The following is a 54976-nucleotide window of genomic DNA, read 5'->3' as shown; positions in this document are numbered from 1 at the left end:
CTGGCCGCCGCTTGCGCGCCAGCCCGGGTGATCACGCTGACCATCAGCGACGTGCCGGGCGACGACCCCTCCATCATCGCCAGCGGCCCCACCGTTGCGGACGCCAGCAGCTGCGCGGATGCGCTGGCCATTCTCAAGCGCTACAACATTGACGTGCCCCCTGCCGTACGGGCAGACCTGGAAAAAGGGGCGCTGGAAACACCCAAGCCGGGGGACGCTGCATTCGAGGGTCATGAAGTCCACATGATCGCCACGCCCCAGCAGTCGCTTGAAGCCGCAGCGGCAGCAGCCCGTGCAGCCGGTCTGCAGGCGCACATTCTCAGCGACGAGATGGAGGGCGAGTCGCGTGAGGTAGGCAAGGTGCACGCGGCAATGGCGCGTGCGGTGGCAGGCAAGGGTCAGCCCTTCAGCCGCCCCTGCGTGATTCTGAGCGGCGGTGAAACCACAGTCACCGTGCGTCCCTTGCAACCCGGCGACGCCAAAGGCCGCGGCGGACGGGCGGGCGAGTTTTGTCTGGGGCTGGCACTGGCCTTGCAGGGGCAGGAGGGCGTTTATGCGCTGGCCGCAGACACTGACGGGATCGACGGCATTGAAGACAACGCCGGCGCTTATGTGGCTCCAGACACCCTGCAGCGCGCCATGGCGCAAGGCATGAAGATCGACCGCTTTCTGGACCGCAACGATGCCTACGGCTACTTTGCGGCCCTGGGCGATCTGGTCTCGCCGGGCCCGACACACACCAACGTCAACGATTTTCGGGCGCTATTGATTTTGTAGCGACTTGCGCGCGTTGTTAAAGGGCGAGAGGCCTTTTTTCTCATTAACTGTACCCCGGCGGGTTATGGGGTGTCAGTGTTCTGCCTCCGAGTGATCCACAGGCGTTGCGGGCCGGCGCCCTGATCAGCCAATTTGTCATAAGGGTTGCGCAAGCGGCACTTGTCAATGGACAGGCAGCCGCAGCCTATGCAATCGTCCAGTGTGTCACGCAGTTTTCGCAGCTGCGTTATGCGCTCGTCCAGGTCGTCACGCCAGGCGGCAGACAGACGGGTCCAGTCTGTCCGGCTTGGCGCTGCATCGCCGGGCAGGTGTGCAAGAGCGGCTTCTATGTCCGCAAGTGCGATGCCTACCCGCTGCGCGACGCGTATGAAGGCGACACGCCGCAGCATGGTGCGTGCATAACGGCGCTGATTCCCCTCGGTTCTGCTGCTGCTGATCAATCCCTTTGACTCGTAAAAGTGCAGTGTTGAAACCGCCACTCCGCTGCGGCGCGCCATGTCGCCGACCGAGAGGGTTGGGAATATGCCTGCTTGTTCCAGAGATGTGGCCATAAAAACTTTCCGAGATTTTTCTTGACCTCAACTTTACTTGAGGTTTTAAGCTCTGGCCTTTCTTGGTCTTTTCGTGGTCTTCTATTGGCAATTAAGGGGTTATCAAATGGCAGATGATTTTTCAGTCGGCGCTGCCGGTCCCGTGTTCCGGGTGGACAAATTTGTTGTGCCCGCCGGATCGCTGGCGGAGTTTGTTGAGCAGATTCGGCAGGTTCATCGAACGTTGGCTGGCCTCCCGGGGTGCCTGCAAAAACATCTGCTCACCCAAACTTCCGGGGACGCCGAGTTCAATGTCGTGACCATCGTTCAATGGGTCGATGCAGATGCAGTGGCTTCAGCGCAAGCCGTGATTCAAAAAAAGTTCAAAGACGAAAAGTTTGACCAGGCATCTTTCCGGAAAAAATTAGGCGTGCGGGGTGACTCGGGGTTTTACGCGGAGGCGTGACGCTATTGATTTCGTAGCTGTTTGCGCCCGCTGCCAAAGGGCAGGACGCCGTTTTTAAGGTGAACTGCACGGTGGCGGAGGTCTCGGCCACTTGTCCCGGTCAATGCCCTGTAGCGGCTTGCTTGCGCTCGGTAAGCAGCCCAGCCAGATAGGCTTCCAGCACATCCGGCTCTACCGGTTTGGTCAAGTGCGCGTTGAATCCCGCTTCTGTCGTGCGCACGCGGTCCTGGTCGGTGCCCCAGCCGGTCAACGCAACAATATGAACGTCTTTGAACTTGGGATCACTCCGCAGCGCGCGCGCAACGCCGAATCCGTCCATGCGTGGCAGGCCCAGGTCAAGCAACACCACATCTGGCAAAAAGCTGCCGGCAACCGATACGCCTTCCAGCCCATCTGCAGCGCCGGCTACTACATAGCCCATGGCCTCAAGCAGAACCATCAGGGTTTCGCGGCCGTCCTTGTTGTCTTCCACAACCAGCACACGGGTACCCCCTTCGGCAGCTGGCGCGGGAGCTTCAGGCGAGGCGGGGATTGCGTCCGGCTGGACGGTGGCTGCTGCAAGGGGAACATGGAGGGTGAAAGTGCTTCCCTCGTCCAGCCCGGCGCTGCTCATGGCAACCCGGCCGCCATGCATCTCCATGAGCGTGCGAACCAAAGCCAGGCCAATGCCCAGACCACCCTGCGTGCGTTCTGCAGTGTGTGGCAGCTGGGTGAACATTTTGAACAACTGGCCCTGCTGTTCCTGTGGAACGCCTATCCCGTTGTCCGCAACTGAAATCAGGGCCTCGCGGCCTTCGCGTCTGGCTGTCAGGCGGATCTGACCGCCATCCGGGGTGTACTTGGCCGCGTTGGTCAGCAGGTTGCCAATGACTTGCACCATTCGTGCCGGGTCGGCGTTGAGCCACAGGTCTTCATCGGCCACCTGCACCTCCAGGTGGTGGCGTGCAGCATCAATGGCAGGGGTGGCCGTCACCAGGCCCTGGCGCACAAGATCTGCCACCAGTACTGGCTGCAGTTTGAGTTGAATCAGACCGCGGTTGATGCGCGACAGGTCGAGCAGGTCGTCAATCAGGCGGGCCATGTGGCTGACCTGACGGTCTATCACCTCGTGAGCCCGCGCCCCATCGGCACCGGCCGCGCCCTTGCGCATCACCGCGACGGCGTATTTGATGGGCGCTAGCGGGTTGCGCAGTTCATGCGCCAGCGTCGCCAGAAATTCGTCTTTGCGGCGGTCTTGCTCATGCAGCATGGCGCTGTCGCGCACCCGTTCAATATGGGCCCAGCAGCGGTCCACGACGTCTTCAATCACGCTGATTTCCGCCGCCGTCCACTGCCGCGGCGTCGCCTGGTGCACAGCCATCAAAGCCACCAGCCGGCCCTCTTTGACCAGCGCCGTACACACCACCGCCCGGATGCCGATGGCCTTGAACATGCGTGCGCCGCCGTCTTCGCCCAGCTCCTTGTCTACATCGTGCACCACCAGGTGGTGGCCCTGCCGCAGATTGGAGGTAGCGAGTGGGCCAAACAAGTCCAGCGAGTAAACACCGGCACTGCTGGCCACCCCCTCCAGTGCCCAGTCGTGCCGTATGGTGAAGCGGTCGCTGTCGGCTTCCACATCGGCATAGGCGCAGCGTGTGGCGCCCAGGTGTTGGCCCAGCATGCGGGCGGTGACCTGCATGAGCTCGTCGGCGTCAGTTAGCGCACGTGTGGCCTGGCCCAGCTGGTCCAGAAACTGCAGCCGCCCCTCACTGGCCTTGAGGGTCTCTTCTGCCCGCCTGCTGTCAGTAACGTCTACGCAAAACCCGACCCACTCCTGCAGTTGGCCATCTTCCCGCACAGGTGCGCCCTGCGCAGCCATGTGGCGGTACACCCCGTCGTAGCGTTTGAGCCGGTAGGTCAGATCCACCAGAGAGCCGGAGCGCACGCCTTCGGTCCAGTGGCTGCCCACCGCTTCACGGTCTTCAGGGTGAACAGCATCCAGCCAGCCCCAACCCCGGCATTCATCAAATGTCTGGCCGGTGAAGGCCTGCCACGAAGGATTGTGCGCAATCACGCTGCCGTCAGGCGCGGTGTGCCACACCACCACCGAGCTGACGGTGGCGAGCGTACGCAAGCGCACGTCGTTGGTCGGGGGGTTGTCTTCTGGCTGGAGCGGCTCAGTCATAAGCGGGATGATGCCATGCGGGGCAAAAGGGCGGATGTAGGTCAATGCCCTGTGTAACCAAAAGTTGGGCGGGCGCGACAGCGGGTGGGGTGGCACCCTGGCCGAGGGGTGCCGCCCCGGTTTGGCGCCGATGAATCGTTGCACCTTGCATGCTATGAGTTGTATAGCAACTTGTCACCGTGTTTACTGGGCAGGAGGACGATTTGATATAAATTGCGCACCAGCAAGGCTTGCTGCGACGGGCGCGTGTTGCGCCATCAGTTCAACCACCCAATCAATAAAAACCCGCAGCTTGGCGCTGACATGCCGATGGGGAGGGAAGGCCACGTACAGCGGCATCGGGTCCAGCCGCCAGTCTTGCAGCAGCGGCACAAGCCCTCCACGGATGACGTGCGCCCTGGCCATGTAGTCCGGCAGCCAGAGCACACCCATGCCCGCCAGCCCGGCCGCCGCGTAGGCATTGCCGTCGTCCACCGCCAGCGTGTAGCGGCCCTGCACCTTGATGGTTTCGCCGTCCTTGTACATGGCGTAGGGGAAGGCCTTGCCGGTGCGCGCCCAGTAAAAACCGACGACGCGGTGCTCGGAGTCCTCCAGCTCCTGCGGGTGCAGGGGCGTGCCAAAGCGCCTTAAATAGCCTGGTGCGGCATAAACGCGCAACTGCAGGTCACCCACGTGCCGCGCCATCAATGATTGGTCGGTGAGCTCACCGCCTCGCACCACGCAATCGACGTTTTCGCCAATGATGTCAACCATGCGGTCGCTCACGCCCATGTCGATCTGGATATCCGGGTACTTCTCGTGAAAGTCCGGCAGGGCGGGGATCAGAATCATCGTCGCCAGCGGGCTGGGCACATCCACCCGCAGCCGCCCGCGCGGGACGGCGGATGCGCCGGACAGGCTGGTCTCGGCATCGTCCACGTCTGCCAGCACGTGCAACACCCGCTCGTAATACGCCGCGCCGTCGGCCGTCACGTTGACCTTGCGCGTGGTGCGGTTCAGCAGCCGCACGCGCAGCCGCGCCTCCAGCTGCTGCACCAGCTGCGTCACGCTGGTCTTGCTCATGTGGAGTGTCTGGGCTGCCTTGGTGAAGCTGCCGGCTTCCACCACGCGAGCAAAAGCCTGCATTGCATCAAAGCGGTCCATTCCTGTCCCCGGTCTGTTGAGATTGTTTGGATTTTACGAACAGTGATGGGTGGCCTTGCCTGTTTATCTGTGGGGCAGGGCACCTTAGATTCGATGTCTCACTTATCAAGGATTACTCATGACAAAACGCGACGTCGTTTTCCCCCAAGGCCGGCAAGCCCTGTATGAGCGCAACAGCTACTCGCCAGCGATTCGCTCCAATGGTTTTCTGTTCGTCTCGGGCCAGGTCGGCAGCCGTGAGGACGGCTCGCCCGAGCCCGACCTGGAAGCGCAGGTGCGGCTGGCGTTCAAGAATTTGAATGCGGTGTTGAATGCGGCGGGTTGCACCTTCGACGACGTGGTAGATGTCACCGTTTTCATCGTTGATCCCGAAAAGAATTTTGAGAAAGCCTGGAAGATCGTGCCCGAGTACTGGGGCGATGCGCCGCACCCGACCTTGACGGGGATTGGCGTGACCTGGCTTTATGGTTTTCAGTTTGAGATCAAGGTGATTGCGAAATTGCCGCAATAGCTCTAATTCACCAACTCCAGCCTCAGCAACTGTGAGGCAACTTTCGGGTCATCCGAATCAGTCACCATCAGCAGCCGGTCGTCACCAACCAGCGCAATCCCTTCGACCTTGGGCGCACCTTCAATCGGCTCCAGGCATTGCAACTTCCCATCGCCACCGACCCAGCCAATAACCGATCCGGCACAGGCGCCGTCGTTGTAGCTGTCGCTGGTGTCTTCTGCCACGGCGCTGAACAACCAACCCCCACCGGGTAGTGGGGTGCCATCGGTAAAACCCAGGGGTACGTCGCCGAGATGGCCCAACGCAAATTCGCTGATGCGGGCGGCGCGGGGCGGGATAGCTTGTACTCCGCTGATCCAGGCCTGGAAGTCCGGCCACGCGTATTCAATGCAGGCATTTCTGCCGTCACCCTTGTTGCCGCGCTGCAGCAGATGCAGGCGCTGGCCGGCGATAAACGCGCCCTCGATGTTCAGGTCTGCAAACTGTTCGCGCAGTGGTTGGTACAGCATAGTCAGGTCGATGCTGCGAGCGGCTTCGCCTGGTTTTCCTTCTGCGTCCAGACTGATCAAGAAAGCCTGCTGCCGATTCGGTTTGGAACCGGAACCTAAAGCCAGCAGGGCGACATGCGGCTGGCCCGGCATGGCGGGCAGCAGCGCCAAGACTTCCAGGTCGGGCTTGAGTGTCTTGCGCTTGCCATTGTTTCGGGGTAGATCGCCAGGCAGGATGCGGTGAAGCTGCACCGGCTGCGCGAAGCCGGCGTCGGCCTCGAACATTCCCAGGTGGTGTTCGTCATCAGCCACTACATACAAGCACCGGCCAACCTGCACCAGCCCGCTGGCGGCGCTCAGGTGCGCCTGCCCGCGTGGGTGCAGGGCGGGGTCGACAAGAAGATCACGCAGGTGGACAGGGTTCAGCATGGGGGTGTTACTCCGCAGACGAGTTCTCTGACGGCAGGGTGGCCGTAGGAAGGGTCAAGGTTTCCCAGCTTGTCAGCATCTCCACCTGCTTTCGCAGGTAGGCGGTGGGCATGGCCTGGGAGCCCCAGGCGGGAATACGGCCGGCGTATTCGCCCAGCAGCCAGAAGTGGCGCACGGCCATGAAGGCCGGAATGGCCTGCAGGTCGGCGGTGGGGATGGGGCGCACCTGTTGATAGGCCGCGATGAAGTGCTGCCAACGGGCTAGCGCCTTCTCGTCAAATTGGCCGTTGACCGAACGCGGGTGCATGCTCCACGCGTAAACCGCCAGCTCAAAGGCGAGGTAACCCGGCCCGGCGTCGTCGAAGTCAAAAAAAGAGGCGACACGCTCGTCGCCGGGGTCCTGGGTGACGAAGTTGTTCTGGCCGTGGGCGTCTCCGTGGCAGACAACCTGCGTCAGGCTGCCCATCGCGGCGATGCGTTGGCGCAGACGGCTCCCCAGTTCGGTGAACTGGGTGCGCAGTTCTTCGGTCATCGTCGGGGCCGTCAGCAGCAGCCGCAGCGGTGACTCCAACAGGTTGTTCAGGTCCAAGGCGTGGTGGCTCTCGGTGCTCACAAAATCTTCTGCGGCAGCGTGAAGCCTGGCGAGCCCGCGACCAAGGGCTTCGACGTCCGGCAGTGCCTCGCCGGTCATTTCTCCATCGAGGTGCTCGAACAGCATCAGGGGGCGTTCGCCCTCGGGCAGCGTCACCATCATGGCTACGGCGCCGTCGCGCGTGGCAAGGCAGTTGGCCACCGGCACCTTGCGCGTACGCAGGTGCGCAAGCAAAGCGGCTTCGTAGTCCACCTTCGGCGTGCCGCGTGGCCGCTCGGCACTCAGGCGCGCCACCGCCCGGCGCCCGTCGGCAAACTTGAGTCCGTAGACCTGGTTGAAGCTGCGCCGCAGCAGTTCGCATTCAACAACTTCCCCGAAGCCATAGGCTTTGGAGACCAGGGCGCCAATGGCGGCCCCGGTTGGGGTCGACTGTGCAATGGCAAGGCTCATGACTGTCCCTTTTTGTGTTTTGGCTGGGCGGGCGATTCTGCCACGTCCGGACGATAGACATCCGTTGCAGACACGAAGTGGCAGTGGGACACCCTCGGTGTGCCGTCTTGACGGGAGTTTCAAGTCAAATCGGCCTCCAGCCGCTGCTGGTCAGGCGCTACCTGCTATAAATTTTGTAGTGGAGCAGGCCGCAGGCGCGTAGTATGGATTGCGGGTCAGGCCCGCAATGACAAGTCGGAGAGGGCGCGCAGCACGTTCTCGGCTGTAGCGGGCGCGACCATCGTTACCAACTCGTCCCCCGACTTGACCGCCCCCACAGCCTCCCGCAAAGCCTCATACACGCTGATCGCCAGCATGAAGGGCGGCTCGCCGACGGCTTTGCTGCCGCCTACGTTGTCTTCAGGGTTGGCTTCGTGCCACAGGTCGATTTTGAAGTGTTCGGGGATGTCGCCCGTCGCAGGGATTTTGTAGGTGCTGGGGGCGTGGGTGCTCAAGTGGCCTTTGTCATTCCACACCAATTGCTCTGTCGTCAGCCAGCCCATGCCCTGCACAAAGCCGCCTTCGATCTGGCCGATGTCGATGGCCGGGTTGATGCTGGTGCCGACGTCGTGGAGGATGTCGACCTTGAGCACGCGGCTCTCGCCTGTCAGGGTGTCGATGGCGACTTCGCTGCAGGCGGCGCCATAGCTGAAGTAATAGAACGGCCGGCCGGTCAGGGTGGTTTTGTCGTAATGGATTTTTGGCGTGCGGTAAAAGCCATCGCTCCACAACTGGATGCGGTTGGCGTAGGCGGCCTTGACCACTTCGTCAAAACTGCGCGTGGATTTGGGCGATATGACTTTGCCGCCGCGAAAGCGCACGGCGCCTGCGCCACAACCATCCAGACCGGCGGCGAAGGATGCCAGGTTGTCGCGCACATTGCGCGCGGCGTACTGCGCAGCGCGGCCGTTCAGGTCGGTGCCGCTGCTAGCCGCGGTGGCGGATGCGTTGGGCACCTTGCTGGTGTCGGCTGCCGTGCAGCGCACGCGCTCAAAGGGCACGCCCAGCTCGTCGGCGACGATTTGCGCCACCTTGGTGTTCAGGCCCTGGCCCATCTCCGTGCCGCCGTGGTTCACTTGAACGCTGCCGTCGGTGTACACATGGACCAGCGCGCCGGCCTGGTTGAAAAAGGTGGCGGTGAAGCTGATGCCGAATTTGACTGGCGTGATGGCAATGCCGCGCTTGATGACGGGGCTTTTTGCATTCCATGCCGAAATGGCTTTGCGCCGACGCCGGTAGTCAGATGTTAGCTCCAGCTTCGATAGCAGCGGGGCGAGGATATTGTCCTCGACCTTCATCTGGTAGTGGGTGGTGTTGCGGCGCGGGGTGCTAGGGCTGCCTTCGACAGGCTCAGCCCGAACGGAGGAATGGTCAGCGTGACCGGCATTTTCCGTTCGCCCTGAGCTTGTCGAAGGGTATGCCAATTCCTCGCTGTACAAATTCCGCATGCGCACATCGAACGGGTCCAACCCCAGCTTGCGTGCAATGTCCCCAAGAATCGTCTCGATAACGATCACGCCCTGCGGGCCGCCAAAGCCGCGGAAGGCGGTGTGGCTTTGTGTGTTGGTTTTGCAGCGGTGCGAGGTGATTTCGACGTCGCTTAGAAAGTAGGCGTTGTCGGCGTGAAAGATCGCGCGGTCAGCCACCGGGCCAGAGAGGTCGGCCGAGAAGCCGCAGTCGGCCAGCATGGTGAGCCGCAACGCGGTCAGCAGGCCTGTGTTGTCGTAGCCAGCGGTGTAGTCGTAGGCAAATGGGTGGCGCTTGCCGGTGATCATGAAGTCGTCGTCGCGGTCCAGCCGCAGCTTGACCGGGGACTTGAACTTGCGCGCGGCCAGCGTGGCCCACACGGCCATGTGGCCGGCTTGCGTCTCTTTACCGCCAAAGCCGCCACCCATGCGCCGGCACTCGACGGTGACGGCGTTGTTCTCAATGCCCAACGCATGCGCCACCCAGTGCTGAATCTCGCCGGGGTGCTGGGTGCTGGAATAGATCCACCACTGGCCCTGCTCCAGCGGCAGGGCGTAGGCGACTTGGCCTTCCAAATAAAAATGTTCCTGCCCGCCGACTTCGAGCTGGCCTGTGAGTGTGTGCACTGACTTTTTCAGCGCGGCTTCGGGCTCACCGCGTCGCACCACCACCTTGGGCAACACATAACTTTGCGCGGCGTGGGCGGCGCGCGGGCCGAGCAGGGCGGGCAGCGGCTCTATGTCTTGTTTGACCAGCCGCGCGGCGCGGCGCGCCTGCATCACGGTGTCGGCCACCACCAGACCAATCACCTGACCGATGTGCTGGACGGTATCGATGGCGAAGATCGGTTCGTCGTGCACAAAGGTGGCGAGTAACTTGTCACCGGGGATGTCCGCCGCCAGCACCACGCCGCGTACGCCGGGCAGGGCCAGCGCCGAGCTGGTGTCCACGCCGCGCAGGCGGCCGTGGGCGACGGTAGAAAGGATGGGCGCGGCATGCAGCGTGCCCCGTACTTCGGGGATGTCGTCGATATATGTGGCGCTGCCAGCCACCTGGGCGCGGGCGCTTTCGTGCGGGCGCGACTTGCCCATGGCCGGGCCAGGTGTGGCGGGCGCGTGCGGTGACTCGGTGGCGGGTGCGAAGTTGCGCTCACCGGCATCGGCAGCGCCGCCGGGGCCGCCGCCGTCGGCTGAGGTGAAGTCGCCGTTGCGCTGCATCATGCCGCACCCCTCGAGCTGTCATTGCGGACCTGATCTGCAATCGGTCCCTTGCCTGAGATGTGCACAGACATGGATCCCGGGTCTTCGCCCGGGATGACAAAGCTTTCCAGATTGATCTGCTGCATGCCCAGGCTTTCAAGCCAGAAGCGCTGCAGCAAATTACCCAACACCTCGCTGCGGTAGCCGGCAGAGGCACGCATGTCGCTCAGGGGTGTGAACTCGCGGCGCAGCGAATCCATCGCTTCGCGCACCGTGGCTTGTGTCCACGGCTTGCCGCGCAGCAGAGCTTCGGTTTTGCTGGCACGGGCTGGCGTGGCCGCAACGCCGCCAGCACCTATGCCGACTTTGGAAACCTTTCCGTCATCAAGCTGCAGGTTGATCACCAGGCAGACGGCGGAGATGTCATCGTCATAACGCTTGCTGATCTTGTAGGCCTTGAGCATCTCTTTGGCTTCAGGCAGCGGCACCTTGATCCACGCCAGCACCTCATCAGGCGCCATGACGTTTGTGCGGTAGCCGGTGTAAAGCGATTCCAGCGGCATCTCCCGGTGGCCACGCACGCTCACCAGCACGATGCTTGCGCCCAGCGCAATCAGCAGCGGCATCGAGTCGCCAATCGGCGAGCCGTTGGCGACGTTACCGCCCAGCGTGCCGGCATTGCGCACCGGCAGGCCGGCAAAACGGTTGGCAAAGGTCTGCAGCTGCGGCCTATCGGCCACCAGCGCGGCAAAGGCGTCGCTCAGGGTGACTGCCGCGCCTATGGCGATGTGGTGTGGATAACGCTCGATACGGCGCAGCTCTTTCACGCGGGTGATGTCCAGCACCTGACTGAACTCTTTGTGCATCTTGGTGACCCACAAGCCGACATCTGTGCAGCCGGCCACCAGTTGCGCAGCCGGATGGGCGGCGCGGACGGCCAGCAGTTCAGGCAGCGTGCGCGGGGAGTTATAAGCAAAATCGGGCTTCGGCCCTTTAACGACGGGCGCTAACAGCTTCATTTTTGATAGCAAATCGCCTTCGTCGATGCTTGCCGCGGGCAGCGACGCCATCTGCTGCGCCGCGTCGAGAATCGGCCGATAGCCGGTGCAGCGGCACAGGTTGCCAGACAGATCCTTCTGCGCCAGCTCACGCGTGATGGTGCGGCCCTGGCACACATGGTTTTGGTACATGCCGAACAGGCTCATGACAAAACCCGGTGTGCAGAAGCCGCACTGGCTGCCGTGACAACTAACCATGGCTTCCTGCGCGGGATGCAAGCCACCGTCAGACGCGGCAAGATCTTCCACGGTCCACAGCGCCTGCCCGTCGATTGAATGCGCCAGCTTGATGCAGCTGTTAACGGCCTTGTATTGAATCTTCCCGTCTACTGCTTCGCCCAGCACCACGGTGCAGGCGCCGCAGTCGCCCTCGTTGCAGCCTTCCTTGGTGCCAGTGCACCCCAGGTCCTCGCGCAGTACCTCCAGCAGCGTGCGACTGGGTGGTACATTGGCGAGCGAGACCACCTCGCCCCCCCTGACAAATTGAATGGTTTTCAAAGGCTTACGGATGTCCATGTGCACTAGGGTAAACCCAATCGTTCGGGGCAGGTATACCAGCTGTCATATCGGGGCGATGCGCAAAAAGGTATGAAAGACCAGGCCTTATTCGACAAGATAGACCTCCATCTCATAAGGGTCCTGAACACCGTGCTGACTGAACGCAGCGTGTCGCGCGCCGCCATCCGCCTTGGAATGTACCAACCCGCTGTCAGCGCGTCGCTGAAGCGACTGCGCGCGCTGGCCGGTGACCCCTTGCTGGTGCGCTCGGGCCCCGGCATGGTGCCGACTGACGCCGGCTTGCGCATGATTGAGCCATCAGCGCGCATTCTGCGGGCGGCCGAGGTGCTGTTTAGCGACGCGCGCGGGTTCGACCCCGCCACCGCCACCAACACCTTCAGCCTGGCCGCCAGCGACTACATGGACCCGCTGTTTTTGCCGCAACTGGTGGCGCATATCAAAAACGAAGCGCCCATGTGCCGCGTGGATATTCACCCGTTGTCGGGCGAGTCAGACTACCGCACCCGCCTCGCCCAAGGCGAGATTGACATCGTGGTGGGCAACTGGCCCGCGCCACCGGACGACCTGCACATGGCACGCCTGTTTGGCGACGAGGTGGTGTGCCTGGTGGCCAAAAATCACCCGGCCGCGCGCCGCGGCTGGGACAGCGCGAGCTGGCTGGCGGCAGAGCACATTGCCCCCACGCCAACTCACCCGGGCGCCAAGGGTGTGATTGACCTGCACCTGGACAAACTGGGCGTGGAGCGCAACATCAGTGTGCGCTGCCCGCACTTTGGCCTGATACCCGCCATGGTGGCTGGCAGCCTGCTGGTGCTGACCACGGGGCGCCAGTATTGCGAGCGGTACACAGCTACTCTGCCGGTCACGATATTGCCGTGCCCGATCGACTTCCCCCGGATGATGTATTACCAGCTCTGGCATGAGCGTACACACGCGTCGGCATCCGCCAAGTGGCTGCGTGACCGGGTCAAGGCGGTGGCGGCGGCGCTACGAAAAGAATGAACACCCCCGCTACATTCGCCAGTCTTTGCCGGCTTGCTTCGAAATCGATGCAGCCGTACTGCCGCGCCAGCATGGATCCCGGATCAAGTCCGGGATGACAACCGAGAAGAAAGACAACAACCCAGTGGCTCCCAGACTCCAACTCACCGGCATCACCAAGGCCTACCCGGCGGTGATTGCCAACAGCGACGTCTCGCTGACGGTGTTGCCCGGCGAAATTCACGCTGTGCTGGGTGAAAACGGCGCCGGCAAATCCACGCTGATGAAAATCATTTACGGCGCGGTCAAACCCGATGCCGGCAGCGTTGCGATTGATGGCGAGGCGGTTGTCATCCGCAACCCGCAAGAGGCGCGCGCGCTCGGCATTGCGATGGTGTTTCAGCATTTCAGTTTGTTTGACACCCTGACAGTGGCTGAAAACGTCTGGCTGGGGCTGGGAAAAAATTTGAGTTTGGCCGAGGTATCGCGGCGCATCACCGACACCACCAAAGAGTACGGTTTGCAGCTGGAGCCAACGCGGCCCGTGCATACCTTGAGCGTGGGAGAGCGCCAGCGCGTTGAAATTGTCCGCGCGCTGTTGACGCAGCCGCGGCTGCTGATTCTGGACGAACCAACATCCGTGCTGACACCGCAAGCGGTTGAAAACCTGTTTGTCACGCTGCGCCAGCTGGCCGCACGCGGCTGCAGCATTTTGTACATCAGCCACAAGCTGCATGAGATTCGTGAGCTGTGTACGGCATGCACTGTGCTGCGCGGCGGCAAGGTCACTGGCGTGTGTGATCCGCGCCAGGAGTCCAACGCGTCATTGAGCCGACTGATGATTGGCGCCGAGCCACCCGCGCTGGCGCAACGCGACGTGTCGGTGGGCGCAACCGTGCTGGAAGTTAAAGATTTGAGCCTTGAGCGTGAAGACCAGTTTGGTGTGGACCTGCAGAAACTGGCCATGACGGTCCGCGCCGGTGAGGTGGTCGGCATTGCAGGTGTTTCCGGCAACGGTCAAAAAGAATTGCTGTATGCGCTGTCGGGTGAAGACAAACGGGCAGCGGTGGATTCAATTCTGGTGCGGGGGCAGGGCGTAGGCCAGTCCAACCCCGCGCAACGCCGCGAACTGGGCCTGCATTTTGTTCCTGAGGAGCGCCTGGGGCGCGGCGCGGTGCCGGGGCTGGGGCTGGCGCATAACCTGCTGCTCACCCGCAAGAATTCGGTGGGTCGTGGTGGCTGGTTGCAGTTGCGCGACATGCGGGCGCAGGCTGCCGGCATCATTGAGCGCTTTCGCGTCAAGGCGGGCGGGCCAGACGCTGCGGCCCAGTCGCTGTCGGGCGGCAACCTGCAAAAATTTATTGTGGGCCGCGAGATCGAGGCCAACCCGGTCTTGCTCATCGTCTCACAGCCAACCTGGGGCGTCGATGTGGGAGCAGCCGCGCAGATCCGCGGTGAAATCCTCAAACTCGCGGAGAGTGGTTGCGCGGTGCTGGTGGTCAGCGAAGAGCTTGAAGAACTGTTCGAGATCTGTGACCGCCTCTACGTCATGGCCAAAGGGGAGTTGTCGCCCAGCCTGCCGCGTGCCGATGCCACGGTGGCACTGGTGGGCCAGTGGATGAGTGGTCTATGGGCGCAGACTCCCGTTCGGGCTGGGTCTCTCGAGGCCGGCACTTCGACAGGCTCAGTGCGAACGGAAAACTCAAGCGGAGCAAACCATGCTCAAGCTTGAAGCCCGCCCACAACCCTCGCGTTTCTGGACGCTTGCGTCGCCAGTGCTGGCGCTGCTGATCACCGTACTGATTGGGGTGTGCCTGTTTGCAGCCTTGGGCAAGGACCCGGTACGCGGGTTGCAGATCTTCTTCTGGGAGCCGATCAAAACGCCATACGCACTGGGCGAGTTGATGGTCAAGGCCACGCCGCTGCTCATCATTGCGCTGGGTCTTGCGGTGTGCTTCCGGTCCAACGTCTGGAACATCGGCGCGGAGGGGCAGTTCGTGATCGGCGCAGTGGCGGCAGGTGGTGTGGCCTTGCTGGCCGACAAGACCACAGGGCCGTGGATTGTGCCGGCCATCATCGCGGCGGGTGTGCTGGGGGGCATGGCATGGGCGGGCATCACTGCGCTGCTGCGTGACCGCTTCAACGCCAATGAAATTCTGGTCAGCCTGATGCTGGTGTACGTGGCCGACATGGTGCTGAACTACATGGTCTTTGGGCCTTGGAAAGACCCGCAGGGCTACAACTTTCCGCAGACCAAAACCTTTGATGCCGTCACGCGGATTCCGCGCCTGATGGAGGGCTCACGCGTCAGCATCGGCTTGCTGTTGGGGCTGGTGGGGGCGGGCGCACTGTGGGTGTTCTTGTTTCGCACCTATGCAGGTTTTGCTCAACAGGTTGGCGGCCTGGCACCCAGCGCGGCGCGTTATGCCGGGTTTTCGTCACGCAAGGCCTTGTGGGTGGCGCTGTTGACATCGGGCGGCGCGGCGGGCTTGGCGGGTGCGCTTGAGGTGGCCGGACCGCTTGGGCAACTCACACCTTTTGTGCCGGCGGGTTATGGTTTTGCCGCGATCATCGTGGCTTTTGTAGGGCGCCTGCATCCGGTCGGCATTATTTTTTCGGCCATTCTCATGAGCATGTTTTACATCGGCGGTGAATTGGCGCAGTCGCGCCTCGGTCTGCCCAAGTCTTTGACCGGCGTGTTCCAGGGCCTGCTGCTTTTTAGCCTGCTGGCCTGCGACACGCTGATGGCTTACCGGGTCACATTCAGGAAAGGGGCGCGCTGATGGACTCCACCGCCTTGTTGCTGGCCGCCACCCTGAGCGCAGGCACCGTGCTGGCCATTGCCGCCCTGGGCCTGCTGATCAATGAGAAAGCCGGCATCGTCAACCTGGGCGCCGAGGGCATGATGCTGTGCGCCGCCATTGCTGGCTTTGCCACGGTGGTGCACACAGGCAACAGCTGGCTGGGTCTTGCTGCAGGCATGGCCGCAGGGGCTGTGCTGGCAGGTGTTTTTGGCGTGCTGGTGATATGGCTTAACACCAACCAATACGCCACCGGGCTGGCGCTCAGCTTGTTTGGCGCCGGATTCTCCGCATTTGTTGGTATCAGATACGTGCAGGAAAAGTTGCCCGAACAATCGCGCTTTGTGATCCCGTGGCTCAGTGACCTGCCTTTTATCGGCCCGGCGCTGTTCCGCCAGCACCCCATGGTCTACGTCGCCATGGGCCTGACCGTGGGGCTGATCTGGTTCTTGTACCGCACCCGCGCTGGCCTGGTGCTGCGCTCGGTGGGCGAGAGCCCTGAGTCTGCCCATGCCCTGGGCTACCCGGTACGCCGTATCCGGCTGGCAGCTGTGATGGCGGGAGGGTCTTTGTGCGGCCTGGCGGGCGCGTATGTGTCCGTGGTTTACACGCCGCTGTGGGTCGAGGGCATGATCGCCGGCAAAGGCTGGATTGCACTGGCGCTGACCACGTTTGCGACCTGGCGTCCGGCACGGGTGTTGCTTGGTGCCTACCTCTTTGGAGGAGTGACCATGCTGCAATTTCATCTGCAAGGTCTGGGAGTGGATGTACCGACCCAGCTGCTGACCATGCTGCCCTACCTGGCCACCATCGTGGTGCTGGTGCTGATCTCGCGTAACCCGCGCTGGATCCGGCTCAACATGCCAACCTCCATTGGCAAGCCTTTCTACCCCGGTTCGTAATTTCCCGGCACATAATCGAGTTTTTTCGCCAAGTTCATTAACCCTAGCTACAGGAAACGACATGACTGATTCCCACAAACGTTCATTGCTCAAGCTGGCTGCGCTTTCGGCGGTCGCGTCGGCTTCGCTGCTGGGTTGCGGCAAGAAAGAAGAGCCGGCACCCGCGCCTGCCCCCGCACCCGTTGCCGCACCGGCACCGGCCAAGCCCGAGCCTCTGAAAATTGCGTTTGCCTATGTCGGCCCCGTGGGCGATGGCGGCTGGACTTTTGCCCATGACAACGGACGCAAGGCGATTGAAAAAGAATTTGGCGACAAGGTCGTCACCAGCTTTGTTGAGAAAGTGCCCGAGTCGGCCGACGCCGAGCGCGTGATCCGCGACATGGCCAGCCAGGGCAACAAGCTGATTTTTGGCACCACCTTTGGCTACATGGAGTCCATGCTCAAGATAGCGCCTGACTTCAAGGACGTGAAGTTTGAACACGCCACCGGCTACAAAACTGCGGACAACCTGCGCACTTACGACAGCCGTACCTATGAGGGTGCCTACATGGCTGGCGTGATTGCGGGCAAGATGAGCAAAAGCGGCACCCTCGGTGTGGTGGGCTCCGTCCCTATCCCTGAAGTGGTTCGCAACATCAACAGCTTCACGCTGGGTGCACAGTCGGTCAATCCCAAAATCAAGACCAAGGTGGTGTGGGTCAATGAGTGGTTCAACCCGCCCAAAGAAACCGAAGCCGCTACCGCGCTGATCAATGGCGGCGCTGACGTGTTATTCCAGAACACCGACTCGTCGGCAGTGCTGCAGACAGCCGAGAAAATGAACAAGCGCGCCTTTGGCTGGGATTCGGACATGACCGCTTACGGCCCGAAAGCCCATCTGGGTTCAGCCATCATCAATTGGGGTCCCTACTACATCAAGGCCACGCGTGAAGCGCTGGAAGGCAAGTGGGCCACTGGTCAAGCCTGGTGGGGCGTGAAAGAAGGCGCGATTGACATGGTGTCGATTGCTGCAGACGTGCCCGAAGACACCAAAAAGCGTGTTGACGAAATCAGGGCTGGCTTGAAGGACGGCAGCTTCTCGATCTGGAAAGGCCCGATCATGGACAACACCGGGAAAGAACTGATTGCCAAAGACGTCGTCGCTGATGACAAGTTTCTGGGTGGCCTCAAGACTTATGTCAAGGGCGTGGAAGGCAAGGTCCCCGGCAACTAAGCCCGGGTCATTGCATGGCTAAACAAGGCTGCCTTCGGGCGGCCTTTTTCTTTTCTTTCTGGAACAACATGACTTCAGTCAAACCCGTGCCTGCCGAACGCTTACCCGAACTGCTGCGCTTGATGCCCAAAGCAGAGCTTCATATTCACATTGAAGGCTCACTGGAGCCGGAGCTGATTTTTGCGCTGGCAAAGCGCAATGGTGTGGCGCTAGCGTATGGCGGCGTGGAAGAGCTGCGCAGCGCTTATGCCTTCACCAATCTGCAGAGCTTTCTGGATATTTACTACGCTGGCGCGAGCGTGCTGCTGAAGGAGCAGGACTTCTACGACATGGCCAGGGCCTACTTCGTGAAAGCACGCGCCGACAACGTGGTGCATGCAGAACTGTTTTTCGATCCGCAGACCCACACGGCACGTGGTGTTGGCATGGATGTTGTGATCAAGGGCTTGCACCGTGCCTGCGTGGATGCGAAGACAGAGTTCGGCATCAGCGCATCGCTGATCATGTGTTTTTTGCGTCACCTCACTGAAGAGGATGCTTTTGAAACGCTGGAGCAGGCCATGCCATACCGCGACCTGCTGGTCGGCGTGGGCCTGGATTCGGGTGAGGTGGGTAACCCGCCAGAAAAGTTTGCCCGTGTGTATGCGCGTTGTCGCGAGCTGGGTTTTCGTTTGGTGGCGCACGCGGGAGAAGAGGGGCCGCCTGCCTACATCTGGACCGCGCTGGACGTTCTCAAGGTCGAACGCATTGACCATGGTGTGCAGGCCGTGAAAGACCCAGCCTTGATGCAGCGCCTGGCAAAAGACCGCATCGCGCTCACGGTATGCCCACTGTCAAACCTCAAGCTCTGTGTCTTCCCCGACCTCGGCAGCCACAACCTGCGCCATCTGCTGGACGCCGGGCTGGCCATCACCATCAATTCGGACGATCCGGCGTATTTTGGTGGGTACATGAATGAGAACTTTACCCAGACCTTTGCGGCCTTGGGTATGGATGCCCAGCACGCCAACACGCTGGCACGCAACAGTTTTGAGGCGAGTTTCATCGAATCAGCAGCCAAGGGCCGCTACCTAGATCGGCTGGACGAATGCTTCGAGGACTTTCGCTAGAAGTCCGAACGCCTTCTGTCACCCAGACTCTCAGTCAACGCGCTTGGCTTGCTTGTCGACCCAGACATCTTGGGGGGCATTGGGGTCTTCTGGCAACCCCACCACCGTCCTGACCGCGTGCATCAGCGCGTCGGCCTCGAAGGGCTTGGTGATGTAGCCATCAGCCCCGCTGGCCAGCCCCTTGATGACGGACTCGCGGGTGGCTTTGCCCGTAAGCATGATGACGGGCACGTTCTTCAGTGCGGGGTGTTGGCGCAGGCGAAGCAGAATATCAAAACCATCGGCGTCGGGCAGCATCACGTCCAGAAGAATCAGGTCAGGAATGGGGGCTTTGTTCAGCTCGGCTATGACCTCGGCGCGGTTACCAGCCAGTCGGACCTGAAAGCCTTCGAAGGACAAATAGCTTTGAATAAATTTGGCCAGCGTGGGCTCGTCGTCCACAACAATGGCCGAGAGCACCTCACCGGGAGCCAGCGTGCGGGCCGGGCCGCGCGGCCTGGCAATACTCACGTAGTAACCGGTTTTCCGCAGCGATACAGCGCCTGAATCCGCCTCAGCTTCCGCTTGGGTCAGCGCTAATTTGTTCAACTGGGTTGTGAACTTGTCGGCAAACGGGTCGGGCTCCGCTTCTTCCAGCAGGCGACGGTCAAGCAGGCCTTTGATGGTTGCCGCAAAAGTTTCTGCCACCACCGCGGGCATGCCCGCCTTGATCTGCGCGCAGCTCAGGATGCCGTCAACGCGAATCAGAATTTCAATCTCGGACGGCGACAGGGTCGTCACACTGCCACGCAGTTCCTGTTGACCTCGGGTGGTGAGCTTGTAAATGTCTGTCTCTTGCATTCGCGATTGCCTTCCGTCGGTAAGGGCTGTCTTAAAGGGATTATCACCCCTTCAGGACGGCTTGCCTTACGGTAGGATCAGGAAAATCCCTCTCCAGCAGCCCATGAAACGCCTGTTAATTCTTCTTGTTTTACTGTGCCAGAGCTTTGGTGCTGCCGCGCAATGGACGCCCGTCATGCTCGACGAGATGGTCATTACCTATATCGACCGCAACACCCAGCGCGGCAAGGGCGGCATGGTGAAGATGTGGTGGCTGGTGGACTACCAGCTGGTGCAGATCACCAATGAAAAAGGGTATTTTTCCAGAGTCCAGTATAGCGAGTACGACTGCCGCCAGAGGCGCTCCCGCGTGATGTCAGTGGCCCTCATGTCGCAGCCCATGGGACACGGCGAAACCGTTTTTGAGGATCGTCTTCCGCGCAAATGGGAGTCGGTTCAGGGCCAGCCTTTTATGCAGGCCCTGTGGGACATTGCATGCGTCGAGTACTAGCGCGCTGACCGTCGTTGCTGGCACCTGGAGCGTGCGCCTCCGTCCTACTGCCAATTGGCCGCGTTCCGACAGATCGGGGCTCGATAGCCTCGTACAAAAGGAGTTACCCCACAGCCGTGGCCAGTAACTACTCAAGGAAACCAGATGTCATCCAATAAAAGTCCAGCCAACACACGCTCTGAACACGCCGGTTCTTCCAGCAAGCAGGGCAACGAGCAACAGTCTGAAAAGCGCGGATCCAGCCAGGTTGACCAAGCCGCTTCGCAGGGCAAGCAGACCGGACAGGCGCCCAAAGGGGATGGTAAAGAGCGTCAGCAGGGCTCCAGCAGCAAATCCTGATTACTGATCCGCGAGGCCGTTGAGGGGCAACGGTAGTTGCGGCTCCAGCGAGTCCGGTCAATGGTCCGGGGCTTGGGCAAAGGTCATATGGGTCCCTCAGCAGGGGCGCGGTTAAAATCGTAAATCCCATGCGTGTTGTCCCGGCGCGCAGGGTTTCCTTTTTTCCGGGGCCATGTAGAGGACCACCATGTATAAAAACCTCGCTGCCGCGTTCGCGGCCGCCTGTTTTATTCTTCCCGCTTTTTCCCAACTCCCTGCGGCTACCGTACCGCCGTTAAAAATCGGCTTTGTGTATGTCGCGCCGCTGACCGATGCCGGTTGGGTGCGCCAGCATGAAGAAGGGCGAAAGTTTGTAGAGGCCAGGCTTGGCGCGCGCGTCACAAGCAGCTATGTCGAGAACGTTGCCGAGGGCGCCGATGCCGCGCGCGTCATCCGCGATCTTGCGCAGCAGGGCCACCAACTGATTTTTACACCCAGCTTCGGTTACATGGAGCCGACGCTGAGAGTCGCCAAAGACTTCCCCGAGGTGAAGTTCGAGTCCATCACGGGCCTTAAAACCGCTGCCAACGTGGCGGTGGCCAACGCGCGTTATTACGAGGGCCGTTACCTGGCCGGAATTGCAGCGGGGCGAATGGCCAGCAGTGCCGGATATGTCGCCGGCTTTCCGATTCCCGAGGTGATCCAGGGCATCAACGCCTTCACCCTGGGCATGCGTTCGGTCAATCCTCAGGCCTCGGTCAAGGTGGTCTGGCTGGGCGCGTGGTTTGATCCCCCGCGCGAGCGCGAGGCGGCGATGACGCTGTTCAACCAGGGTGTGGATGTGATTGCCTTCCACACCGGATCAACCGCAGTGATGAGCGCAGCGCAGGAGCGCGGCAAGCTGGCCATTGCCTACCATTCCGACATGCGCAAGGTGGCTCCTGACGCCCAGTTGCTGGCGGTGACCCACCAGTGGGGCGAGTATTACACCCGGCGCGCCCAAGCGGTGCTGGAGGGTAGCTGGAAAAGCGCCTCGCTTTGGGGTGGCGTGAAAGAGGGCATGATCCGCGTCGACAGCTTTGGTCCGAAAGTGCCGAAAAAAGTAGCCGACGAGGTGTTGGCGCGTCAGAAGGATATTGCCGCGGGCAAGTTGCGGCCCTTTGCCGGCCCACTCACTGACAACGAGGGTCAGCGAGTACTGGCCAGCGGCAAGGCCTTGAGCGATGAGCAGATTCTGGGCATGAACTTCCTGGTTAGCGGCGTGCAGGGAAAGCTGCCCAAATAACCGTTATGCGCGACCGCGTATTCCAGGGTGGCGCGGCTGGGGTAACCTTGCGGTCGTGAAAGCCTGGCGTGCCTCCATCCTCTATTTCCCCGCTCCGGCGCAAGCCGTGCTGGAAACGGACGGCCTGCTTGTCGTCGGCCCGGATGCCGGTGGTCGCCAGGTTGTGCAGGCCATCGGCAGCTACAGTGCGCTGGCGCCGCGCTTCCCCGATCTGGACATCACTCACCTCCCCGGGCGCATCATCGCGCCGGGCTTTGTGGACATGCATATCCACTACCCGCAGCTGGATGTGATTGGCTCGCCGGCGGATGGGCTGCTTCCCTGGCTGGAAAACTACACCTTTCCACATGAAAAACGCTTCTCTGCCCAGGAATACAGTGCGCAGACAGCTACGTTTTTCATAGCAGAGTTGTTGCGGCATGGTGTCACCACAGCCCTGACGTTTTCGACCTCACACCCCGAATCGGTCAATGCCCTTTTCGCGGAAGCGCAGAAAAACGAGCTCCGCCTGATGACCGGCAAATGCCTGATGGACCAGAACTCGCCTGCTGGCGTTCGTGATGAAACCGGGCAAAGCCTGGCGGATACCGAAGCATTGATCAAACGCTGGCACGGTGTGGGCCGGCTGGGGTATGCCATCACGCCGCGGTTTGTTCCCAGCTGCAGCGAGGCGCAATTGCGTGGCGCCGGGGAATTGGCGGCAAAGTACGCTGACGTGTGGATTCAATCCCATGTCGCTGAAAACCATGACGAGATCGCCTGGGTTCGCAAGCTATATCCCGAAGCGCGCAGTTATCTCAGCGTGTATGAGCAGTTTGGCTTGCTGCGGCCTCGCGCTGTGTACGCCCACTGCATCCATATCGACGACGAGGATCGTGCACTGATGCATGGCACCGGCACCGCCGCTGCGGTCAGCCCGACCAGCAATCTTTTTTTGGGCAGCGGTTTTTTTGATTACCAGGCCGCAGAACGAACCGGCTTTTTGTATGGCCTGGCCAGCGACGTGGGAGGCGGCACGAGCTTCAGTCCTTTCCACACCATGTTGGCCGCTTACTACGTGGGCCGTGAGGGGCAAACCAAATCCGGCGTATCGCTCAAGCCTCAGCAGCTGTGGTGGCAGCACACGGCTGGCGCTGCCCGCGCGCTGGGCCTGGAGAGTGTGGTGGGCAATCTGTTGCCCGGTTGCGAGGCAGACTTTGTCGTGCTCAACCCGCAGGTCACGCCGCTTCTGGCCCGCAAGACTGCTCAGGCCAACAGTCTGGACGAATTGCTGTTTGCCCTGATTGTCCTTGGCGATGACCGTGTGGTCGAACGGACGGTGATTTCTCAAGCCAAATTGGCCACTAGCCCATAATCGGCGAGCGCAGACAGCTATCAAAAAGGTAGCTATTTGGTGCGCCGCCCGAAGCGGTTCTGGCTTGCCTACAATCTAGGTCAATTGAGGGAAGCACTGCAATGAGCATCAAGAGCGACAAGTGGATACGCCGCATGGCCGAGAGCACCGGCATGATTGAACCGTTTGAGCCGGGGCAGATCCGGGAGAGCGAAGGCAAAAAGATCATCAGCTACGGCACCAGCAGCTATGGCTATGACATCCGTTGCGCGCCGGAATTCAAGGTTTTCACCAATATCCACAGCACGGTGGTTGACCCGAAAAACTTTGATGAAAAAAGTTTTGTCGACTTTCACGGTGACAGCTGCATTATTCCGCCCAACAGTTTTGCACTGGCGCGTACGGTGGAGTACTTTCGCATCCCGCGCAACGTGCTGACCATTTGTCTGGGCAAAAGCACCTACGCCCGCTGCGGGATCATCGTCAACGTCACGCCGTTTGAGCCAGAGTGGGAGGGTTATGTGACCCTGGAGTTTTCCAACACCACGCCGCTTCCCGCCAAGATCTACGCCGGCGAAGGCTGCGCCCAGGTGCTGTTTTTTGAAAGCGACAAGGACGACGTCTGCGAAGTCAGCTACAAGGACCGGGGCGGCAAGTACCAGGGGCAGGTGGGCGTGACGCTGCCGCGGGCTTGAGGGCAGGGCCCCGGCTTACTTCACCAGCAATACGGGAACATCGGCGTCTGCCACCACCCGTTGCGCCACGCTGCCCATGAGGGCCCGGCTGAGCAGGCCCTGCCCGTGGGTGCCCATGACAATCATGTGTGCCTTCTCGCGCTTGGCAACCCGCAAGATTTCCGCCGTTGGAGATCCGACCACGGCCATGGTCTGATAGGCAATTTTGTGGCGTTTGAGAAAGCGGTCGATCGGGTCCAGCACCTTGCGCGACTCCTCGGCATGGTAGGCGGCTGCTTCTGCCGCCCCCACCATGGCCCGAACGCGTGGTGGCACTGGCGACTGCACATTCAGGACCAACACCTGGTCTGAAGGGCCGGCCAGGCTTTCGTGGGTTGTCAGGAAAGCCAGCGCTTTTTTGGTGTGCTTGCTGCCGTCAGCGGCGAACAGAATTTTCATTTTTTTATCGCTCGGAGTTAAGTTAACGCAACACTAACACGGGAACGCTGCAGTGGGTTAATACGTGCTGCGTTTCACTGCCAAGGAGTATCCGCTTGATGCCCTTGCGGCCATGTGATGCCATCACCACCAGATCACATTTGTGTTTTTTGGCTCCCTTGATGATGGATTCGGCCACCAGGTCGGAAGTCGAGGTGACGGCCTTCCCCTTGATCCCCTCGCTTTGAGCTGATTCGATCACAGCGTCCACCACGGCCTGGCCCTTGTCGCCCCATTGCTTCTCGATGCGGGCAATGTCCTGCGAAGAGATGGATATGCGGCCGTCAAAGTAGGCGATGGGGTAGCGCGGTACCACGTAGAGCGCTACCAGTTCGGCGCCGGTAGCGGCAGCGAGTTCAATCGCTTTGCTCACTGCCTTTCGGGAAAGTGTAGAGCCGTCGGTGGCCACAAGAATGCGTTTGAACATGGCGAGGTCTCCTCGGTTGATCGTGGCTTGAAGCTTAGGCCGCGGCTGGTCCTGCCGGTTTGATCCATGTCAAGCGGGGCAGGCCATGGGCGCCGCTCTCCCGCCCTGGAAATTGTGATGACTCCGCCGCCCGAATCCGCAATGGCACAGCTTGCTACACTGCGTCATGCTCTTGTCTTCCCCCGGTAGCCTGGTCGCGACGTCTTTTGAAAGCCATCCCGGCGACGCGGCAGCCCTGCTTGCGGGGATGCTGGATTCCGCGATGGATGGCATCATCACGGTGGACCACACGCAACGCGTCGTTTTGTACAACCGTGCCGCTGAAAAAATGTTCGGCTGGCCCAGAGCGAGTGTGTTGGGTCAGCCGCTGGACCGGCTGATTCCCACACGCTTCCAGGCCGGACATGGCGAGCATATTCGCCGTTTTGCCAGTACAGGTGTGACTTCAAGGCGTATGGGCGACGGCACGGTCGTTCATGGCGTGCGCGCCAACGGCGAAGAATTCCCCATGGATGCCTCCATCTCTCAATTGAATACGGCTGATGGCAAGCTTTATACGGTGATTCTGCGCGACGTGACTGACCGGGTAAGGGCCCAGGAAGAGCGCAGCGCCTTTGCCGCCGCTGTCAATGCCGTGCGGGAGGAAGAAAAAACCCGTGTGGCACGCGAGTTGCACGATGAGTTGGCGCAGTCGCTGACGGCATTAAAGATGGACGCCATGTGGCTGCGTGACCAGGCTGATGGTGCGCCTGCTTCTGCCCACACCAAACTGACTGAAATGCTGGCGATGCTGGACCACACCATTGCTGCGACCCGGCGTATTGCTGCTGATCTGCGCCCACTGCTGCTCGACGACCTTGGCCTGGTGCCCGCCATTGAATGGCTGGCCCACACGTTCGAGCAGCGAACCGCAGTGGTATGCCGGCTTTCCTACGACGAATCAATGGAGTTGCCCGAGCCGTATGCCACTGCGGTGTTCCGTATTGTTCAGGAGGCGCTGGCCAATGTGGCCAAACATGCAGGCGCATCCGAAGCAGACATCACGATTGAACGTTTACCGGGCCGCATCTCGCTGACTGTGCGCGATAACGGGCGCGGGTTCTTGGCGGGGGCGCCGCGCAAGCCGCAGTCACTGGGCCTGATGGGTCTGCGCGAGCGGGCTGTGCTGCTGAAGGGCCAGGTCGAGATTGACAGCGAGCCGGGCCGTGGCACTTGCGTCAAGGTGAGCATTCCCCTCGCCGACGAGGTTACCGGACCGTGATCAGAATTGTGATTGCCGACGACCACGCGATTGTGCGTGAAGGACTCAAGCGCATCGTCTCGTCTGTTGAAGACATGCAGGTAACCGGGGAGGCCGCTGATGGCACCGAGGTGATGCAGCGGGTGCGTGAGTTGAGCTTTGACGTGCTGATGCTGGACCTGTCGATGCCGGGGCGCAGCGGCATGGAGCTGATCAAGCTGGTGCATGCGGAAAAACCAAGGCTGCGTATTCTGGTGCTCAGCATGCACCAGGAGTTGCAGTACGCGGTGCGGGCCATCAAGTCAGGCGCCAGTGGGTACCTGACAAAGGAGAGCGCACCTTCGTTGCTGGAGCAGGCCATCCGCAAGCTGGCGGGCGGTGGCGCCTTTATAAGCGCCGAGGTGGCAGAGCAGCTGGCCCTAGGTGCCATGCCTGGCGGCGAGGGCCTGCCGCACGAAAGCCTGTCGAACCGGGAGTTTGAGGTGCTTAGCCTGCTGGTCTCGGGGGTGTCCGTGACCGACATAGCCCTGCGCTTAAAGCTCTCCGTCAAAACGGTGAGCTCACACAAAGCCAACCTGATGCAGAAGATGGGGCTGCAGAACCAGAGCGAGTTGATCCGCTACGCCATCAAGCACGAGTTGATTGAGCAACTCTAGGGTCCGACAAGAGATCGGGGTTTTTGAACCGGCCCGGTTGGGGCACCCCTCAGACAATTCCTAGTCGGCCCGGTTGATGCTGATGGCGCCTTTCAGTGTGCGCGGGGGGTGGAATTCCGCTCCCGCTGATGGCTCCATGGAAGAGCTTCCCCGACAGTAGGGGCATGGCTGAAACCCTTCCCCGCCCCGTCAAAGTTTTTCTTGTCGAAGACTCGGCACTGATCCGCGCCCGTGTCACTGAGCTGTTGCAGGCGGCCGCCATGACGGTGGTCGGCTACGCCCGGACCCCGGAGGCCGCGATCGACGGCATCCTCGCTGCTCGCCCTGAAGTGGTCGTTCTGGATGTGCAGCTGGACGGCGGCGTGGGCCTTCAGGTTTTGCGCGCGGTGCGCCGCGCCGCGCCCGGCATCGCCTTCGTGGTGTTCAGCGGCAACTCCGGCCCGGCCTACCGAAGGCTGTACCTTGGTGCGGGAGCCGACAGTTTTCTCGACAAAAGCACACAGTCCGATCAGCTTGTACCAGCTGTCCTGAGAGCGTCTGATCATGTTCACGTCTGATCACGTTCCCCCTGCAACCCGGGCAACGCCGCCCGTGCGCCCGCGCTGGCAAGCGTCTGGGCGCCTCGCTCCACTCCCCGTTTTGACTCCCGCACATTTCCCAAAGGAACACACCATGTCCGCAACCGCCTTGCAAACCACCGTTTTTCCCGTCCGGATATCAGCCCGCCAAACGACGGGTGGCAGTGCACCAGTGGCACCTTTGGTGACACATTGCTCCAACTGCCACTTGCGCGACCTTTGCCTGCCCTGCGGCATGACGGGTGGCGATGTCGAGCGCCTGGACAGCCTGATGTTTGGCCGGCGCAGGGTGCCGGCCGGGCAGACGCTGTATCGGGAGAGCGACAGTTTTCAGTTTATTTACGCTGTCCGCAGCGGTACCTTCAAGTCCAGCCTGATGCTAAACGACGGCCGCGAGCAAGTCAGCGGGTTTCATATGGCGGGTGAGCTCATGGGTCTGGACGGTGTGGCCCACGGAGCCCATGCCAGCAGTACAACGGCGCTGGAAGATGCGGAAATCTGTGCCATTCCCTATGCCCACTTCGCATCGGTGGCGGCCAGCAATTCGGGCATGCAGCATGTGGTCAGCCGATTGATGAGTCGTGAGATCGTCCGCGAGCACAGCCTCATGGTGTTGCTGGGCACCATGAATGCAGAAGAGCGGCTGGCTGCCTTTTTGCTCAACCTGTCGCAGCGCCTCAAGGCTCGGGGTTACTCGGCCAGCGAATTTCATCTGCGCATGTCCCGCGCAGAAATCGGCAGCTATCTGGGCATGACGCTGGAGACGGTCAGCCGCACGTTCTCTGCTTTCCAGCAGCAGCGTCTGCTGGAAGTGGACAAACGCCACATCCGCATCACCAATCTGGACGGCCTGACACGCGCCTTCGAGACGCGCGTGCACTGACGGGGCTCAGGCCTTGGCGCTGCCGCCTTGGCCGTCCGATAGCTTGTCCATCACGTTGGCGAAACCCTGCGCCGCCACGGCAGGAAGTGCCGTCAGGTTGGCGCTGCCCGGTAATCGGGAAGTGCGCATTCAACGCTAGGGTTGCGAGCGGTTATGGGCCCCGCGGCGACATTTTGCTGTCATGCACACGGCCTTCGCTCCACTCAAAAATTGCCATGCCTGCCAGCATGGCCAGCACGAAGACTGCCGCTTTCGGCTCCCCCCCGCCCAGCGACACAAGCGCCGGACCGGGACAAAAGCCGGCCAGCCCCCATCCCGCGCCAAACAGCAGACTGCCCGTCAGCAGGCGCTTGTCGATGTCACGCGAACCAGGCAGGTGCAGGGCACCGCCCAGAAATGTGGTGGTGCGCTTTTGGGCCAGTGCAAACGCGAACACGCCGACCAGAATGGCGCCGCCCATGACCAGCGCCAGGGAGGGGTCCCAGGCGCCAGTCAGGTCCAGAAAGCCGATGACCTTGCCGGGGTCTGTCATGCCGGAGAGGATGAGGCCGATGCCGAAGAGCAGTCCGACCGCGAATTCAGAGATGCGGTGTTTCATGGTTTTTCCTTTCAGCCAGAGCTCAGCCAGCCAGCGCGTGGCGCGCCAGATAAACGGTGACAAAACCTGCGCCCATGAAGGTCAGCGTGGCCACCAGAGAGCGCGGTGACAGGCGCGACAGGCCGCAGACGCCGTGACCGCTGGTGCAACCCGAGCCGAAGCGTGTGCCCACACCCACCAGCAGCCCGGCAATCATCAGCGTGACCCAGCCGGCGTCTATGCGCATTGCGATAGGCCCTGCGAGTAGCAGATAGAGCAGCGGAGCGACCAGCATGCCCAGCAAAAAGGACAGGCGCCAGCCCACGTCTCCCGCCCGGGGTCGCAACAGGCCACCGATGATGCCGCTGATGCCGAGGATGCGCCCGTTGAGCAGGATGAACATGGCCGAGGCCAAGCCCAGCAGGATGCCGCCGGCCAGCGAGGCCCAGGGTGTGAAGTTGTTCCAGTCAACGCTCATTGGATTTTCCTTCTGGAGGTGTTGCAAAACTGTTCATACAGAACGTTCATTACGGCCAGCGCCTGGGGGCTGTTGATCTGGTAGTAGATGTTCTTGCTCTCCCGGCGGGTGCTGACCAGGCCTTCATCACGCAGCACACCCAACTGTTGCGAGAGCGTGGGCTGCACGATGCCGACCGTCGCTTCCAGTTCTCCGACCCGTTGTTCGCCTTGAACCAGTTGGCAAAGCAGCAGCAGTCGCGCCGGGTTGGACAGCACCTTCATCAAGCGGCTGGCTTCCTCCGCAGAACTGCGCAGCAAATCGATATCCATGGTGGTGTGTGCGCGCATGTGAAAACGCTCCGTTTTTGGGTTTCAGACAACTTAACTATATGGACTAATAATATATTAGACAATATACTATAAATGACGAATTTTTCAGGAAGAAGCGCGTATGCCCGCGGCCGCACGAAGTTTTTTTCGACACCGCCCACCTGGAAGGTGAGTCATGTCGTCTATGAAAAAGAGGGAGGGGCTACTCATCCGCGTTGCAATCAATTAACCGCGCCCAGGCGCAGAAAGGCCCATGCCATGAGTGACCAACAAATAGTGGTTCATCTCACACAGGAGAAGGATTACCGTTTCCAGATTGCGTTTGAGGACGGCGCACCTGATCTGACGGCTGACGAGCCGCCACCGTTGGGGAGTGCGAGCGGCCCCTCACCAGTGCAACTGCTCGCCGCAGCCGTCGGTAGCTGTCTGTCTGACTCGTTGCTGTTTGCCCTGCGCAAGTTCAAACAAAACCCTGAGCCGGTGCGATGCGAGGTGCAGGCCGACGTGGGCCGCAATCCGGAGGGTCGGATGCGCGTGCTGCGCATGAAAGTCGTTCTGACGCTTGGTGTGGAGGCTGGCCAGCTGGCGCATCTGGACCGGGTGCTGGATCAGTTCGAAGAATTTTGCACGGTCACGCAAAGTGTGCGCGCAGGCATTCAGGTGACTGTCGAGGTATATGACGCAGCCACTGTGCGCCTGAAATAGCAGCTTTCTCCTCCCGTCGGGCTATCAGTTTTTAAATTGATCCGGCTCCCGGGTGGGCTGCCACCACTGGATAACTTGTGGTTGGGTGATGTTATGCCCTTAGCGGCGCGGCGTCGGGCAGGTGTTGATGCCCAGCAGGCTGTAAAGAGGGCACATGCCGACAGCGCCGGTGATCAGGGGAATGACGCCGATGTAAGCCCACACGCCGAGGGTTCCCGTGACAGCCAGTCCAATCAGGACGAGGCCCAAAATGACGCGCAGGCTGCGATCCAGCGTACCTTCATTGGTTTTCATGGTTTGATTCCTTTTAAAAGTTTAAAACGGCGCGTCTGTCCTCCAGGGGCTGTTGGGGCGCAAACACATTTGACAGATTAAGGGGTGGTCGGCGCGAGTCTCTTGACGTGGATCAAACGGCCTTGGTCATATATCCCATCCAGGGCCAATAGGTCAGCGCAAAGACGACCAGCAGAACCGCAGCGGCGAGCGTAATCACCAAACCGGTGCGAATGAAATCCCGTGCGTCAAACGTATCGGTTCCGTAGGCGATCATGTTTTGCGGGGCATTGACCGGCAGAATGAACCCAAAGCTCACCACGAACTGCAGCAGCATGGTCATGCCAATCACGTTGATGCCGGGTGTCTGCACCGCCATCAGCACGCTGATGATGATGGGGATCATGGTTGAGGCCAAAGCCGTGGCACTGGCAAAACCAAGGTGAATCACGATCAGGAACAGCGACAGCAGCATCAGGATGGCAAAGGCACTGGCCTGCTGCAAGCCGAGGTTTTGCACAATCAGGTTGGCAAGCCATGCTGCGGCGTTGGTGCGCAGCAGCGTCGTGCCGACGCTGATGCCAACCGCGAAAAGAATCACCGTGCCCCAGGGAAATCCGCGTTGCGACTCTTTCCAGTCCATCACGCCCAGACGCGGCAGCAGCATCAACGCAATGGCGGCAATTGTGGTGGAGGACGTATCGAAGTTGTGCAGCACCTTCTCGGTGGCCCAGAAACCCAGCAACACCAGCACAATCGCCAGCAATTTCCACTCGCGCCCGCTCATCTTTCCAATTGCCTCGAGCTGGAGGCGGATGGTGGCCTGTCCACCAGCGATCTCCTTCATCTCGGGTTTCATCATGCGGGTCATGATGAAATAAACCGCCACGCTGAGCAGGGCGGAGAAGGGCGCACCAGCGATGAACCATTCGGTCCAGCTGATGCTGGTCCCAAACTGCTTTTCGATGAAGCCGATGGCCACCATGTTTTGTGCCGCTGCGGTTTTGATACCCACGTTCCAGACGCTAGCCGTCTGCGCAGCCGTGATCACCAGCAGGCCGGCAAAGCGGCTGCGTTTGTCCACCTTGAACGCGAGAATGAAGCCCATCATGATGGGCACCAGGCAGGCCACACGCGCGGTGGTACTGGGCACAATGAAGGAAAGCAAAAACCCCGTCACCATCGCGCCCATCACGATATGGTTGGTACCGGCATCTACTTTCGAGAGCACCAGCAGCGCGATGCGCCGGTCCAGTCCGGTAGCGGTCATTGCAGCGGCGATGAAGCAGGCCGCCGCCACGAGGGCCACAGCGCTGTTGGAAAAACCGGACAAGGCGAGGCCCAGCGCTGCCACCGTGCCCATGTCAGCCCCGGCGGGTTTTGCCGCGTCCGGCGCGTAAGCCAGCAAGAAGACCATCAGGGCGCCGATCACGACTGAACTCACCGCATAGTCCAGTGCCTCGGTCATCCAGACGATGACTGCAAAAGCGAGGATGGCCAACATGACTTGACCTGCTGCAGGAAGCCCTTGAGCGCTTGGCATCCAAAGCACCCCAAGCAGGGCGGCTACCGCCGCCAGCAGAGCGGCCTGTTTGAGCAGGGAGCTTTTGGCGCTGTCGCCGACCGCTGCGGTGGTACCGGTGGAGGGGCTAGGATTCAACAGTGGTGTCATGCGGCTCTCCTTGTTCAAGGTGAACTGTCGGGCTTTTGTGGCCCCCGGGCTTGACTTGCCTCAAGCAGGCTTGCCTTTGTACCTGTTCTCAGGATGCATGGCGCGGTGGAGCAGCTTGCGCAGCTCGCTGAACCACAACACGCTGCTGCCCATCGCGGCGCAGACCAGCCACTGCGTCAGCGTCAGCGGTACGGTGCCAAAGGCCAGATTCAAAAACGGCAGGTGCACGACCGCGATCTGCAGCAGCGCTGACAGGGACAGCGCCCCCCAAAGCCATGGGTTGACGAAAAGACGGTGGAAAGCGCTGATGCTGTCAGAGCGCGCATTGAAGCAGTTGAACAGGTGGGCGAAGACCAGCACCGTGAACCCCGCTGTGCGTGCGGTATCCAGGTTCTGCGAGCCTTCAATCAAGCCGCCGGGCAAGTACAAGTCCATCGTCAGCAGCGACGCAAGCGCCACCACCAGACCTATCTGTACCACACCGACCCACATGCGCGCATCGATCACCCGCTCATTCATGTGGCGGGGCTTGCGCGCCATGACGTCGTCTGTGGGGGGGTCGATGCCCATGGCCAGGGCCGTCCAGGCGTCGGTGACCAGATTGAGCCAGAGGATCTGTGTGGCCAGCAGGGGCAGCACCACCTGGCCACCGGAGCCGGACGACAGCCCGATCACGCCCGCTCCGACCACGCCCAGAAACACCGTCAGGACCTCGCCCATGTTGGACGACAACAGGTAGCGCAGGAACTTGCGGATGTTTTCGAAGATGTGGCGCCCTTCGCGCACCGCCTGCACGATGGTGGCAAAGTTGTCGTCCGCCAGGATCATGCGGGCGGCTTCCTTGCTGACTTCGGTGCCGGTGATGCCCATGGCAACGCCGATATCAGCTGATTTCAGTGCTGGTGCATCGTTGACGCCGTCGCCTGTCATCGCGACGATGTGGCCGGCCGCCTGCAGCGCATCCACAATGCGCAGTTTGTGCGCGGGTGATACACGGGCATACACAGACGTGGCCTGCACGGCGGCGGCAAAAGCGGCTCGGTCCAGGGCATCGATGTCGTTGCCTGTCAGTGCAGTTTCACCTGCTGCCACGATGCCCAGGTCTGCCGCGATGCGCGCCGCGGTGCGCGGATGATCGCCGGTAATCATGATGACGCGTATGCCGGCGCGCCTCGCCTCGGCAATCGCCACTTTGGCCTCCGGGCGGGGCGGATCGATCATGCCGACGCTGCCGACGAAGATCAGCTGGTTTTCCATGCTGTCGCCGGCCTGCCAGTCCTCGCCGGGCGCCAGCGGCCGATAGGCCACGGCCAGCGTGCGCAGCGCCGCGTCAGACATGGCATCGACGTCAGCCAGGATTTGCCTGCGCATCAGGTCAGTCAGTGGCACGGCCTCCATGCCAACACGTGCATGGCTGCAACGACCCAACAGCACGTCGGGGGCGCCCTTGGTGATCAGCACCCGCGCCTCAGCGTGTTCATGGTCGATGGCGATGCTGGACATCATCTTGCGCTCGGAGGAAAACGGGATTTCACCGATGCGCTCGAAACGTTTCTCCCGGCGCTGGTGTATGCCCAGCTTGCGTTCGGCCACCAGAAAGGCCGCCTCGGTCGGGTCTCCATGGATTTCCCAGGCGCCGCCTTCCGCCCGGTGCAGTTGCGCATTCCCAGCCAGGCTGCCGCCGCTGAGCAACACGATCTGCTCTTGCCGCAGCGATCCGGCGGCCAGCTCGAGGCCCTCATGTTCCAGGCGCCCCACCGGTGCGTATCCAACACCCGTCACATACACGCTGCCCGATGCGGTTACCACACGTTCGATGGTCATCTCCGACCGGGTCAGGGTACCGGTCTTGTCCGAGCAGATAACTGAAGCCGAGCCCAGTGTTTCCACCGACGAAAGGTTTTTAACGATGGCCTTGTGCCTCGCCATGCGCTGCATGCCCAGTGCCAGCACCACTGACAAAATCGCCGGCAATCCCTCTGGCACTGCTGCTACCGCCAGGGCCACTCCCAGCAGCAACACATCAATGACATCCCGGGCGTTGCGGATTTCCGTCATCAGCAGGATGGTGGCAATCACCACGATCGAAATGGCCACCACAGCCAGACCCAACATGCGGCCCAGACGCGCGACCTCTTGTTGCAGCGGCGTAGCCTCAGCGGGGGTTGCTTCGAGCATGTGGGCGATAGCGCCCATCTGTGTCTGCATACCCGTAGCGGTGACTACCGCGAGGCCGGTGCCCTGAACCACTACCGTGCCTTTGAACACCATGTTGATGCGGTCGCCCAAGGCTGGCATGCCATGCAGCGTGGCGGGGTCCTTCAGCACGGCCTGGCTTTCGCCGGTGAGTGAGGCTTCCTGCACGCGCAGCGACGTTGCCCGGAGCAGGCGCGCGTCTGCACCCACTGCATCGCCCTCGCCCAGCAGCAGCACATCACCGCACACCAGTTCGGTACCTTGCACTCTCTGGGCCCGGCCATCGCGTAGCACATTGGCACTGGCAGTCGTGAGGCGCGCCAGCGCGGCCACCGCCTGTTCGGCCTTGGCCTCCTGGGCAAAGCCCAGCACCCCGTTGACCAGCACCACCAGACTGATCACGATGGCATCCACCGGCCAACCCTGCCATCCCTCCAGGGCCCAGGCCAGCAGTGCAATGCCGATGGCAGCAAGCAGCAGGTAGATCAGCGGGTCCTGAAAGTGCTTCAGGACGCGTCGCCAGGTGGCCAGGGCAGGCGCCCCCAGAAGTTCGTTGGGTCCGTCGTCGAGCAGGCGGCGCTGTGCCTGGGCCGCCGTCAAACCAAATTCGGGATTGGCGGAGACTTCCTTGATGACCGCGTCGATCTCTTGCGTCGACGGGTTGTTCATGTCATTTGGCCGCCGCGTCTTCTGCTTTGCGCACCACCAGGACCGGAACGGGTGACAACCGGATGATTTGCTCTGCGCCGCTGCCGAGCAACATGCGACTGATGTTTCTGCGGCCATGGGTACCCACCACGATCAGATCTGCCTTCCATTGTTGGGCCTCGCGCGCCACGGTGTCTCCCAGACGCTCGTCCAAGCGGTCAATCAGAAGTGTTTCGGCCTGGACGCCTGCCGATTCTGCGATGGCAAGGGCTTCGGCAAGAATTTTTTCACCGGTTTCGCGCATGATCTCGATCAGTGCACCAGACTGGCCGCCGTAGGGGTCAAGACCGCTGATGTAGGCCATGTCGTCAAGCGCATGCACCAGCAGCAGTACAGACCGTCCGCCACAATCCCGTGCCAAATCGGTGGCCGCCACCAGTGCTTTGTTTGATGCGTCGCTGCCATCGACCGCAACCATGATTCGTTTGTACATAACTTGAGTTCTCCCCGAATGGATGAATGCCCCGTTCGATAGCGCAAAAGCGCTTTGGCGTTGTCCGTGCTCCGTTACTTCACCGTGAGCACCGGAATATCGCGTGCGGTGATGCGCACAGTCTGCACGCCAGTCCGGGATGCCGACTTGATGTTTCTCAAATGCTACCGGTTCAGTGGAGGGAGTGGCCGCCAATTCACAAGCTTGCTGGAGGACAGACTGCAAGAGTCTGGCGGAGCCACGGAATAGCGGGTATGACTGACCCTCATCCGGATAGTGCATTAAATAGCCGTCCAGCCCAGCGTACATGAGCGCAAGCAGCTATAAAAAGAGTAGCAAAGCGCTTAATTATCATGGTTTGACCTCCTTGCTGTCCGCGCTCATCTGGCGCACGGCTCGGGCCAGCAGAGGGGCCATGCGTATCGCGTTGGACGCGTGTGCGATCGTGTCGCAGGTCAACACACGTACGGCACCTGCTTCCAGCAACTGGCGATGAGCCTCGGCGTCGAAGAGGGCGTGCACGCCTATACACAGCGGTGCGCCCAGACCGGCCCTTTCCAGCAGCCGCGTGGCGGCCAGCATGGTATGCCCCGTGGAAATGATGTCGTCGATCAGCACCGGCGTGTGTCTTGGCCAGCGTTCGCTGCTGACCAGCCGGACACCGACGTCGCGGTCACCGCGCCGCGTTTTGGCCAGCACCGTCCATGGGGCACCGACCAGCCCTGCCACTTCGGCAACCCACTGTTCGCTTTCCCGGTCGGGTCCGATGAGCCAGGGTGCGTCCACGTGGCTGCGCAGCCAGCGCGCGATCACGGGTGCGGCCGGCACCACCTGTGTGCGCAGGGTGTAGATCTCGTCCAGGCTGTGAATGCGGTGCAGGTGCGGATCCACAGTGACCAGAAAGTCCAACGAAGCAGACAGCAACCGGGCGTAGCTGCGCGAGGTTACAGCTTCCCCAGGCTTGAAGCGTTTGTCCTGCCGCATGTAGGGCAGGTAGGGCGCCACCAGCCCGACCTGCCGCGCGCCCAGCTCACGCGCTGCGTCAGCGGCAAATATCAGCGGCAGGGTCTTGCCGTCTGGCTGGTCCAGGCTTCCGGCCAGCAAGACGCAGCGGCCCTGGACCGGTGCGTCAATACGTACACCGGTTTCACCGTCCGGGAAGTGATGCAGCTGCAGTTCGGCATGATCGCAGTGCAGCCGGCCGGCCAAACTTGTCGCCAGAGCTGCACCGCCGGGCAGGGCCAGAACCAGCATCAGGCTTCCTCCATCACATGCACGGCGGGGGCTTGCGTGGTGGCATATTCCAGCGCATAGGCCAGTTCACCCCGCGTGGCTGCGTGCAGTGTGAAAAGCGGGTCACCGCGTTCGACCACCGTACCGAGCTGCACATTCATGTCGATACCCGCACACGCTGCGGTGGGTGCACCTGCGAGTTTGGCAATGCGCGCCAGACGGCGGTTATCGATGGCGATGACGCTGCCGCCGTGCAGGGCCGTCACCGGTTGCTGGTAGGCCGCTACCGGCGGCTCGCGCAGTCCGCCCTGCGCTTCGCAAATTTCCTGAAATTTTTGCCAGGCGCGGCCGTCCTCCAGCACAGCTGTGGCCTGGGCCAGGCCCGCCCCGGCTGGCGCAGCACCGCCAAACTCGAGAATCTGTCCGGCCAGCGCGAGCGCACGCGAGGCAAGATCGGCCGGCGCCTGGGCTTCGCGGCGCAACACCGCCAACACATCGCGAGCCTCCAGCGCAGGGCCAATCCCGCGGCCCACGGGTGCGACCCCATCGGTTTGGACCACGCGCACCTGCAGGCCCATCGCCTTCCCCACATGCCCCAGCTGCCGCCCGAGTTGGTGAGCGGCATGCGCGCTGCGCACCTTGGCGGTCAACCCCACGGGCATGTCGATCAGCACATGCGTGGCGCCGGCCGCAGCTTTTTTGGACAGGACCGAGGCCACGAGCTGCCCCTGGCTGTCCAGGTCCAGCGGACGCTCCACGCGGATGAGAATGTCGTCCGCCGGGCTGAGCCGCACTGCGCCGCCCCACACGATGCAGCCGCCGGTGCGATCCACCACGCGGCGGATCTGCGTCACGTCCAGGTCCACCGGTGCCAGTGTCTCCATGGTGTCGGCGGTGCCGGCCGGAGAGGTGATGGCGCGCGACGAGGTCTTGGGCATGCGCAGCCCGCAGGCCGCAATGATGGGAACAATGATCATGGTGGTGCGATTGCCAGGCAAACCGCCCACGCAGTGTTTATCCATTACCAGGCCCTCGCCCCAGCTCATGCGGTCCCCCACATTGACCATCGCGCGGGTCAGCGCGATGGTTTCGTCCATATCCAGGTGGTCACCGGCGCAGGCGGTGACGAAGGCTGCCAGCTGAAGGTCGGAATAACGCCCGGCGGCCACGTCTGCAATCACCGCATCGATGGCCGCCTGCCCAAGGCGGCGCCCGTAAACCTTGGCGCGCACATGGCTCAGGGATTCAAGCGGGGCGGGGTGGTGCAGCGAGACTTCTTCACCCGGCCGCGCCTGTAGCAGGCGCCAGGCGGCTTCGGACAGGCCGGCCTCTTCAGGCGAGAGAAAGTCTCCGCTCACGACATTGAGCGTGGCCATGATGGTGCGACCGTTAAGGCGCAGCTCCACGCGAGACCGCGCCTCGAAACCTTCCGAGTGGCAAACAGGGCAATCGCGGTGCATGTACAGCACCGGCTCCTGGTAGGTGTCGATTCCCAGCCGGAGCAGGCGAAGGCGGTTGAGCGTGGGCGTAGGTGATGCGAGCATGAAGAGTCCTTCGCTCCACTGTAGGCAGGGCGGACGTAGCTGGCCTTGACAAATCGCAAGCCGGTGGCGCTCGTGGGGCTGGTATATGCCGGTAGCTCTGGCAGCGAATCTGCAGATGCTTTGGGCCCCGGTTTTGCCCAGGTGGGGCGTTGATCTGGAGCAAGTGGGGGCACCCGGTGTGCGCTAATCTGGCTGAATGGGACATGCCTGTCCCGTGTGAAGGATCTCCATGAGCGTACGCAATCTCGAAGCCCTGTTCCAGCCTGCCTCGGTGGCCCTGATTGGTGCCTCCGACCGCGAGGGGAGCCTGGGTTCCGTGATCCTGCGCAACCTGCGCGCAGGCGGTTTTCAGGGGCCGGTCTGGCCGGTGAACCGGCGGCTCGGCAGCTTCGGTGGCACGTCGGCCTGGCGCGACGTCGAGTCGCTGCCGCAAGCGCCGGATCTGGCCGTGATCTGCACACCGGCAGAAACCGTGCCGGAGCTCATCGCTGCCTTGGGCCGCAAGGGTACACGCGCCGCCATCGTCTTGTCGGCCGGGCTGAAACAGGCCACTGGCGCCGATGGCCTCTCGCTGGAGCAAGCCATGCTTGATGCCGCGCGGCCGCACCTGCTGCGCATCCTGGGGCCCAACTGCATTGGTGCGCTGGTACCTGGCATCGGGCTCAATGCCAGTTTCGCGCCGGGCAACGCCTTGCCCGGCAAACTGGCTTTTGTGACGCAATCGGGGGCCCTGGCGACCGCCATGCTGGACTGGGCTAACAGCCGCAGCATCGGGTTTTCGCATTTCATCTCGCTGGGCGACAGCGCTGACGTGGATTTCGGCGATGTCATTGACTACCTCGCCAGCGATCCCGCCACCCGGGCCATCCTCATGTACATGGAATCGGTGAAGTCTGCGCGCAAGTTCATGTCGGCAGCGCGGGCCGCAGCACGCAACAAGCCGGTGATTGTTGTCAAAGCCGGGCGTGCGCCTGAGGGTGCCCGCGCGGCAGCCTCGCACACAGGTGCGCTGGCCGGCTCGGATGTGGTGTTTGACGCCGCCGTCCGCCGCGCGGGCATGCTACGGGTGGACACCCTGGAGGCGCTCTTCGACGCCGCCGAAACCCTCACCTATGTAAAGGGCTGGCACGGCGAGCGGCTGGCGGTCCTGACCAACGGCGGTGGTGCCGGGGTGCTGGCAGCCGATGCACTGGCGCTGGGCGGCGGCAAGCTGGGCGTACTGGAGGACAGGACGCTGGATGCGCTCAACCAGTGTCTGCCGCCTACCTGGTCGCACGGCAACCCGATTGATATCGTGGGGGACGCACCGGTCAGTCGTTATGAGGATGCTTTAAAGGTGTTGCTGGTTGCGCCTGAGGTCGACGGAGTTCTGTTCATCCATGCACCTACGGCCATTGTTCCTGCAGACCAGATTGTAGCGGCCTGCCTGCCGTTGGCCCAGACGTCGGGCAAACCGGTGCTGACTTGCTGGCTGGGCGGTGCGGCGGTAGCAGCGGCGCGACTTGCCAGCGCTGCGGCCGGTGTTGCCAGCTACGACACGCCGGAACGCGCCGCGGCGGCGTGGCTGCAACTGGTCACCCACGCGCGCAACCAGCAAGCTTTGCAGCAGCTTCCGGCATCCGAGCTGGAGGACTTCACACCCGACCGGAAACTGGCGCAGTCACTGCTTGATGACGCGCTGCGGGAGGGGCGCGAGTGGCTCGGTGACGCGCAGGCTCAGGCGCTGCTGCGGGCCTACGGCATCCCGACGGTGCAAACTGTGCGGACGGGCAATGTCGAGGAGGCGGTCGCGGCGGCCACGCGCATCGGTTACCCCGTCGCCCTGAAGATCGTGTCGCCTCAGGTCATCCACAAGTCCGATGTCGGCGGTGTGGCACTCAACCTGGTTTCAGAAGAAGACCTCCGGCGCGCAGCAGAAAAGATGCTGCGGCAGGTGAACGCGCAGCTGCCGCAGGCGCAGATACTCGGCTTTACCGTACAGGCGATGGCCGAGCGTCCCGGTGCGCACGAGTTGATTGTGGGCATTGCCTCGGACCCCGTGTTCGGACCGGTGATGTTGCTCGGCGAGGGCGGCGTTGCCGTTGAGCTGCACAAGAATCATGTGGTGGCGCTGCCACCGCTGAACACCCGCCTGGCGCAGGACATGCTTGCCGGCAGCCGGCTGTCGCTCCTGCTGGCCGGCTACCGCGGGCGCCCGCCAGCCGATGAGGCGGCGTTGCTGAGCACACTGCTCAAGGTTTCGCAAATGGCTTGCGACCTGGCCTGGCTGGCCGAGCTTGACATCAATCCGCTGCTGGTCGACGAACGCGGTGTGCTGGCGCTCGATGCGCGGGTCAGGTTGCGCACGGTCCCGGCGGGCGAGCACAGTCATCTGGCCATTCGGCCCTATCCGCAGGCGCTGGAGGAGCATGTGCAGATCAAGGGCCAGGACGTGTTGCTGCGCCCGATTCGACCGGAAGATGGCCAGCGTCTGAAGGCGTTTTATGCCGGGGCGTCCCCCGCCGACATGCGCTTGCGTTTTTTCATGTCGCGGCGCGAGGTGCCGCATTCCGAACTGGCGCGCTACAGCCAGATTGACTATGACCGTGAGATGACCTTCGTCGCCATACTGCCGCAGGCGGGCGGAGACCTTGTCATGCTGGGTGAAGCCCGGGCCGTTTGCGATCCGGACAACCGGGTGGCCGAATTCGCGATTCAGGTAGCCACGCACTGGCAGGGCAAGGGCCTGGGCCGCCTGCTTCTTGACAAGTTGACAAGCTACCTGCGGGCGCGTGGCACCGCGGAGGTGGTGGGGCAGTGCCTGCCGGAGAACGTGGGCATGGCAGCTCTGGCGCGGCGTGCCGGTTTTCAGGTCTTGGACGGCCCCCTGCCGGAGGCCACCACCATGCGACTGTTGTTGCGTTAGTCTGTCAATTCATGCTGCAGTGTGGTGACTGTTCCGCGCCAGTAGGCCTTCACACCTTCCGGTAGTACCCAGGCAACTTCGCCATCCAGCGGCACGCGCATGCCGCCGCGCTCGACATAGTTCCAGAACCGGCCTTGCCACGGCGCAGGGGAAGCTTTTCCGTCGACGGCGCGGTCGCGTGAGTCTGCATATACCGCGTCGATGAGGCCATCGGCGTTAAACCGAAACAGCAGCGTCACGGTCAGGGCGCCGTCGGTCAGGGTGGCCCGCGCCGCGTTTTGATCAACCGCCTCCCAGCGCACGCCCTGGCTGGGCAGCAGGGCAGTGGGGTACCAGGCCATTTCTGCGAAAAAGCGCAGCAACTCACCACGCGCAATCTCTGGCGTGCCCGTGGTGCTCACCACCGGGATCAAACCAAACAGGGCGGCGCGCAGCATTCCTTCACCGGCCACGTACGCGTCGTGGACGTAGGCTGGCATAAAGGGCAGCATCATGATCCGTGCATTCCAGACAAAACCTGGTCGCTGTGTGATGACGAGCTGGGTTGAGGTGAAAGGCTTCCACTGTTCGCCAGTCTCGCTCATGTTCATGCTGCCGGTGTGCGAGACCGATGCGCCCCTGACGAGGGGCTGGCCGTCTGTCAGTGCAACGCGAAAGAAGCGCTGTACTGGCGCGGGCAGGCCCGTTAGTTCGCCAGGCGCGTAGCGCAGCGTCTCGCGGGGCGCGTGGGCGTTATTGAGCCGTTCGTTCAGCACGCGTGTATCAGCCGCCCAGCGCCATGAACCGTAGGCAGCTGCTGCGGCAGCACACAACGCCGCGGCGGCCAGCGCGATACCGAACCATTTCATCCAGATCATGGGACCGTTTCCAGGCAAGAGCCAGAATTCACCGGCGCTGCTATCAACGGAGGTGGACGGTTTCGAGGTAGAAGGGCATGTGGCATGACCAGTGCAGTTCGCGCTCGATACGCTGGCGCATGGCGTCGGCCGCCGCTGGCTCGCCGTGGGTGATGAAAGTCTGCTTCGGTGGTGCCTTGAAGCCCCGCAGCCAGCTGACAATTTCCGCAGCATCGGCATGCGCCGAGAGGTCATCAAGCATCGCCACCTCGGCATGGACAGAGACGTCCTCGCCATGGATGCGCACACTGGGGGCGCCGCCCGCGATGGTCGCGCCGCGTGTGCCGCCAGCCTGGTAACCGGCGAACAGGATGGTGTTGCGCTTGTTTGGCGCAAAGGCTTTGAGGTGGTGCACCACCCGGCCACCGGTGGCCATGCCACTGGCGGCAACAATCACCATCGGTCCGCGCCGGGCGTTCAGTTGTCTCGATTCTTCAGGCGACTGGACAACGTGAGCAATGTGCGCCATCGCCTCACATTCGGCAGGGGTAAGCCGCAGTTCGGCCTTGTGCTTGAGGTAGACCTGCATGGCGTTGGCGGCCATCGGGCTGTTCAGGTACACCGGCAGGTCCGCAATCACGCCCTTGGCCTTGAGCAGCCCGATGCAGTGCAACAGGCTTTGCGCGCGTCCCACTGCGAAGGCCGGAATCACCACCACCCCACCGCGCGCGGCCGTGCGGTTGATGACTTCGCCCAGCGCCTGCAGCGGGTCGGTGTTTTTGTGCAGGCGGTCGCCATAGGTCGACTCGACCACCAGGTAGTCGGCGCCTTCCATCGGTGTCGGCGCCTTCAGGATCATGTCGTTGGGCCGGCCAATGTCACCTGAGAACAGGATAGAGCGGGATCCGTCATCCAGCCGCACAAACGACGAGCCCGACATGTGCCCGGAGGGCGACAGGCTGGCATGCAGGCCGGCTGCGGGCTGCCAGCTTTTGCCATAGGGCTGCGGGTGAAACAACTTCAGGCATTGCAGCGCGTCGTCGCGCGTGTAAAGCGGCAGCGCCTCCTTGTGTTTGGACAACTTGTGGCGATTGGCAAAGTCTGCCTCTTCTTCCTGCAGGTGGCCGCAGTCCGGCAGGAGGATGCGGCACAGGTCATACGTGGCGGGGGAGCAAAACACCTTGCCGCGAAAACCCTGACGCGCCAGCAGTGGCAGGTAGCCGCTGTGATCGATGTGGGCATGTGTCAGGATCAATGCGTCAATCGAGGCAGGATCCACGGGCAGCCGCGACCAGTTGCGAAGGCGAAGCAGTTTGTAGCCCTGAAACAGGCCGCAATCGACCAGCACTCGGGCTTTGTCGTGCGTGACCAGGTACTTGGAGCCCGTGACAGTGTCGGTTGCGCCCAAAAATTGGAGTTTCATGGCCCCAGTCTAGGAAGTGCTGGTGGGGCACCGCTTGCGCTGGATCAAGTCGGCCGGAGACGCTGGGTCAACGTCGGCCAGGCTGCGGCAAGATCCGAGCCCGCGCCGCACCGCCTGCCAGGGGCATGGTCAGCCGTTTTGGGCCCCAGAAGGGGTGGCCGTAGAGCAAGGGGTCTCCGCGTGTTTCGGGGTGGGAAACACGCTTGGCATCGCCCCGTTTTACGGGACGGGAAGCCCCTTGTTTTGAAGCGGTTTTATCCTACATCTGGTCGGGCGGTGGGCCGCTCAATGGGAGCGAGACGTCCACCTAATATTGCATCAGACGTAACGAGGAGTCTGTTCATGTTTTCCAACCACCTGCCAAGAGTTAATTCAGTCCCACGGGAATACATCCATCTGGGTGCTGCGGTTCTGGTATTGCTTGTCATGCTGACCGGGCTTGCGTCGGTGGCCAACGGGCAGGTCCGAAAAGCGGAGCTTCGCGAATCCTTGCTTGCATCGCAAAAAACCGCCATCGCTTACTGCATGGAAAGCAAGCGTGGAGCAGAGCTGAACAGCTGCATACAACTGGCCAAGGCTGACAGTGAAGGCGCGCAGACCTCTGTGGTTGTTGCCAACACCGCAGGCTTTAGCCGAAGCGCAATGGCGCCAAGCAGTGTGCAAGGTTTTGTGCCGGCGTCTTTCAGTACCCATCGATAGTCTGGCGCGGTAGCAGCCCGTCGTCAAAAATCAGAACGGGGCCTTCATTGGAAACAGCGGTTAGCATGTCTTCCCATGAAGCTGTCCCGCTTGTTTCAGCCACGAAACCCCCTTTTCTGGTTCATGCTGATCCTCAACGCGCTTTCCGCTGCGCTTGCCTGGATCGTTCAGAATCGACCGCTCGGTACCGCTGCCATGCTGGTAGTGGGTTTTTTTGCCATCGGCAACGCGCTGATGGGAACCTGGCTGGTTGTCAGGCTTCTGCGTACGGAACCGGGCGCGCAAACCGCACCTTCGATTCCACCCAATCCAGGCCAAATCGACAAAACTTAGTCGAGCGCACCCGCGCCGCTGGCAATGTCCTTGCCGGTTTTCAGTGCCGTCATCACAGCAATGCGCAAACCCTGCACCATGCTGTCCAGCGGCAAGCTGGGTTGGCCCTGATCTGGGAGGTAGGGGACATGAATAAATCCGCCACGCGTTTGTTTGAAGCCTCTTTGCTTGGCCAGCATGTGCATCAGCCCATAAAACACGTGGTTGCAGACAAATGTGCCCGCCGTCTGGGACACCTCTGCAGGAATGCCTTTGTGCCGAATCGCCAACAGCATGGCCTTGATCGGCAGGGAGCTGAAGTAAGCAGCAGGCCCGCCATTGATCACGGGCGTATCTATCGGCTGCGCGCTGGCGTTGTCTGCAATGCGTGCATCGTTGATATTGATGGCGACGCGCTCCAGCGATATGGCGGCGCGTCCACCCGCTTGACCCACACAAATCACCAGAGCCGGCTTGTGCAGAAGCAGCAGGCGCTTCAGTTCTACCAGCGAATCGTCAAAAACCGTGGGCAGCTGCGCTGCGACGACCGTGTGGTCCTGAATACGCCTGCCATGCAGAGACTGAACGCTCAGCCAGCTAGGGTTCATGGTTTCTCCGCCAAACGCGTCGAAACCTGTGAGCAGAACGCAGGGGCGGGAGGATGAAGTGCGTGGCGCGGCCATCCGTCATTGTGAGGGCAGGATCAAGCTACTCAGGCATCACTTGTTTGATTGAACTTACTGAAAGCAAATTATGAAATGGGAAGGCAACCGCGAGTCCAGCAACGTTGAAGACCGCCGCAGCGGCGGTGGGGGTGGTGGCGGCCTGGGCGGCTTGATCGGCGGAAAAAGCATCGGAATCGGCACCATCGTCGTGGCGCTGGTCGGCGGCATGGTGTTCGGCATCAATCCGCTGACCATCCTGGGCATGCTCACCGGAGGCGAATCGCCCGCGCAGGTCCAGCAGGCACCGGCACAGGGTCCCCCCGCAGACGACCGTATGGGCAAGTTTGTATCCACCGTGCTGGCGGACACGGAAGACGTCTGGAAGGACATCTTTACCAAGGGCGGCAGCACCTACCGTGAGCCTCAGCTGGTGCTGTTCCGTGGCGGCACCTCCACGGCCTGTGGTCAAGGGCAGGCTGCCATGGGGCCTTTTTACTGCCCGGCTGACCAGAAGGTCTACATTGACCTTGGCTTTTACGAAACACTGCAGAAAAAGCTGGGTGCACCCGGCGACTTTGCCCAGGCCTATGTGATTGCGCACGAGGTAGGGCACCATGTGCAACACCAGTTGGGCATCACCGGCAAGATGGAGCAGATGCGCGGCAGGGTCAGCAAGGCTGAATACAACGGCATGAGCGTGCGGCTGGAGCTGCAGGCGGACTGTTTTGCCGGGTTGTGGGCCCACCATGCCCAGCGCGCCCGCAGCGTGCTGGAGCAGGGCGACGTTGAAGAAGCCATGAACGCAGCCGCCAAAATCGGCGACGACGCGCTGCAGGGCTCTCGCGGCGGCGCCATAGTGCCTGAAAGTTTTACCCACGGCACCAGTGCCCAGCGTGCGCGGTGGTTTGACACCGGCCTGAAAACCGGCAGCGTCAAGGCCTGCGACACCTTCAGTGCAAAGCAGTTGTGATTCTCATCGCCCTTGCGGCGGCCCATACCCCCGGGTATTGAGGTTTTTGGGCTTTCTGCCCCGAAATGAGACAATAGAAGGTTATGACGACGTCTTTTTCCAATCTCAATTTAGCTGAGCCGCTGGCTCGCGCCGTGGCCGAAATGGGCTACGAAACCATGACACCCATTCAGGAGCAGGCCATTCCGGTCGTGCTGCAGGGCAAAGACGTCATGGGCGCTGCCCAGACCGGTACCGGCAAAACCGCCGCATTTGCGCTGCCCCTGCTGCAGCGCATGATGAAACACGAAAACCCTTCCACCTCGCCCGCCCGGCACCCGGTGCGCGCTCTGGTGCTGCTGCCCACGCGTGAGCTGGCCGTTCAGGTGGCAGAACAGGTCGAGCTGTACGCCAAATACACCAACCTGCGCAGCACGGTGGTGTTTGGCGGCATGGACATGAAGCCCCAGACGCTGGAACTGAAAAAAGGCGTTGAAGTGCTGGTGGCGACACCCGGCCGGTTGCTGGACCACATTGAAGCCAAAAACACGGTGCTGAACCAGGTTGAGTATGTGGTGCTGGACGAAGCCGACCGGATGCTGGACATTGGCTTTTTACCCGATTTGCAGCGAATCCTGAGCTACCTGCCCAAACAGCGGATTACCCTGCTGTTTTCTGCGACTTTCTCGCCCGAGATCAAGCGTCTGGCATCAAGCTACCTGCAGGACCCGGTGACGATTGAGGTCGCCCGCTCCAACGCCACCGCCTCCACGGTAGAGCAGCATTTTTATGCCGTTAATGCCGACGACAAGCGCCGCGCGCTGCACCAGATTCTCAAGACCCGCGGCATGAAACAGGCCTTTGTGTTCGTCAACAGCAAGCTGGGTTGTGCCCGTCTGGCCCGCTCGCTGGAGCGTGAAGGTCTGAAAACCACCGCCCTGCATGGCGACAAGAGCCAAGATGAACGCCTGAAAGCGCTGGAAGCCTTTAAAAAAGGCGAGGTCGATTTGCTGGTCTGCACCGACGTTGCCGCCCGCGGACTGGACATCAAGGATGTGCCGGCGGTGTTCAACTTCGACGTACCCTTTAACGCCGAAGACTATGTGCACCGCATTGGCCGCACCGGCCGCGCCGGCGCTGCTGGTCTGGCTGTGAGTTTTGCCGCCGCCAGCGACCAGCGCCTGGTTGCTGATATCGAAAAACTGATCAAGACCAAAATCGAGCTCGAGCCCATGGAGTTTGATGAAGATCAGCCCAGGATCAAGGAGCAGGGTCGCATCAATGACGGCAGGCGCATGTACCGCGAAAGCGGCGCAGAAGAGCCGCGCGAAGGCGCAGAAGTGCCGCGTGAACGTCGCGAGAACAGGGAGCGCCGTGAGCATCCGCCGCACCAGCGCCAGGCCGCACCGCGTGATCCGTTTTTTGACAAACCCTACGAGTCAAGCCTTCCTTCCGAAGCGCAACCCGCCTGGGAAGCTGCGGCCAAAAGCGGCGCCTCACGGAGCAGCGTGTCGGCCAATATAAAGCCAAAGAAAAAAGTCGCGGCGCTTTTCAAAACGACGGCCTGAGTTCGGCTCAGGTCGCGCCAGTCGGCTCGCGCCTACCTTTTTCAGCGTCTGCGTCTGAGTGCTGGCCAGCTCCGGGCTGGATAAGCTAACAGTCATGCCTTCCAGCCAAACCGACGCGCGACCGGCATCCCCGTTTTCGTTTCTCCTCACACTGTTCCGACCTATACGCCGAGCGATCAGTCTCTGGTCTGACGCGGAGGGATTGCGGATGAGCGCGGCCATGTCCTTTTACGGCATCCTCAGCCTCGCCCCCTTGTTGGTATTGCTGGTGGGGGTGCTGGGGTGGTGGCTGGACAGGAGCTATATCGAGGCAGGCCTGATCCGCAAGATTGGCGAAGTCATTGGCGAGCAGGGCGCGCAGCTGGTGCAGCAAGCGCTGGCGAGCGCGAAAGATCCTTCAGACGGTTTGCTGGCTTCGCTGATTGCCTTTGGCTTGCTTCTGTCGGGTGCTACGGGTGTGTTTGCCGAGCTACAGGACGCGTTTGAGCGGCTCTGGCGCCATGAGACTGGCGAGTTGCCAAAACAGAAGTGGTGGTACAGCGCGTCGCTGCGGCTGCGCGGCATAGCCTACATACTGGCCTTTGGCTTCCTGTTGCTGGTTTCTCTGGCGATCTCCACTTTTCTGACTTTTTTGACCGGCTGGGCAGGGGCTTACTTTCCTCTGGAAAAACTCGCGGTGGTGATCAATGAGCTCGTGTCGCTGGGTTTTAGCGTCGCCCTTTTTGTGGCCCTGATGCGCATGAGTGCCGGCCCCAAGCCGGCGTTGCGGTTTTTGGTGATGGGTGCGATCGCCGGGGGCATTTTGTTTGCCCTGGGCAAGTACCTGCTGGCGATTTACCTCTCCACCGCGGCGGTAGTGTCAGCGTATGGCGCTGCGGGGTCGCTGGTGGTTCTGCTGATGTGGATTTATTTTTCGTCGGCCGTTTTGCTGCTCGCGGCCAGTGTGGCGCGCTCCTTGTCGGACGAAGCTGCACTCGCCGATCTTGAAAAACGCGTTGCTACTTAATTGATAGCAAACTTTGCCCGTTGTTCCTGGGCATTTGGCCAAAACGGCTCCGAAGAATGTGTTCAGAAGCCTCCGGGAGCCTGTGACGCGACGCATTTCACCTGGATCATCTCGAAGCGGCCCGGACTGCTGCCGAGTTTTGCCGCGCTCAGGCAACCGCCCCATACGCATCCTGTGTCGAGCGGCAGCGTGTTACACAGCAAGCCAGCTTTGGCCTTGGCCGTTTCAGCCCCCAGGGTAGACCAATGACCAAAGGCGATCGGCAGGGCTGCGGTTTTGCGGCCCGGGGCTTCGAACCAGGGCACGTAACCCGCCGGCGCCTCCTGTGCGCTACCAGTACTAGCGAATTCCATTTCGCCGTTGGGCGTGCAAAAACGCATGCGCGTCAGGGCATTCACAATCACGCGCAAGCGCTCCGGGCCCATCAGGCTATCGCTCCACTGGTTGGGGGTGTTGCCGTACATGCTCTTTAAAAAGTTCGGCAGATCAGGGCCGCGCAAGGCCGCCTCCACCTCTCCGGCCAACGCCATGGTTTGCTCGGCGCTCCACTGAGGCAGCACGCCGGCGTGCACCATCAGCCACCCATGCGCATGGATGGCCATGGGGCGGTATCGCAGCCAGTCCAGCAGGGGCTCGCAGTCAGGCGCGTCCAGCACCTGTTGCACGGTGTCGTTGCGGTGCGGCTTGCGCAGGCCATGGCGGATGCCCAGCAGGTTGAGGTCATGATTGCCCAGCAAACACTGCGCCGCGTCACCCAATGCACTGAGGCTTCGCAACACGGCCAGCGAATCCGGGCCGCGGTTGACCAGATCCCCCAGCAGGTACAGGGTGTCGCGGCTGGGAGAGAAATCAATGTGCCTCAGAAGGCGTTGCAGGGGTTCGTGGCAACCCTGCAGGTCGCCAATCAAGTAAAGTGCCATGTGTTCATTCTGCCTGCAGCCTCATGGATTTCATCCTCATCGCTTTTCTGACCCTGCTCAATGGCGTGTTCGCCATGTCCGAGATGGCGTTGGCCGCCAGCCGGAAGGCCAGGCTAAGCGCGATGGCCGAGTCTGGAGACAAGGGCGCACAGGCGGCGCTGACACTGCTGGACAACCCGACGCAGTTCCTCTCCTCGGTGCAAGTTGGCATCACGTCTATCGGCATGCTCAACGGCATCATTGGCGAGGCGGCCTTCAGCGGTGGGTTGTCGAACTGGATCCAGAGTTTTGGCGCTTCCCCGCGCGCAGCCGACATCACCGCCACCGCGCTGGTGGTCACCATCATCACCTTTATCACCATCGTGTTCGGCGAACTGGTGCCCAAGCGTATTGGGCAGCTTTTCCCCGAGACCGTGGCGCGCCTCGTGTCACGCCCCATGATGTGGGTGGCGACAGGCGCCAAGCCCTTTGTGCGATTGCTGTCCTTCAGCACCCACGCCGTGCTCAAGGTGTTGCGCGTGGACACCGCCGGAGACCGCGGCGTAACCGAAGAAGAAATCACCGCCAGTCTGGAAGAGGGCGTGGACGCCGGACTGATTGAAGAGCACGAACACCAGATGGTGCAAAACGTGTTTCTGCTGGACGATCGTCTGCTCACCTCGCTGATGCTGCCGCGGTCCGACATCGAATGGCTGGACGCCAGCGACACCGTGGCCCAGGCGATCGACAAGGCCGGTGCGACCGGCCATTCCTGGTACCCCGTTTGCAATGGCAGCCTGGACGATGTGGTGGGTGTGGTCAATGTGGCCAAGCTGTTGGCGCTGCGCGGGCAGATTCAGCAAACCGGCTCTACGGCAGATGTCGGCTCCGCGCCCTCTGTTGCGGACCGTATAGCCGCCTACGCCGTGCAGGCTGTGTTTGTGCCCGAAACGTTAACCGGCATGGAGTTGTTGGAACAGTTCCGGACCAAGTCCACACGCATTGTGTTTGTGGTGGATGAATATGGCGTGGTGCAGGGCCTGATGACACCCATGGACATGCTGGAGGCCATTACCGGCGAGTTGCAACCCGGCGCCCAGATTGACGCCTGGGCCACGCAGCGGGCCGATGGCAGCTGGCTGATTGACGGCGTGATGCCGGTGTCAGAACTCAAGGCCAGGCTGGACATCAAGCAACTGCCCGCTGAAGAACGCGGCCGGTACAACACCGTGGCGGGGCTGTTGCAAAGCGTGTCGGGACGGCTTCTTGGCACCGGCCAGCACATCGATTGCGCCGGCTGGCGCTTTGAAGTGCTGGACCTGGACGGCAAACGCATCGACAAAGTACTCGCCAGCCCCGCTCCGGCGCCGTAGAACGGTACCGAGCACCACTTTGGTGTCCAGACCGTCTCATTCGGGAGACACCTGTGCAACTATCGGCTGTAAGGCCCGGTAAGGTTGCGCCCGGTGTATACACTGCCAAAAAAAGAGAGAGGCGGAGCACGCATGTTGAATCTATCCCTGCCGGCCCTGGCGTTGGCCGCCGCATCCGGCATGGCTGTGGGCGTTCTTGGCTTTCGAAGCTGGGCGGCGCGCGCGGCTCGCAAAAAGAAGCGCCTCCCGGACAAGTGGCAACTCCAGGCCCGCCCCCTGCTGACGGACACCGAACATGAGGTCTGGCACTGGCTGAAATCCGCTTTTTTTGATCACCATGTTCTGGTAAAAATCCCGGTGATCCGTTTCATGGCGCCACGCACCGAAGCTGTCCGCATACAAACGCACGTGCTGCTCAGCGGCGTCTACTGCACCTTCACGGTTTGTGCTGCTGACGGCACGGCGATTGGTTGTATTGACCTGCCCGGCCCGCGCGGCCTCAAGGCCAGCAACCGCAACCTGAAGCAAAAGCTTTTCGCCGAGTGCGGCATGGCCTATGCGGTGGTGCGTGCAAGCAACTTGCCCACGCTGGAGGCTGTGCGTGCGGAGTTTCTGGGCGAGATTGAGTTGCCAGACGGCGGACTCTCAGGCCTGGACCCGTCGCCTCTGGATCATTGGAAAGAGGGCGATGGACTGGCGACAGAGCCGGCACCGATGCGCAGCGCCAGCGGGGTAGTGCTGCAGGATGCTCGTGGGCTGGATGTTCAGGGCATCGACATGAACGCGATTGCTGAAGCGCGCAGCAGCCTGCGGGCCAAGCTGGAGCGCAATCGCAAGATACGTGTTGCCGGATTTGATCCCCTGAGTACTTCCTCGGGCATCGTGCAGGACAACGCGGATCAAAACTTTGCCCAAGCGTGGGAAGACTCGTTCACCCCAATCGACGACGAAGGCGAATCACCTCCGGCTTCGCCGTAAACCCTTCCCCAGATCAGACTCGGGGCTGGGCCCTTTCAGGCCTTCAGGGACGACCAGCGGCTGGCCTGATGGCGGGTGCAACTGTGATCAACACGTCGTTGCCGCCGAAACTGGTGCTCTGCACCTGCACGGTAGCGGCCCGCTCACCCTTGGTAAAGCTGAGCAAGCTGGTTTTGGAGAACGAGCTCGAGGTCAAGGCCCATCCCGAGGCGGGGAGGGTATCCCGGAAATAGGCAAACACGGCCTGAGGCTCGCCGGAGATGGCCACACTCAAACGGCCCGTCCAGGCACTACCCGAGCCCATGACCAGCGTGTCCTGCTGCTTGATGACTGCGCCTACTGGGAGGGGAATATCGCCCGAGATTTGTTTCGAGTTGGCTTCGGTGACAGTGCTGTCATTGCCCATAGGCGCAGAGCCCATGGAAGCACAGCCGAGCGTGATGAAAGCGCTGAACAGGACGATCAGGTATTTGAAAGAGGTCATGACGTTGGGCCGGCAAGGTTGCAACACGGCCTGACCGGGTGCCACGCTGGCAGGCAACCGATTGTAACGGCGGTGATTTGTGACGGCGACGCCCGGCGCTCTATCGACCCGACCCCCTATTCAGGCGTCGAGGCGTCGTCTGGGCTCAAGGGCATCGGCGTGGCTTGCTCTACCGATGCAATAGGCGATCAGGTCGCCCAGCTCGCTCGACTTGTCATAAACGGCGTTGGCGCCCAACAGGCGGCAATGGGTCAACAAGGACGAGATGGGGTAGTTGGTCATCACCAGCACATCCTGGGTTTCAGCGCGGGTTTTGCAGTACCTCAGGACGCCGGCGCCTGTGCCCTCCCGCAAGAATAAATCCAGAATGGCGACGTCCCAGCCACGCGGGTTGCGCTCCAGCCAGTCTTTGGCTTCGGCTTCCGTCTCAGCCGTACCGACAAGATCAACGTTGAGTTCCTCATTCAGGGACTCAACGAGTTGTTGTCGCATCAGCTCGTTGTCCTCAACCAAAAAAACTCTCAGCCCCATGTTCGTCTCCATTCAGGTTCCCTTTTGAAGAACTCGATGTTTTTCAATGGAAAGAGATTATATGGTTATGGCTGACGGGAGTGTGGGCCAGGGACGCGCCCGCTGTAGGTAGAGTCCTACTACCTAGGTATCGCTTGTTTTGGAGAGGAGGGTCAAAGCAGCCCGCGCCCAGCGAGGTTGCGCATCAACGCAGTGATGCCAAAGGTCCACGGTGGCGCCTTGTCGGTATGCGTCACCCGGTTGACCAGCGCGCCCAGGGCAGGCGTCTCCACCCGAACTACATCGCCCACAACATGGGTAAAGCCCTGTCCGGGTCCGTGACGATCCTGCGTAGGCGCAAACATGGTGCCCAGAAACAACATAAAGCCATCAGGATACTGATGGTTGGCACCTGCGGCCTGCTGCACCAGGTTCAGCGGGTCCCGGCTGATCTTTGTGAGGGAACTGCTGCCCAGCATGGTGAAACCCTCAGGCCCATCCACCCGCAGGCTCAGCTCACAGCGGCGCACATCGTCAATGCCGAAGTTCGCATCAAACAAACGAATAAACGGCCCAATAGCGCAGGACGCGTTGTTGTCCTTGGCTTTGCCCAGCAGCAGCGCACTGCGTCCTTCAAAGTCGCGCAGATTCACATCATTGCCCAGCGTGGCACCAACCGTTTCGCCCCGACTGTTAACGGCCAGCACCACCTCTGGCTCAGGGTTGTTCCAAACAGACTCGGGGTGTATACCAATGTCCGCACCCAGACCCACGGCCGAAAGCGGTTGTGATTTGGTAAAAATCTCCGCATACGGGCCAATCCCCACTTCCAGGTACTGCGACCAGGCACCCTGCGCCAGCAACGCCTGTTTCACGCTGGCCGCCTGCGCCGAGCCCGGCACGATACCAGCGAGGTTGTCACCCAGGATCTTGCTGAGTTCCTCGCGAATGGCATGCGCCCGAGACGCATCCCCACGCGCCTGCTCTTCAATCACCCGCTCCAGCAAGCTCGCTACAAAGGTGACGCCACTGGCCTTGATTGCCTGCAAGTCACACGGCGCCAGCAGCCAGGGGAGTTGCTCATTGCGCGTTGCAGGGTCGCATTGAGCAAGCGTGGGCTTCAGTGGGGCGACCAGTTTGGTGCGACCGTCAACCAGCGCGCTTTGCACGGCTGCGGCAGGGTCAGGCAACTCAAGCAACTGGCTGGCGGTTGCTGCAATGGCAGAGAGATCATGCAAACCCCCATCAGCCACTGCAACCAGCACGGGCCCCACGCCGGGCTTCCACAGGCGTCCGACCAAGGTGGCTTGTGTGTGATCCTTCGGCAGGATGGAGGAGGCGGTAAGTAGAAGCGTCATGTCGATGTGCCCTTGGCTGCGGCGTTTGGCCAAAGGTCATATGTTAATACGACATAAAAAATCTCCTGACCTTTCAGTCAGAAGATTTTCGACGGTGCCTCAAACGAATTTAGCTGGGGCAAATAATCGGGTGGAGTTTCAAACCTGCTTGCGCCATGTCTCAAAATCTTCCGTTGTCGGCGCGGGGCCGCGCCGGTTCTGGAAAGCCATCATCGCGTCGCTCAGTTTCCGAAAACGGTCCAGGCGCTTCAGCGTCAGGAGCCGCTCGGCGTCTATCCTGATTCTGAATTCGATGAGTGTTTCTGCGGAATGCATGGGTACAGCTTATTCCTCGGTGGTGAGCTTGTCGCCCATTTCCGCCTTTGCTACCGTAGGACGCGAGCGCGTCCAGCGGTTGAAGGCAGATGGAGCGCCATTAAGTCACAAGATGGAGGCCGTGAGCGGTCACTCCACATGCAAAAAAGGGAACAGGCCTTGTGCGCTGTTCCCTTTATGTGGTGCCGGAGAGATGAATCGAACACCCGACCTTCTCATTACGAATGAGATTTAGTGGATGGTTGATGAGAGTCCAGGCGAGTCGATGGTAATTAAATCAACGACTTACCGCGATTTTAGCTCATCGGTTTATCGCCCATTATCACCGTCCCTCTTTGCAACTGTGCCAAGGCTGTGCCAAGCTTGCTGCTCGAATGCCAGCGGGCTCAGAAGGTCAAGATGACTGTGCCTGCGAACTCGATTGTAGAAACCCTCGATGTAATCAAACACGTCTGACTTGGCATCGTCCCGTGTTCGATAGATCTGACGCTTGATTCTTTCCTTCT

Annotated in this window: 56 protein-coding genes and 1 pseudogene (1 of these 57 cut by a window edge); 27 read left to right on the top strand and 30 right to left on the bottom strand. The window is 61.5% G+C overall.

The genetic code is table 11. The features are described 5' to 3' along the window. Positions 1–777, top strand: the 3' portion of a protein-coding gene (locus VE934_RS15455) for a glycerate kinase (RefSeq protein ID WP_324889091.1). 540 nt of this gene lie to the left of the window's left edge; the window shows 777 of its 1317 coding nt (coding positions 541–1317); its start codon lies off the left edge, out of view; the stop codon is at positions 775–777. A 62-nt stretch (positions 778–839) separates the two neighbouring features. On the opposite strand, the gene soxR is transcribed toward VE934_RS15455, so the two are convergent. Continuing rightward, on the bottom strand, positions 840–1328 hold the full coding sequence (gene soxR, locus VE934_RS15450) for a redox-sensitive transcriptional activator SoxR (RefSeq protein WP_324889089.1): 489 nt from the start codon (positions 1326–1328) through the stop codon (positions 840–842). A gap of 106 nt (positions 1329–1434) precedes the next feature. On the opposite strand from soxR, the gene VE934_RS15445 reads away from it, so the two are divergent. After that, positions 1435–1773: an antibiotic biosynthesis monooxygenase gene (locus tag VE934_RS15445; protein WP_324889088.1), complete on the top strand. Its 339-nt coding sequence runs from the start codon at positions 1435–1437 to the stop codon at positions 1771–1773. A 100-nt stretch (positions 1774–1873) separates the two neighbouring features. Here VE934_RS15445 and VE934_RS15440 read toward each other — a convergent pair whose 3' ends face one another. Next, a complete protein-coding gene (locus VE934_RS15440; protein WP_324889086.1) occupies positions 1874–3937 on the bottom strand; it encodes a hybrid sensor histidine kinase/response regulator in 2064 nt (687 codons plus the stop codon). A 183-nt stretch (positions 3938–4120) separates the two neighbouring features. Beyond that, positions 4121–5080 carry a LysR family transcriptional regulator gene (locus tag VE934_RS15435; RefSeq protein WP_324889084.1) on the bottom strand — a complete coding sequence of 320 codons (960 nt, stop codon included), beginning with the start codon at positions 5078–5080 and terminating at the stop codon, positions 4121–4123. A gap of 118 nt (positions 5081–5198) precedes the next feature. Between VE934_RS15435 and VE934_RS15430 the strand changes: the two genes are divergently transcribed. After that, entirely contained in the window at positions 5199–5591 is a 393-nt protein-coding gene (locus VE934_RS15430; protein ID WP_324889082.1) for a RidA family protein, read from the top strand. 2 nt (positions 5592–5593) lie between these two features. Here VE934_RS15430 and VE934_RS15425 read toward each other — a convergent pair whose 3' ends face one another. From VE934_RS15425 to xdhA, 4 genes are all read right to left on the bottom strand, one after another. Continuing rightward, complete coding sequence (locus VE934_RS15425; RefSeq protein ID WP_324889080.1) at positions 5594–6508, bottom strand: DUF6929 family protein; 915 nt, start codon at positions 6506–6508, stop codon at positions 5594–5596. Positions 6509–6515: 7 nt separating this feature from the next. Beyond that, a complete protein-coding gene (locus tag VE934_RS15420) occupies positions 6516–7550 on the bottom strand; it encodes a phosphotransferase enzyme family protein (protein ID WP_324889079.1) in 1035 nt (344 codons plus the stop codon). 215 nt (positions 7551–7765) lie between these two features. Next, on the bottom strand, positions 7766–10276 hold the full coding sequence (xdhB, locus tag VE934_RS15415; RefSeq protein ID WP_414693858.1) for a xanthine dehydrogenase molybdopterin binding subunit: 2511 nt from the start codon (positions 10274–10276) through the stop codon (positions 7766–7768). After that, positions 10273–11829 (bottom strand): xanthine dehydrogenase small subunit, encoded by a 1557-nt coding sequence (gene xdhA / locus VE934_RS15410; protein WP_324889077.1) that lies wholly within the window; start codon positions 11827–11829, stop codon positions 10273–10275. Before xdhA ends, xdhB begins: the two co-directional genes overlap by 4 nt. Before the next feature lie 72 nt (positions 11830–11901). Between xdhA and VE934_RS15405 the strand changes: the two genes are divergently transcribed. From VE934_RS15405 to VE934_RS15380, 6 genes are all read left to right on the top strand, one after another. Next, positions 11902–12834 carry a LysR family transcriptional regulator gene (locus VE934_RS15405; RefSeq protein WP_324889075.1) on the top strand — a complete coding sequence of 311 codons (933 nt, stop codon included), beginning with the start codon at positions 11902–11904 and terminating at the stop codon, positions 12832–12834. 94 nt (positions 12835–12928) lie between these two features. Continuing rightward, entirely contained in the window at positions 12929–14545 is a 1617-nt protein-coding gene (locus VE934_RS15400; RefSeq protein WP_324889073.1) for an ABC transporter ATP-binding protein, read from the top strand. Next, positions 14532–15596, top strand: a complete 1065-nt coding sequence (locus VE934_RS15395; RefSeq protein WP_324889071.1) for an ABC transporter permease — start codon at positions 14532–14534, stop codon at positions 15594–15596. The genes VE934_RS15400 and VE934_RS15395 overlap by 14 nt, the downstream gene beginning before the upstream one ends. Next, on the top strand, positions 15596–16516 hold the full coding sequence (locus VE934_RS15390; protein ID WP_324889069.1) for an ABC transporter permease: 921 nt from the start codon (positions 15596–15598) through the stop codon (positions 16514–16516). Before VE934_RS15395 ends, VE934_RS15390 begins: the two co-directional genes overlap by 1 nt. A gap of 61 nt (positions 16517–16577) precedes the next feature. Further along, on the top strand, positions 16578–17729 hold the full coding sequence (locus VE934_RS15385) for a BMP family ABC transporter substrate-binding protein (RefSeq protein WP_324889067.1): 1152 nt from the start codon (positions 16578–16580) through the stop codon (positions 17727–17729). A gap of 68 nt (positions 17730–17797) precedes the next feature. Next, positions 17798–18838, top strand: coding sequence for an adenosine deaminase (locus VE934_RS15380; RefSeq protein WP_324889065.1), 1041 nt, complete (start codon positions 17798–17800; stop codon positions 18836–18838). A gap of 30 nt (positions 18839–18868) precedes the next feature. Here VE934_RS15380 and VE934_RS15375 read toward each other — a convergent pair whose 3' ends face one another. Further along, a complete protein-coding gene (locus tag VE934_RS15375; RefSeq protein ID WP_324889063.1) occupies positions 18869–19678 on the bottom strand; it encodes a response regulator in 810 nt (269 codons plus the stop codon). A 103-nt stretch (positions 19679–19781) separates the two neighbouring features. On the opposite strand from VE934_RS15375, the gene VE934_RS15370 reads away from it, so the two are divergent. From VE934_RS15370 to dcd, 5 genes are all read left to right on the top strand, one after another. Continuing rightward, positions 19782–20168 (top strand): surface-adhesin E family protein, encoded by a 387-nt coding sequence (locus VE934_RS15370; RefSeq protein ID WP_324889061.1) that lies wholly within the window; start codon positions 19782–19784, stop codon positions 20166–20168. A gap of 144 nt (positions 20169–20312) precedes the next feature. Then, entirely contained in the window at positions 20313–20507 is a 195-nt protein-coding gene (locus VE934_RS15365) for a hypothetical protein (protein ID WP_324889059.1), read from the top strand. A 187-nt stretch (positions 20508–20694) separates the two neighbouring features. Continuing rightward, positions 20695–21771 carry a BMP family ABC transporter substrate-binding protein gene (locus VE934_RS15360; protein WP_324889057.1) on the top strand — a complete coding sequence of 359 codons (1077 nt, stop codon included), beginning with the start codon at positions 20695–20697 and terminating at the stop codon, positions 21769–21771. A 55-nt stretch (positions 21772–21826) separates the two neighbouring features. Next, positions 21827–23125 carry a guanine deaminase gene (gene guaD / locus VE934_RS15355; protein ID WP_324889055.1) on the top strand — a complete coding sequence of 433 codons (1299 nt, stop codon included), beginning with the start codon at positions 21827–21829 and terminating at the stop codon, positions 23123–23125. Between the two features lie 101 nt (positions 23126–23226). Continuing rightward, on the top strand, positions 23227–23799 hold the full coding sequence (dcd, locus tag VE934_RS15350) for a dCTP deaminase (protein ID WP_324889053.1): 573 nt from the start codon (positions 23227–23229) through the stop codon (positions 23797–23799). 15 nt (positions 23800–23814) lie between these two features. Here dcd and VE934_RS15345 read toward each other — a convergent pair whose 3' ends face one another. Further along, positions 23815–24237 carry a universal stress protein gene (locus VE934_RS15345; RefSeq protein ID WP_324889052.1) on the bottom strand — a complete coding sequence of 141 codons (423 nt, stop codon included), beginning with the start codon at positions 24235–24237 and terminating at the stop codon, positions 23815–23817. Positions 24238–24259: 22 nt separating this feature from the next. Next, entirely contained in the window at positions 24260–24703 is a 444-nt protein-coding gene (locus VE934_RS15340) for a universal stress protein (protein ID WP_324889050.1), read from the bottom strand. Between the two features lie 166 nt (positions 24704–24869). Here VE934_RS15340 and VE934_RS15335 point away from each other — a divergent pair, with 166 nt between their 5' ends. The 4 genes from VE934_RS15335 (at position 24870) to VE934_RS15320 (ending at position 28060) form a co-directional block, all read left to right on the top strand. Beyond that, the gene (locus tag VE934_RS15335; protein WP_324889048.1) at positions 24870–25964 is read left to right on the top strand and encodes a PAS domain-containing sensor histidine kinase; all 1095 of its coding nucleotides are present in this window, start codon (positions 24870–24872) and stop codon (positions 25962–25964) included. Further along, on the top strand, positions 25961–26599 hold the full coding sequence (locus tag VE934_RS15330; protein WP_324889046.1) for a response regulator transcription factor: 639 nt from the start codon (positions 25961–25963) through the stop codon (positions 26597–26599). Before VE934_RS15335 ends, VE934_RS15330 begins: the two co-directional genes overlap by 4 nt. A gap of 164 nt (positions 26600–26763) precedes the next feature. Beyond that, positions 26764–27156 carry a response regulator transcription factor gene (locus tag VE934_RS15325; RefSeq protein WP_324889044.1) on the top strand — a complete coding sequence of 131 codons (393 nt, stop codon included), beginning with the start codon at positions 26764–26766 and terminating at the stop codon, positions 27154–27156. Between the two features lie 115 nt (positions 27157–27271). Then, positions 27272–28060 (top strand): helix-turn-helix domain-containing protein, encoded by a 789-nt coding sequence (locus VE934_RS15320; protein WP_324889042.1) that lies wholly within the window; start codon positions 27272–27274, stop codon positions 28058–28060. Positions 28061–28066: 6 nt separating this feature from the next. On the opposite strand, the gene VE934_RS15315 is transcribed toward VE934_RS15320, so the two are convergent. The 4 genes from VE934_RS15315 to VE934_RS15300 are packed head-to-tail and all read right to left on the bottom strand — an operon-like array spanning position 28067 to position 29444. Beyond that, the gene (locus VE934_RS15315; protein WP_324889040.1) at positions 28067–28189 is read right to left on the bottom strand and encodes a hypothetical protein; all 123 of its coding nucleotides are present in this window, start codon (positions 28187–28189) and stop codon (positions 28067–28069) included. A gap of 22 nt (positions 28190–28211) precedes the next feature. Then, on the bottom strand, positions 28212–28658 hold the full coding sequence (locus VE934_RS15310; protein ID WP_324889038.1) for a DUF6691 family protein: 447 nt from the start codon (positions 28656–28658) through the stop codon (positions 28212–28214). Between the two features lie 22 nt (positions 28659–28680). Further along, the gene (locus tag VE934_RS15305) at positions 28681–29115 is read right to left on the bottom strand and encodes a YeeE/YedE family protein (RefSeq protein ID WP_324889036.1); all 435 of its coding nucleotides are present in this window, start codon (positions 29113–29115) and stop codon (positions 28681–28683) included. Then, entirely contained in the window at positions 29112–29444 is a 333-nt protein-coding gene (locus VE934_RS15300; RefSeq protein WP_324889034.1) for a metalloregulator ArsR/SmtB family transcription factor, read from the bottom strand. Before VE934_RS15300 ends, VE934_RS15305 begins: the two co-directional genes overlap by 4 nt. 240 nt (positions 29445–29684) lie before the next feature. On the opposite strand from VE934_RS15300, the gene VE934_RS15295 reads away from it, so the two are divergent. Continuing rightward, positions 29685–30131, top strand: coding sequence for an OsmC family protein (locus VE934_RS15295; RefSeq protein WP_324889032.1), 447 nt, complete (start codon positions 29685–29687; stop codon positions 30129–30131). Between the two features lie 99 nt (positions 30132–30230). Here VE934_RS15295 and VE934_RS15290 read toward each other — a convergent pair whose 3' ends face one another. The 7 genes and pseudogenes from VE934_RS15290 to VE934_RS15265 form a co-directional block, all read right to left on the bottom strand. Next, on the bottom strand, positions 30231–30425 hold the full coding sequence (locus VE934_RS15290; RefSeq protein ID WP_324889030.1) for a DUF2892 domain-containing protein: 195 nt from the start codon (positions 30423–30425) through the stop codon (positions 30231–30233). Between the two features lie 112 nt (positions 30426–30537). Beyond that, on the bottom strand, positions 30538–32076 hold the full coding sequence (locus VE934_RS15285; RefSeq protein WP_324889028.1) for a DASS family sodium-coupled anion symporter: 1539 nt from the start codon (positions 32074–32076) through the stop codon (positions 30538–30540). A 60-nt stretch (positions 32077–32136) separates the two neighbouring features. After that, positions 32137–34662: a cation-translocating P-type ATPase gene (locus VE934_RS15280; protein WP_414693859.1), complete on the bottom strand. Its 2526-nt coding sequence runs from the start codon at positions 34660–34662 to the stop codon at positions 32137–32139. Positions 34663–34788: 126 nt separating this feature from the next. Then, positions 34789–34941: pseudogene (locus tag VE934_RS18190) on the bottom strand (cation-transporting P-type ATPase); the annotation flags it as partial. A 1-nt stretch (position 34942) separates the two neighbouring features. Then, positions 34943–35413, bottom strand: a complete 471-nt coding sequence (locus tag VE934_RS15275) for a universal stress protein (RefSeq protein ID WP_324889024.1) — start codon at positions 35411–35413, stop codon at positions 34943–34945. Positions 35414–35764: 351 nt separating this feature from the next. Then, positions 35765–36667, bottom strand: a complete 903-nt coding sequence (locus tag VE934_RS15270; protein ID WP_324889022.1) for a ribose-phosphate pyrophosphokinase — start codon at positions 36665–36667, stop codon at positions 35765–35767. Next, entirely contained in the window at positions 36667–38190 is a 1524-nt protein-coding gene (locus VE934_RS15265) for a thymidine phosphorylase family protein (RefSeq protein WP_324889020.1), read from the bottom strand. Before VE934_RS15265 ends, VE934_RS15270 begins: the two co-directional genes overlap by 1 nt. A gap of 229 nt (positions 38191–38419) precedes the next feature. On the opposite strand from VE934_RS15265, the gene VE934_RS15260 reads away from it, so the two are divergent. Next, positions 38420–41095: a bifunctional acetate--CoA ligase family protein/GNAT family N-acetyltransferase gene (locus VE934_RS15260; RefSeq protein WP_324889018.1), complete on the top strand. Its 2676-nt coding sequence runs from the start codon at positions 38420–38422 to the stop codon at positions 41093–41095. Here the strand turns inward: VE934_RS15260 and VE934_RS15255 are convergent. Both VE934_RS15255 and VE934_RS15250 read right to left on the bottom strand, forming a co-directional pair. Next, positions 41092–41952 (bottom strand): DUF6920 family protein, encoded by an 861-nt coding sequence (locus VE934_RS15255; protein WP_324889016.1) that lies wholly within the window; start codon positions 41950–41952, stop codon positions 41092–41094. The two genes, VE934_RS15260 and VE934_RS15255, sit on opposite strands and share 4 nt — an antisense overlap. Before the next feature lie 43 nt (positions 41953–41995). Next, positions 41996–43354 carry an MBL fold metallo-hydrolase gene (locus VE934_RS15250; RefSeq protein WP_324889014.1) on the bottom strand — a complete coding sequence of 453 codons (1359 nt, stop codon included), beginning with the start codon at positions 43352–43354 and terminating at the stop codon, positions 41996–41998. Positions 43355–43696: 342 nt separating this feature from the next. On the opposite strand from VE934_RS15250, the gene VE934_RS15245 reads away from it, so the two are divergent. Together VE934_RS15245 and VE934_RS15240 are read left to right on the top strand one after the other, a co-directional pair. Continuing rightward, positions 43697–44053, top strand: coding sequence for a hypothetical protein (locus VE934_RS15245; protein WP_324889012.1), 357 nt, complete (start codon positions 43697–43699; stop codon positions 44051–44053). 75 nt (positions 44054–44128) lie between these two features. Continuing rightward, on the top strand, positions 44129–44386 hold the full coding sequence (locus VE934_RS15240; RefSeq protein ID WP_324889010.1) for a hypothetical protein: 258 nt from the start codon (positions 44129–44131) through the stop codon (positions 44384–44386). Here VE934_RS15240 and pcp read toward each other — a convergent pair. Next, on the bottom strand, positions 44383–45048 hold the full coding sequence (gene pcp / locus VE934_RS15235; RefSeq protein ID WP_324889008.1) for a pyroglutamyl-peptidase I: 666 nt from the start codon (positions 45046–45048) through the stop codon (positions 44383–44385). The genes VE934_RS15240 and pcp overlap by 4 nt on opposite strands. A 70-nt stretch (positions 45049–45118) precedes the next feature. On the opposite strand from pcp, the gene ypfJ reads away from it, so the two are divergent. The 3 genes from ypfJ to VE934_RS15220 all read left to right on the top strand — a co-directional run bounded on the left by ypfJ (position 45119) and on the right by VE934_RS15220 (position 48553). Then, positions 45119–46000, top strand: a complete 882-nt coding sequence (gene ypfJ / locus VE934_RS15230) for a KPN_02809 family neutral zinc metallopeptidase (protein WP_324889006.1) — start codon at positions 45119–45121, stop codon at positions 45998–46000. 83 nt (positions 46001–46083) lie between these two features. Next, on the top strand, positions 46084–47547 hold the full coding sequence (locus VE934_RS15225) for a DEAD/DEAH box helicase (protein ID WP_324889004.1): 1464 nt from the start codon (positions 46084–46086) through the stop codon (positions 47545–47547). Positions 47548–47641: 94 nt separating this feature from the next. Then, positions 47642–48553 (top strand): YihY/virulence factor BrkB family protein, encoded by a 912-nt coding sequence (locus VE934_RS15220; protein WP_324889002.1) that lies wholly within the window; start codon positions 47642–47644, stop codon positions 48551–48553. Positions 48554–48615: 62 nt separating this feature from the next. Here VE934_RS15220 and VE934_RS15215 read toward each other — a convergent pair whose 3' ends face one another. Next, the gene (locus tag VE934_RS15215; RefSeq protein WP_324889000.1) at positions 48616–49473 is read right to left on the bottom strand and encodes a symmetrical bis(5'-nucleosyl)-tetraphosphatase; all 858 of its coding nucleotides are present in this window, start codon (positions 49471–49473) and stop codon (positions 48616–48618) included. A gap of 23 nt (positions 49474–49496) precedes the next feature. On the opposite strand from VE934_RS15215, the gene VE934_RS15210 reads away from it, so the two are divergent. Both VE934_RS15210 and VE934_RS15205 read left to right on the top strand, forming a co-directional pair. Beyond that, on the top strand, positions 49497–50825 hold the full coding sequence (locus VE934_RS15210; protein ID WP_324888998.1) for a hemolysin family protein: 1329 nt from the start codon (positions 49497–49499) through the stop codon (positions 50823–50825). A gap of 132 nt (positions 50826–50957) precedes the next feature. Further along, positions 50958–51803, top strand: coding sequence for a DUF2726 domain-containing protein (locus tag VE934_RS15205; protein WP_324888996.1), 846 nt, complete (start codon positions 50958–50960; stop codon positions 51801–51803). Positions 51804–51846: 43 nt separating this feature from the next. Here VE934_RS15205 and VE934_RS15200 read toward each other — a convergent pair whose 3' ends face one another. The 5 genes from VE934_RS15200 to VE934_RS15180 all read right to left on the bottom strand — a co-directional run. Next, the gene (locus tag VE934_RS15200; RefSeq protein ID WP_324888994.1) at positions 51847–52287 is read right to left on the bottom strand and encodes a hypothetical protein; all 441 of its coding nucleotides are present in this window, start codon (positions 52285–52287) and stop codon (positions 51847–51849) included. 120 nt (positions 52288–52407) lie between these two features. Next, positions 52408–52818, bottom strand: a complete 411-nt coding sequence (locus VE934_RS15195; RefSeq protein ID WP_324888992.1) for a response regulator — start codon at positions 52816–52818, stop codon at positions 52408–52410. 152 nt (positions 52819–52970) lie between these two features. Next, entirely contained in the window at positions 52971–54155 is a 1185-nt protein-coding gene (locus tag VE934_RS15190) for a fumarylacetoacetate hydrolase family protein (protein ID WP_324888990.1), read from the bottom strand. 138 nt (positions 54156–54293) lie between these two features. Next, complete coding sequence (locus VE934_RS15185) at positions 54294–54470, bottom strand: hypothetical protein (protein ID WP_324888988.1); 177 nt, start codon at positions 54468–54470, stop codon at positions 54294–54296. A 309-nt stretch (positions 54471–54779) separates the two neighbouring features. After that, the coding region (locus tag VE934_RS15180) for an IS3 family transposase (protein WP_324888986.1) at positions 54780–54976 on the bottom strand (197 nt) is incomplete at its 5' end.

This window comes from Polaromonas sp., from assembly GCF_035638815.1.
Lineage (GTDB): Bacteria > Pseudomonadota > Gammaproteobacteria > Burkholderiales > Burkholderiaceae_C > Polaromonas.
Note: the sequence above shows the minus strand (reverse complement) of the source record. Positions and strands in the feature narration are given on the sequence as shown.

Coding starts and splice junctions, on each gene's coding strand:
- soxR (WP_324889089.1), bottom strand. CDS start 1,328: ATGGCCACATCTCTGGAACAAGCAGGCATATTCCCAACCCTCTCGGTC.
- VE934_RS15445 (WP_324889088.1), top strand. CDS start 1,435: ATGGCAGATGATTTTTCAGTCGGCGCTGCCGGTCCCGTGTTCCGGGTG.
- VE934_RS15440 (WP_324889086.1), bottom strand. CDS start 3,937: ATGACTGAGCCGCTCCAGCCAGAAGACAACCCCCCGACCAACGACGTG.
- VE934_RS15435 (WP_324889084.1), bottom strand. CDS start 5,080: ATGGACCGCTTTGATGCAATGCAGGCTTTTGCTCGCGTGGTGGAAGCC.
- VE934_RS15430 (WP_324889082.1), top strand. CDS start 5,199: ATGACAAAACGCGACGTCGTTTTCCCCCAAGGCCGGCAAGCCCTGTAT.
- VE934_RS15425 (WP_324889080.1), bottom strand. CDS start 6,508: ATGCTGAACCCTGTCCACCTGCGTGATCTTCTTGTCGACCCCGCCCTG.
- VE934_RS15420 (WP_324889079.1), bottom strand. CDS start 7,550: ATGAGCCTTGCCATTGCACAGTCGACCCCAACCGGGGCCGCCATTGGC.
- xdhB (WP_414693858.1), bottom strand. CDS start 10,276: ATGATGCAGCGCAACGGCGACTTCACCTCAGCCGACGGCGGCGGCCCC.
- xdhA (WP_324889077.1), bottom strand. CDS start 11,829: ATGGACATCCGTAAGCCTTTGAAAACCATTCAATTTGTCAGGGGGGGC.
- VE934_RS15405 (WP_324889075.1), top strand. CDS start 11,902: ATGAAAGACCAGGCCTTATTCGACAAGATAGACCTCCATCTCATAAGG.
- VE934_RS15400 (WP_324889073.1), top strand. CDS start 12,929: ATGACAACCGAGAAGAAAGACAACAACCCAGTGGCTCCCAGACTCCAA.
- VE934_RS15395 (WP_324889071.1), top strand. CDS start 14,532: ATGCTCAAGCTTGAAGCCCGCCCACAACCCTCGCGTTTCTGGACGCTT.
- VE934_RS15390 (WP_324889069.1), top strand. CDS start 15,596: ATGGACTCCACCGCCTTGTTGCTGGCCGCCACCCTGAGCGCAGGCACC.
- VE934_RS15385 (WP_324889067.1), top strand. CDS start 16,578: ATGACTGATTCCCACAAACGTTCATTGCTCAAGCTGGCTGCGCTTTCG.
- VE934_RS15380 (WP_324889065.1), top strand. CDS start 17,798: ATGACTTCAGTCAAACCCGTGCCTGCCGAACGCTTACCCGAACTGCTG.
- VE934_RS15375 (WP_324889063.1), bottom strand. CDS start 19,678: ATGCAAGAGACAGACATTTACAAGCTCACCACCCGAGGTCAACAGGAA.
- VE934_RS15370 (WP_324889061.1), top strand. CDS start 19,782: ATGAAACGCCTGTTAATTCTTCTTGTTTTACTGTGCCAGAGCTTTGGT.
- VE934_RS15365 (WP_324889059.1), top strand. CDS start 20,313: ATGTCATCCAATAAAAGTCCAGCCAACACACGCTCTGAACACGCCGGT.
- VE934_RS15360 (WP_324889057.1), top strand. CDS start 20,695: ATGTATAAAAACCTCGCTGCCGCGTTCGCGGCCGCCTGTTTTATTCTT.
- dcd (WP_324889053.1), top strand. CDS start 23,227: ATGAGCATCAAGAGCGACAAGTGGATACGCCGCATGGCCGAGAGCACC.
- VE934_RS15345 (WP_324889052.1), bottom strand. CDS start 24,237: ATGAAAATTCTGTTCGCCGCTGACGGCAGCAAGCACACCAAAAAAGCG.
- VE934_RS15340 (WP_324889050.1), bottom strand. CDS start 24,703: ATGTTCAAACGCATTCTTGTGGCCACCGACGGCTCTACACTTTCCCGA.
- VE934_RS15335 (WP_324889048.1), top strand. CDS start 24,870: ATGCTCTTGTCTTCCCCCGGTAGCCTGGTCGCGACGTCTTTTGAAAGC.
- VE934_RS15325 (WP_324889044.1), top strand. CDS start 26,764: ATGGCTGAAACCCTTCCCCGCCCCGTCAAAGTTTTTCTTGTCGAAGAC.
- VE934_RS15320 (WP_324889042.1), top strand. CDS start 27,272: ATGTCCGCAACCGCCTTGCAAACCACCGTTTTTCCCGTCCGGATATCA.
- VE934_RS15315 (WP_324889040.1), bottom strand. CDS start 28,189: ATGCGCACTTCCCGATTACCGGGCAGCGCCAACCTGACGGCACTTCCT.
- VE934_RS15310 (WP_324889038.1), bottom strand. CDS start 28,658: ATGAAACACCGCATCTCTGAATTCGCGGTCGGACTGCTCTTCGGCATC.
- VE934_RS15305 (WP_324889036.1), bottom strand. CDS start 29,115: ATGAGCGTTGACTGGAACAACTTCACACCCTGGGCCTCGCTGGCCGGC.
- VE934_RS15300 (WP_324889034.1), bottom strand. CDS start 29,444: ATGCGCGCACACACCACCATGGATATCGATTTGCTGCGCAGTTCTGCG.
- VE934_RS15295 (WP_324889032.1), top strand. CDS start 29,685: ATGAGTGACCAACAAATAGTGGTTCATCTCACACAGGAGAAGGATTAC.
- VE934_RS15290 (WP_324889030.1), bottom strand. CDS start 30,425: ATGAAAACCAATGAAGGTACGCTGGATCGCAGCCTGCGCGTCATTTTG.
- VE934_RS15285 (WP_324889028.1), bottom strand. CDS start 32,076: ATGACACCACTGTTGAATCCTAGCCCCTCCACCGGTACCACCGCAGCG.
- VE934_RS15275 (WP_324889024.1), bottom strand. CDS start 35,413: ATGTACAAACGAATCATGGTTGCGGTCGATGGCAGCGACGCATCAAAC.
- VE934_RS15270 (WP_324889022.1), bottom strand. CDS start 36,667: ATGCTGGTTCTGGCCCTGCCCGGCGGTGCAGCTCTGGCGACAAGTTTG.
- VE934_RS15265 (WP_324889020.1), bottom strand. CDS start 38,190: ATGCTCGCATCACCTACGCCCACGCTCAACCGCCTTCGCCTGCTCCGG.
- VE934_RS15260 (WP_324889018.1), top strand. CDS start 38,420: ATGAGCGTACGCAATCTCGAAGCCCTGTTCCAGCCTGCCTCGGTGGCC.
- VE934_RS15255 (WP_324889016.1), bottom strand. CDS start 41,952: ATGATCTGGATGAAATGGTTCGGTATCGCGCTGGCCGCCGCGGCGTTG.
- VE934_RS15250 (WP_324889014.1), bottom strand. CDS start 43,354: ATGAAACTCCAATTTTTGGGCGCAACCGACACTGTCACGGGCTCCAAG.
- VE934_RS15245 (WP_324889012.1), top strand. CDS start 43,697: ATGTTTTCCAACCACCTGCCAAGAGTTAATTCAGTCCCACGGGAATAC.
- VE934_RS15240 (WP_324889010.1), top strand. CDS start 44,129: ATGAAGCTGTCCCGCTTGTTTCAGCCACGAAACCCCCTTTTCTGGTTC.
- pcp (WP_324889008.1), bottom strand. CDS start 45,048: ATGGCCGCGCCACGCACTTCATCCTCCCGCCCCTGCGTTCTGCTCACA.
- ypfJ (WP_324889006.1), top strand. CDS start 45,119: ATGAAATGGGAAGGCAACCGCGAGTCCAGCAACGTTGAAGACCGCCGC.
- VE934_RS15225 (WP_324889004.1), top strand. CDS start 46,084: ATGACGACGTCTTTTTCCAATCTCAATTTAGCTGAGCCGCTGGCTCGC.
- VE934_RS15220 (WP_324889002.1), top strand. CDS start 47,642: ATGCCTTCCAGCCAAACCGACGCGCGACCGGCATCCCCGTTTTCGTTT.
- VE934_RS15215 (WP_324889000.1), bottom strand. CDS start 49,473: ATGGCACTTTACTTGATTGGCGACCTGCAGGGTTGCCACGAACCCCTG.
- VE934_RS15210 (WP_324888998.1), top strand. CDS start 49,497: ATGGATTTCATCCTCATCGCTTTTCTGACCCTGCTCAATGGCGTGTTC.
- VE934_RS15205 (WP_324888996.1), top strand. CDS start 50,958: ATGTTGAATCTATCCCTGCCGGCCCTGGCGTTGGCCGCCGCATCCGGC.
- VE934_RS15200 (WP_324888994.1), bottom strand. CDS start 52,287: ATGACCTCTTTCAAATACCTGATCGTCCTGTTCAGCGCTTTCATCACG.
- VE934_RS15195 (WP_324888992.1), bottom strand. CDS start 52,818: ATGGGGCTGAGAGTTTTTTTGGTTGAGGACAACGAGCTGATGCGACAA.
- VE934_RS15190 (WP_324888990.1), bottom strand. CDS start 54,155: ATGACGCTTCTACTTACCGCCTCCTCCATCCTGCCGAAGGATCACACA.
- VE934_RS15185 (WP_324888988.1), bottom strand. CDS start 54,470: ATGCATTCCGCAGAAACACTCATCGAATTCAGAATCAGGATAGACGCC.